This window comes from Actibacterium sp. D185-2, from assembly GCF_054954595.1.
Map to the genome: position 1 here is coordinate 53423 of NZ_JBPWNX010000001.1, position 54277 is coordinate 107699.

Annotated in this window: 61 protein-coding genes (2 of these 61 cut by a window edge); 34 read left to right on the top strand and 27 right to left on the bottom strand. The window is 64.1% G+C overall.

The features are described from left to right. A protein-coding gene (locus tag ACSR1C_RS00310; RefSeq protein WP_460257916.1) for an amino acid aminotransferase crosses the window boundary here: on the top strand, nt 1-743 show its 3' portion. 442 nt of this gene lie to the left of the window's left edge; the window shows 743 of its 1185 coding nt (coding positions 443-1185); the start codon falls outside the window, past its left edge; the stop codon is at nt 741-743. A gap of 114 nt (nt 744-857) precedes the next feature. On the opposite strand, the gene ACSR1C_RS00315 is transcribed toward ACSR1C_RS00310, so the two are convergent. Next, entirely contained in the window at nt 858-2180 is a 1323-nt protein-coding gene (locus tag ACSR1C_RS00315) for an ammonium transporter (protein WP_460257326.1), read from the bottom strand. A 29-nt stretch (nt 2181-2209) separates the two neighbouring features. Continuing rightward, nucleotides 2210-2548 (bottom strand): P-II family nitrogen regulator, encoded by a 339-nt coding sequence (locus ACSR1C_RS00320; protein WP_460257327.1) that lies wholly within the window; start codon nt 2546-2548, stop codon nt 2210-2212. Nucleotides 2549-2809: 261 nt separating this feature from the next. On the opposite strand from ACSR1C_RS00320, the gene ACSR1C_RS00325 reads away from it, so the two are divergent. Continuing rightward, nucleotides 2810-4981, top strand: coding sequence for a transglycosylase domain-containing protein (locus ACSR1C_RS00325; protein ID WP_460257328.1), 2172 nt, complete (start codon nt 2810-2812; stop codon nt 4979-4981). On the opposite strand, the gene ACSR1C_RS00330 is transcribed toward ACSR1C_RS00325, so the two are convergent. Genes ACSR1C_RS00330 through ACSR1C_RS00340 form a run of 3 tightly spaced genes read right to left on the bottom strand, consistent with a single transcriptional unit; the run spans nt 4978 to nt 6716 of the window. Next, nucleotides 4978-5367 (bottom strand): hypothetical protein, encoded by a 390-nt coding sequence (locus ACSR1C_RS00330; protein ID WP_460257329.1) that lies wholly within the window; start codon nt 5365-5367, stop codon nt 4978-4980. The genes ACSR1C_RS00325 and ACSR1C_RS00330 overlap by 4 nt on opposite strands. Nucleotides 5368-5374: 7 nt before the next feature. Further along, the gene (locus ACSR1C_RS00335; protein WP_460257330.1) at nt 5375-5980 is read right to left on the bottom strand and encodes an MlaC/ttg2D family ABC transporter substrate-binding protein; all 606 of its coding nucleotides are present in this window, start codon (nt 5978-5980) and stop codon (nt 5375-5377) included. Continuing rightward, the gene (locus ACSR1C_RS00340; RefSeq protein ID WP_460257331.1) at nt 5970-6716 is read right to left on the bottom strand and encodes an MlaA family lipoprotein; all 747 of its coding nucleotides are present in this window, start codon (nt 6714-6716) and stop codon (nt 5970-5972) included. Before ACSR1C_RS00340 ends, ACSR1C_RS00335 begins: the two co-directional genes overlap by 11 nt. 183 nt (nt 6717-6899) lie before the next feature. Between ACSR1C_RS00340 and ACSR1C_RS00345 the strand changes: the two genes are divergently transcribed. From ACSR1C_RS00345 to ACSR1C_RS00375, 7 genes are all read left to right on the top strand, one after another. Continuing rightward, nucleotides 6900-8636 (top strand): type I secretion system permease/ATPase, encoded by a 1737-nt coding sequence (locus tag ACSR1C_RS00345; protein ID WP_460257332.1) that lies wholly within the window; start codon nt 6900-6902, stop codon nt 8634-8636. Beyond that, complete coding sequence (locus ACSR1C_RS00350) at nt 8633-9928, top strand: HlyD family type I secretion periplasmic adaptor subunit (RefSeq protein WP_460257333.1); 1296 nt, start codon at nt 8633-8635, stop codon at nt 9926-9928. Before ACSR1C_RS00345 ends, ACSR1C_RS00350 begins: the two co-directional genes overlap by 4 nt. Before the next feature lie 68 nt (nt 9929-9996). Continuing rightward, entirely contained in the window at nt 9997-10461 is a 465-nt protein-coding gene (locus ACSR1C_RS00355; protein ID WP_460257334.1) for a RidA family protein, read from the top strand. Beyond that, nucleotides 10458-11231 carry a glycerophosphodiester phosphodiesterase family protein gene (locus ACSR1C_RS00360; protein ID WP_460257335.1) on the top strand — a complete coding sequence of 258 codons (774 nt, stop codon included), beginning with the start codon at nt 10458-10460 and terminating at the stop codon, nt 11229-11231. Before ACSR1C_RS00355 ends, ACSR1C_RS00360 begins: the two co-directional genes overlap by 4 nt. A 49-nt stretch (nt 11232-11280) precedes the next feature. Continuing rightward, nucleotides 11281-12465, top strand: a complete 1185-nt coding sequence (locus ACSR1C_RS00365) for a GNAT family N-acetyltransferase (RefSeq protein ID WP_460257336.1) — start codon at nt 11281-11283, stop codon at nt 12463-12465. Further along, nucleotides 12462-12758 carry a 4a-hydroxytetrahydrobiopterin dehydratase gene (locus ACSR1C_RS00370; protein WP_460257337.1) on the top strand — a complete coding sequence of 99 codons (297 nt, stop codon included), beginning with the start codon at nt 12462-12464 and terminating at the stop codon, nt 12756-12758. The genes ACSR1C_RS00365 and ACSR1C_RS00370 overlap by 4 nt, the downstream gene beginning before the upstream one ends. Continuing rightward, nucleotides 12758-13612 carry a mechanosensitive ion channel family protein gene (locus ACSR1C_RS00375; RefSeq protein WP_460257338.1) on the top strand — a complete coding sequence of 285 codons (855 nt, stop codon included), beginning with the start codon at nt 12758-12760 and terminating at the stop codon, nt 13610-13612. The genes ACSR1C_RS00370 and ACSR1C_RS00375 overlap by 1 nt, the downstream gene beginning before the upstream one ends. 53 nt (nt 13613-13665) lie before the next feature. Here the strand turns inward: ACSR1C_RS00375 and ACSR1C_RS00380 are convergent, their stop codons facing one another. Further along, nucleotides 13666-14154, bottom strand: coding sequence for a redoxin family protein (locus tag ACSR1C_RS00380; RefSeq protein WP_460257339.1), 489 nt, complete (start codon nt 14152-14154; stop codon nt 13666-13668). Between the two features lie 88 nt (nt 14155-14242). Between ACSR1C_RS00380 and ACSR1C_RS00385 the strand changes: the two genes are divergently transcribed. Beyond that, the gene (locus ACSR1C_RS00385; RefSeq protein WP_460257340.1) at nt 14243-15454 is read left to right on the top strand and encodes an NAD(P)/FAD-dependent oxidoreductase; all 1212 of its coding nucleotides are present in this window, start codon (nt 14243-14245) and stop codon (nt 15452-15454) included. Beyond that, entirely contained in the window at nt 15451-16011 is a 561-nt protein-coding gene (gene rsmD, locus ACSR1C_RS00390; protein WP_460257341.1) for a 16S rRNA (guanine(966)-N(2))-methyltransferase RsmD, read from the top strand. Before ACSR1C_RS00385 ends, rsmD begins: the two co-directional genes overlap by 4 nt. Before the next feature lie 31 nt (nt 16012-16042). Here rsmD and ACSR1C_RS00395 read toward each other — a convergent pair whose 3' ends face one another. The 4 genes from ACSR1C_RS00395 to ACSR1C_RS00410 all read right to left on the bottom strand — a co-directional run bounded on the left by ACSR1C_RS00395 (nt 16043) and on the right by ACSR1C_RS00410 (nt 20867). Then, nucleotides 16043-17083 carry a TRAP transporter substrate-binding protein gene (locus ACSR1C_RS00395; protein WP_460257342.1) on the bottom strand — a complete coding sequence of 347 codons (1041 nt, stop codon included), beginning with the start codon at nt 17081-17083 and terminating at the stop codon, nt 16043-16045. A 135-nt stretch (nt 17084-17218) separates the two neighbouring features. Continuing rightward, nucleotides 17219-17950, bottom strand: a complete 732-nt coding sequence (locus ACSR1C_RS00400; protein ID WP_460257343.1) for a metallophosphoesterase — start codon at nt 17948-17950, stop codon at nt 17219-17221. Nucleotides 17951-18030: 80 nt separating this feature from the next. Further along, entirely contained in the window at nt 18031-19626 is a 1596-nt protein-coding gene (serA, locus tag ACSR1C_RS00405; RefSeq protein ID WP_460257344.1) for a phosphoglycerate dehydrogenase, read from the bottom strand. Nucleotides 19627-19724: 98 nt separating this feature from the next. Further along, on the bottom strand, nt 19725-20867 hold the full coding sequence (locus ACSR1C_RS00410) for a phosphoserine transaminase (protein ID WP_460257345.1): 1143 nt from the start codon (nt 20865-20867) through the stop codon (nt 19725-19727). Between the two features lie 157 nt (nt 20868-21024). Between ACSR1C_RS00410 and serB the strand changes: the two genes are divergently transcribed. Continuing rightward, nucleotides 21025-21900: a phosphoserine phosphatase SerB gene (gene serB / locus ACSR1C_RS00415; protein WP_460257346.1), complete on the top strand. Its 876-nt coding sequence runs from the start codon at nt 21025-21027 to the stop codon at nt 21898-21900. 7 nt (nt 21901-21907) lie between these two features. Here serB and ACSR1C_RS00420 read toward each other — a convergent pair whose 3' ends face one another. Next, a complete protein-coding gene (locus tag ACSR1C_RS00420; protein WP_460257347.1) occupies nt 21908-22906 on the bottom strand; it encodes an asparaginase in 999 nt (332 codons plus the stop codon). Between the two features lie 178 nt (nt 22907-23084). On the opposite strand from ACSR1C_RS00420, the gene ACSR1C_RS00425 reads away from it, so the two are divergent. Beyond that, entirely contained in the window at nt 23085-23621 is a 537-nt protein-coding gene (locus ACSR1C_RS00425; protein WP_460257348.1) for an invasion associated locus B family protein, read from the top strand. Between the two features lie 74 nt (nt 23622-23695). Beyond that, nucleotides 23696-24865, top strand: a complete 1170-nt coding sequence (rlmN, locus tag ACSR1C_RS00430) for a dual-specificity RNA methyltransferase RlmN (RefSeq protein ID WP_460257349.1) — start codon at nt 23696-23698, stop codon at nt 24863-24865. Nucleotides 24866-24924: 59 nt separating this feature from the next. Here the strand turns inward: rlmN and ACSR1C_RS00435 are convergent, their stop codons facing one another. Beyond that, nucleotides 24925-25737, bottom strand: coding sequence for an LOG family protein (locus tag ACSR1C_RS00435; RefSeq protein ID WP_460257350.1), 813 nt, complete (start codon nt 25735-25737; stop codon nt 24925-24927). A gap of 99 nt (nt 25738-25836) precedes the next feature. Between ACSR1C_RS00435 and dapD the strand changes: the two genes are divergently transcribed. The 3 genes from dapD to ACSR1C_RS00450 all read left to right on the top strand — a co-directional run bounded on the left by dapD (nt 25837) and on the right by ACSR1C_RS00450 (nt 27846). Further along, nucleotides 25837-26664, top strand: a complete 828-nt coding sequence (dapD, locus tag ACSR1C_RS00440; RefSeq protein WP_460257351.1) for a 2,3,4,5-tetrahydropyridine-2,6-dicarboxylate N-succinyltransferase — start codon at nt 25837-25839, stop codon at nt 26662-26664. A 61-nt stretch (nt 26665-26725) separates the two neighbouring features. Further along, the gene (locus ACSR1C_RS00445) at nt 26726-27430 is read left to right on the top strand and encodes a DUF421 domain-containing protein (RefSeq protein WP_460257352.1); all 705 of its coding nucleotides are present in this window, start codon (nt 26726-26728) and stop codon (nt 27428-27430) included. A gap of 59 nt (nt 27431-27489) precedes the next feature. Further along, the gene (locus ACSR1C_RS00450; protein ID WP_460257353.1) at nt 27490-27846 is read left to right on the top strand and encodes a hypothetical protein; all 357 of its coding nucleotides are present in this window, start codon (nt 27490-27492) and stop codon (nt 27844-27846) included. A gap of 38 nt (nt 27847-27884) precedes the next feature. Here the strand turns inward: ACSR1C_RS00450 and gyrB are convergent, their stop codons facing one another. The 9 genes from gyrB to mutM form a co-directional block, all read right to left on the bottom strand. Continuing rightward, nucleotides 27885-30302 (bottom strand): DNA topoisomerase (ATP-hydrolyzing) subunit B, encoded by a 2418-nt coding sequence (gene gyrB / locus ACSR1C_RS00455; protein WP_460257354.1) that lies wholly within the window; start codon nt 30300-30302, stop codon nt 27885-27887. A gap of 78 nt (nt 30303-30380) precedes the next feature. After that, entirely contained in the window at nt 30381-31001 is a 621-nt protein-coding gene (locus ACSR1C_RS00460) for a LysE family translocator (RefSeq protein ID WP_460257355.1), read from the bottom strand. Next, on the bottom strand, nt 30998-31429 hold the full coding sequence (locus ACSR1C_RS00465; protein ID WP_460257356.1) for a VOC family protein: 432 nt from the start codon (nt 31427-31429) through the stop codon (nt 30998-31000). Before ACSR1C_RS00465 ends, ACSR1C_RS00460 begins: the two co-directional genes overlap by 4 nt. Next, nucleotides 31426-32541 carry a DNA replication/repair protein RecF gene (recF, locus tag ACSR1C_RS00470; RefSeq protein WP_460257357.1) on the bottom strand — a complete coding sequence of 372 codons (1116 nt, stop codon included), beginning with the start codon at nt 32539-32541 and terminating at the stop codon, nt 31426-31428. The genes ACSR1C_RS00465 and recF overlap by 4 nt, the downstream gene beginning before the upstream one ends. Nucleotides 32542-32589: 48 nt before the next feature. Beyond that, entirely contained in the window at nt 32590-33708 is a 1119-nt protein-coding gene (gene dnaN / locus ACSR1C_RS00475) for a DNA polymerase III subunit beta (RefSeq protein ID WP_460257358.1), read from the bottom strand. A gap of 123 nt (nt 33709-33831) precedes the next feature. Continuing rightward, nucleotides 33832-35193, bottom strand: coding sequence for a chromosomal replication initiator protein DnaA (gene dnaA, locus ACSR1C_RS00480; RefSeq protein ID WP_460257359.1), 1362 nt, complete (start codon nt 35191-35193; stop codon nt 33832-33834). A 636-nt stretch (nt 35194-35829) separates the two neighbouring features. Further along, nucleotides 35830-36096 carry a 30S ribosomal protein S20 gene (rpsT, locus tag ACSR1C_RS00485; protein WP_460257360.1) on the bottom strand — a complete coding sequence of 89 codons (267 nt, stop codon included), beginning with the start codon at nt 36094-36096 and terminating at the stop codon, nt 35830-35832. 99 nt (nt 36097-36195) lie between these two features. After that, nucleotides 36196-36972: an enoyl-CoA hydratase gene (locus ACSR1C_RS00490; RefSeq protein ID WP_460257361.1), complete on the bottom strand. Its 777-nt coding sequence runs from the start codon at nt 36970-36972 to the stop codon at nt 36196-36198. 63 nt (nt 36973-37035) lie between these two features. After that, nucleotides 37036-37887, bottom strand: a complete 852-nt coding sequence (gene mutM, locus ACSR1C_RS00495; protein ID WP_460257362.1) for a bifunctional DNA-formamidopyrimidine glycosylase/DNA-(apurinic or apyrimidinic site) lyase — start codon at nt 37885-37887, stop codon at nt 37036-37038. Between the two features lie 84 nt (nt 37888-37971). Here mutM and ubiE point away from each other — a divergent pair, with 84 nt between their 5' ends. Then, nucleotides 37972-38715 (top strand): bifunctional demethylmenaquinone methyltransferase/2-methoxy-6-polyprenyl-1,4-benzoquinol methylase UbiE, encoded by a 744-nt coding sequence (gene ubiE, locus ACSR1C_RS00500; protein WP_460257363.1) that lies wholly within the window; start codon nt 37972-37974, stop codon nt 38713-38715. A 1-nt stretch (nt 38716) separates the two neighbouring features. Continuing rightward, the gene (ubiB, locus tag ACSR1C_RS00505; RefSeq protein WP_460257364.1) at nt 38717-40246 is read left to right on the top strand and encodes a 2-polyprenylphenol 6-hydroxylase; all 1530 of its coding nucleotides are present in this window, start codon (nt 38717-38719) and stop codon (nt 40244-40246) included. Here the strand turns inward: ubiB and ACSR1C_RS00510 are convergent. Both ACSR1C_RS00510 and fliK read right to left on the bottom strand, forming a co-directional pair. Beyond that, nucleotides 40243-40902: a flagellar hook capping FlgD N-terminal domain-containing protein gene (locus ACSR1C_RS00510; RefSeq protein ID WP_460257365.1), complete on the bottom strand. Its 660-nt coding sequence runs from the start codon at nt 40900-40902 to the stop codon at nt 40243-40245. The genes ubiB and ACSR1C_RS00510 overlap by 4 nt on opposite strands. A gap of 12 nt (nt 40903-40914) precedes the next feature. Then, complete coding sequence (fliK, locus tag ACSR1C_RS00515) at nt 40915-41535, bottom strand: flagellar hook-length control protein FliK (RefSeq protein WP_460257366.1); 621 nt, start codon at nt 41533-41535, stop codon at nt 40915-40917. Nucleotides 41536-42715: 1180 nt separating this feature from the next. On the opposite strand from fliK, the gene ACSR1C_RS00520 reads away from it, so the two are divergent. The 6 genes from ACSR1C_RS00520 (at nt 42716) to ACSR1C_RS00545 (ending at nt 46673) form a co-directional block, all read left to right on the top strand. Further along, nucleotides 42716-42997, top strand: coding sequence for a rod-binding protein (locus ACSR1C_RS00520; RefSeq protein ID WP_460257367.1), 282 nt, complete (start codon nt 42716-42718; stop codon nt 42995-42997). Then, complete coding sequence (locus tag ACSR1C_RS00525) at nt 42984-43334, top strand: hypothetical protein (protein WP_460257368.1); 351 nt, start codon at nt 42984-42986, stop codon at nt 43332-43334. Before ACSR1C_RS00520 ends, ACSR1C_RS00525 begins: the two co-directional genes overlap by 14 nt. A gap of 203 nt (nt 43335-43537) precedes the next feature. Then, nucleotides 43538-45022, top strand: coding sequence for a flagellin N-terminal helical domain-containing protein (locus tag ACSR1C_RS00530; RefSeq protein WP_460257369.1), 1485 nt, complete (start codon nt 43538-43540; stop codon nt 45020-45022). Between the two features lie 72 nt (nt 45023-45094). Beyond that, nucleotides 45095-45475, top strand: coding sequence for a flagellar biosynthesis regulator FlaF (gene flaF / locus ACSR1C_RS00535; RefSeq protein ID WP_460257370.1), 381 nt, complete (start codon nt 45095-45097; stop codon nt 45473-45475). Further along, nucleotides 45472-45876 (top strand): flagellar biosynthesis repressor FlbT, encoded by a 405-nt coding sequence (flbT, locus tag ACSR1C_RS00540; protein ID WP_460257371.1) that lies wholly within the window; start codon nt 45472-45474, stop codon nt 45874-45876. The genes flaF and flbT overlap by 4 nt, the downstream gene beginning before the upstream one ends. Then, nucleotides 45873-46673, top strand: a complete 801-nt coding sequence (locus tag ACSR1C_RS00545; protein ID WP_460257372.1) for a DUF1217 domain-containing protein — start codon at nt 45873-45875, stop codon at nt 46671-46673. The genes flbT and ACSR1C_RS00545 overlap by 4 nt, the downstream gene beginning before the upstream one ends. A 4-nt stretch (nt 46674-46677) precedes the next feature. Here ACSR1C_RS00545 and ACSR1C_RS00550 read toward each other — a convergent pair whose 3' ends face one another. Then, nucleotides 46678-48042 (bottom strand): FliI/YscN family ATPase, encoded by a 1365-nt coding sequence (locus tag ACSR1C_RS00550; protein WP_460257373.1) that lies wholly within the window; start codon nt 48040-48042, stop codon nt 46678-46680. Between the two features lie 82 nt (nt 48043-48124). On the opposite strand from ACSR1C_RS00550, the gene ACSR1C_RS00555 reads away from it, so the two are divergent. Genes ACSR1C_RS00555 through ACSR1C_RS00595 form a run of 9 tightly spaced genes read left to right on the top strand, consistent with a single transcriptional unit; the run spans nt 48125 to nt 52682 of the window. Continuing rightward, the gene (locus tag ACSR1C_RS00555; RefSeq protein ID WP_460257374.1) at nt 48125-48514 is read left to right on the top strand and encodes a FlgB family protein; all 390 of its coding nucleotides are present in this window, start codon (nt 48125-48127) and stop codon (nt 48512-48514) included. A 14-nt stretch (nt 48515-48528) separates the two neighbouring features. After that, the gene (gene flgC / locus ACSR1C_RS00560; protein WP_460257375.1) at nt 48529-48921 is read left to right on the top strand and encodes a flagellar basal body rod protein FlgC; all 393 of its coding nucleotides are present in this window, start codon (nt 48529-48531) and stop codon (nt 48919-48921) included. 12 nt (nt 48922-48933) lie between these two features. Beyond that, nucleotides 48934-49227, top strand: a complete 294-nt coding sequence (fliE, locus tag ACSR1C_RS00565) for a flagellar hook-basal body complex protein FliE (RefSeq protein WP_460257376.1) — start codon at nt 48934-48936, stop codon at nt 49225-49227. A 4-nt stretch (nt 49228-49231) separates the two neighbouring features. Beyond that, complete coding sequence (locus ACSR1C_RS00570; protein ID WP_460257377.1) at nt 49232-49498, top strand: flagellar biosynthetic protein FliQ; 267 nt, start codon at nt 49232-49234, stop codon at nt 49496-49498. 3 nt (nt 49499-49501) lie between these two features. Then, nucleotides 49502-50218 carry a flagellar hook-basal body complex protein gene (locus ACSR1C_RS00575; RefSeq protein WP_460257378.1) on the top strand — a complete coding sequence of 239 codons (717 nt, stop codon included), beginning with the start codon at nt 49502-49504 and terminating at the stop codon, nt 50216-50218. 17 nt (nt 50219-50235) lie between these two features. Further along, nucleotides 50236-51021 carry a flagellar basal-body rod protein FlgG gene (gene flgG, locus ACSR1C_RS00580; RefSeq protein WP_460257379.1) on the top strand — a complete coding sequence of 262 codons (786 nt, stop codon included), beginning with the start codon at nt 50236-50238 and terminating at the stop codon, nt 51019-51021. Continuing rightward, on the top strand, nt 51021-51449 hold the full coding sequence (gene flgA, locus ACSR1C_RS00585) for a flagellar basal body P-ring formation chaperone FlgA (protein ID WP_460257380.1): 429 nt from the start codon (nt 51021-51023) through the stop codon (nt 51447-51449). Before flgG ends, flgA begins: the two co-directional genes overlap by 1 nt. Before the next feature lie 9 nt (nt 51450-51458). Continuing rightward, on the top strand, nt 51459-52190 hold the full coding sequence (gene flgH, locus ACSR1C_RS00590) for a flagellar basal body L-ring protein FlgH (RefSeq protein ID WP_460257381.1): 732 nt from the start codon (nt 51459-51461) through the stop codon (nt 52188-52190). Nucleotides 52191-52199: 9 nt separating this feature from the next. Continuing rightward, nucleotides 52200-52682 carry a flagellar basal body-associated FliL family protein gene (locus ACSR1C_RS00595; RefSeq protein ID WP_460257382.1) on the top strand — a complete coding sequence of 161 codons (483 nt, stop codon included), beginning with the start codon at nt 52200-52202 and terminating at the stop codon, nt 52680-52682. 2 nt (nt 52683-52684) lie between these two features. On the opposite strand, the gene ACSR1C_RS00600 is transcribed toward ACSR1C_RS00595, so the two are convergent. The 3 genes in view from ACSR1C_RS00600 to ACSR1C_RS00610 are tightly spaced (each overlapping or abutting the next) and all read right to left on the bottom strand, a layout consistent with a single transcriptional unit that may run on beyond the window. Then, nucleotides 52685-53047, bottom strand: coding sequence for a hypothetical protein (locus tag ACSR1C_RS00600; RefSeq protein ID WP_460257383.1), 363 nt, complete (start codon nt 53045-53047; stop codon nt 52685-52687). Beyond that, entirely contained in the window at nt 53044-54126 is a 1083-nt protein-coding gene (locus ACSR1C_RS00605) for an EscU/YscU/HrcU family type III secretion system export apparatus switch protein (protein ID WP_460257384.1), read from the bottom strand. The genes ACSR1C_RS00600 and ACSR1C_RS00605 overlap by 4 nt, the downstream gene beginning before the upstream one ends. Further along, nucleotides 54123-54277: the end of a flagellar biosynthetic protein FliR gene (locus tag ACSR1C_RS00610; protein ID WP_460257385.1), read on the bottom strand. The gene runs 622 nt beyond the window's last position; the window shows 155 of its 777 coding nt (coding positions 623-777); its start codon lies beyond the right edge, outside the window; it ends in the stop codon at nt 54123-54125. Before ACSR1C_RS00610 ends, ACSR1C_RS00605 begins: the two co-directional genes overlap by 4 nt.

The following is a 54277-nucleotide window of genomic DNA, read 5'->3' on the forward strand; positions in this document are numbered from 1 at the left end:
ACACCGAAAGCCGCGCGGTGGATTTCGCCGCGATGATGACCGATCTGGGCCGGGTGCAGCCGGGCGATGTGGTGTTGCTGCATGGCTGTTGCCACAACCCGACCGGCGCCAACCTGACCCTGCCCGAATGGCGCGAGGTGGCGAAGTTGCTGGCCGAACGCGGCGCGCTGCCGCTGATCGACATCGCCTATCAGGGCTTCGGCGACGGCATCGACGATGACGCCGCCGCCACCCGCCTGATCGCCGCCCAATGCCCCGAGGTGCTGATCGCCGCGAGCTGTTCCAAGAATTTCGGGCTTTACCGCGAACGGGCCGGTGTGCTTCTGGCGCTGACCCCCGACGCGCAGACGCGCGATCTGACCCAGGGCAACCTGACCATGCTGAACCGGCTCAGCTATTCCTTTCCGCCCGATCACGGCGCACGGCTGGTCACGATGATCCTGAACGACCCCGCGCTACGGGCCGACTGGCAGACCGAACTGGAAGAGATCCGCACCGGGATGCTGGCCCTGCGCGAACAGTTGGCCACCGAGCTGCGCCGGGTGACCGGGTCGGACCGCTTCGGTTTTCTGGCCCAGCATCGCGGCATGTTCTCGCGCCTTGGCGCCACGCCCGAGCAGGTGGCGCAATTGCGCGAAGAGCACGGCATCTACATGATCGGCGACAGCCGGATGAATATCGCCGGGCTGACGCCGGACAACATCCCCACGCTGGCCGCCGCCATCGCCCGCTGCGGCATCTGACCCCTTCAGCTTTTGCGAAAATATCCCCGCCGGAGGCATAACAGCCTTCGGCGCAACAAAAAAACCCGGGCGCGAACGCCCGGGCAGTTGGTCTCAGACTGACAGGAAGGGAGGTCAGCCTTTCGAGAATTCCGGATATGCTTCCATACCCAGCTCGGCCATATCGAGGCCCATGATCTCGTCTTCTTCCGGAACCCGGATGCCCATGGTCATCTTCAGAATAGTCCACACGATGGCGGACACCACGAAGACGAACACACCGACGATGACGATCGAGATCAGCTGACCACCAAGGGTGGCGTCGCTGTTGGTCAGGACCACCGCGATGGTGCCCCAGATACCGCAGACTAGGTGAACCGGGATCGCGCCGACTACGTCGTCGATCTTCAGCTTGTCCAGAATCGGAACCGCCAGAACCACCAGGATACCGCCAACGGCACCGATCAGCGTTGCCGCGCCCAGACCGGGGGTCAGCGGTTCGGCGGTGATCGACACCAGACCGGCCAGTGCGCCGTTCAGCACCATGGTCAGGTCGGGCTTCTTGTACAGCAGCTGCGTCAGGATTAGCGCGGCAATGGCCCCGCCGGCAGCGGCCGTGTTGGTGTTGGCGAAGATGCGGCTGATGTCAGCCACGTTGCCTGCGGTGTCCATGTACAGCTGCGAACCACCGTTGAAGCCGAACCAACCCAGCCACAGGATGAACGTACCCAGCGTGGCAAGCGTCAGGTTCGAACCCGGCATCGGAACGGTTTTGCCGTCCTTGTACTTGCCGATACGCGGACCCAGGATCAGCGCGCCCGCCAGAGCGGCCCAGCCACCGACCGAGTGAACAACGGTCGAACCAGCGAAGTCCAGGAAGCCATAGTTGGCATCCAGGAAACCGCCGCCCCATTTCCAGGACGCCTGGATCGGGTAGATGAACGCGGTCAGGATGACCGTGAAGATCAGGAAGGGCCACAGCTTGATACGCTCGGCCAGGGTGCCCGAAACGATCGACGCGGTGGTGGCGCAGAACATCAGCTGGAAGTAGAAATCCGAACCCACCGACGCATAGGTCAGATCGGTATCGGCGCTGCCGCCGACGGGCTCCAGCGCGGTCGGGGCGAACGCGCCCAGAACGTTGGGGATGGTCCAGCCGTCGCCCGGATACATCAGGTTATAACCGATCAGGTAATACATGATCGCAGCAATCGCGAAGAGCGAGATGTTCTTCATCAACTGCATCGTCACGTTCTTCTGGCGCACGAGGCCGGCCTCGAGCATCGAGAAACCCGCGCCCATCCACATCACCAGGAAACCGGTGACGAGGAACATGAAGGTGGTGAAGATATAGCCGATTTCCTCGTTCGGGGGCGTTACGTCCGCCTCCTGTGCGAGAACGGGCAGCGCCACCAGCGACAGGGCCGTCCCGAGGGTGAGAATCTTGGTCAGTTTCATTTCCGTTACTTCCTTTCCCGATGACGGCCTTAAAGCGCGTCGTCGTTGGTCTCGCCCGTCCGCACGCGCACGGCTTGGCTGACATCGAGGACAAAGATTTTGCCGTCGCCGATTTTGTCGGTTTTGGCGGTGGTTGCGATGGTTTCCACTACTTGGTCAGCCATGGCCGCGGAGACCACGATCTCCAGCTTGACCTTGGGAACGAAATTCACAGCGTATTCTGCGCCGCGGTAAATTTCGGTATGGCCGGACTGCGAGCCGAAGCCCTTGATCTCGGTCACCATCATGCCGCGCACGCCGATGGCGGTGAGGGCTTCCCTTACCTCCTCCAGCTTGAACGGCTTGATTGCTGCAATGATCAGTTTCACGTCGTTACCCTTCCGTTTGGCAGGTCGCCCTGCGGGGATTTCACGGGGCAAGAAGGGCCGGTTCGTGTCTTTGGCACAAGAAATCTGGTAACAAATCGGTGACGAATTCGCACATAGAGTGCACAACATTTGAACAATTTGGCACAAATGCGCAAATACTGTGCGAAATGAAAACTCGGGTCCGCAGAGGTCTGACGGCTCCACATTCCCGTTCGGGTTCGGTATTCTGCCGCAAAGAGCAATAAAGGTATCGGGGTCGGCATGAGCGGCACGGGCGGACGAAAACCACCTCTGGTGGCCGATCGGCGTAATTCCAAAACAAAAAAGCCAGCAAAGAAACCTGCTCCCCGGCGGGCCGCTGCGGCGCGCAAGCCGAAAACCCGCGCAAAGCCGCGCAATCCGGTGGTCGCGTTCTTTCGGCGAATCATCGGCTGGATCTTTGGGCTAATCTGGAAAATCACCTCGCGCATTGCGCTGGTTGTGGCGCTGCTGATCGCGGGCGGTGTGCTGTATTTCACATCAACCCTGCCGCCGGTCGATGCGTTACTGGACGGGCGCACACGCGGATCCGTGACGCTGCTGGACCGCGACGGCGCGGTGTTCGCCTGGCGCGGCGACCAGTTCGGCGGCCAGATCACCGCCGACACGGTAGCGCCGGTGCTGAAGCAGGCCGTGGTCGCGACCGAGGATAAACGCTTCTATGGCCATTTCGGGGTCGATCCGCGCGGTGTTGCCAGCGCGATCCGCATCAACCTGCGCGAAGGGCGCGGGCCGCTGTCGGGCAATGGCGGGTCCACCATCACCCAGCAATCGGCCAAGCTGTTGTGCCTTGGCGTGCCCTTTGACACCGCGCAATGGAAGACCGAGGCCGAGTACGAGGCCGACTGCCGCCGCACCACGCTTTGGCGCAAGGTCAAAGAGGCAATCTTTGCCATGGCGATGGAGGTGAAATATTCCAAGGACGAGATTCTGACGGTTTATCTGAACCGCGCCTATCTGGGTGCCGGCGCACGCGGGTTCGAAGCGGCGAGCGAACGCTATTTCGGCAAATCCGCCAACCAGGTGAACGCCGCAGAGGCGGCGATGCTGGCCGGGCTTCTCAAGGCGCCCTCGACCTATGCGCCGACCAACAACCTGGAACGCGCGCAAAACCGGGCCAACGTGATCGTCGGCCTGATGGAGGACCAGAAATATCTGACGCCGCCGCAGGCCGACGACGCCCGCACCCACCCGGCCGAGTTGTCCGAGGCCGCCGCCGCGCGGGCGGGCGGCTATTTCGCCGATTGGGTGATGGAAAGCGGGCCGTCCTTCCTGACCAGCGACACGACCGAGGATGTGATCATCCGCACCACCTTCGATCCGCATCTGCAGCGGGCCGCCGAGGATGCCCTGAAAGAGGTATTCGAAACCAAGGTCCGGGACGGCTCCAAGGCCGAGGCCGCGATTGTTGTGATGTCGGCCGACGGGGCGGTGCGGGCGATGGTCGGCGGGCGCAAGACCAAGGTCTCGGGCGCGTTCAACCGGGCCACCATGGCGCTGCGCCAGACTGGGTCGGCGTTCAAGCCCTTCGTCTATGCCGCCGCGCTTGATCTGGGGTTCACGCCCAACGCCACCGTGGTCGATGAACCGATCACCATCAATGTGCCGGGTTCGGGGCCCTACACGCCCAAGAATTATACCAAGGATTTCAAGGGACGTGTGACCCTGACCCAGGCGCTGGCGCATTCGCTGAACATCCCGGCGATCCGCGTGTCGGAATCAGTGGGGCGCGAGAATGTGCGCAAGATCGCCGCCGATTTCGGCATCGAAAGCGATCTGGCGGTGGGGCCGGCGATCGCGCTGGGTACGTCGGAATCAACGCTGATCGAGATGACAGGCGCCTATGCCGGCATCCTGAATGGCGGGCTGAGCGTGAAACCCTATGGCCTGGTCGAGCTGCGCCTGCAGGGCGACGACACCCCGCTGATCGGGCAGGAGGGCGGCATGGGCGAGCGGGTGATTTCCGAACGCGCGGCGCGCAGCCTGACCTATATGATGCATCAGGTGATCGAGCAGGGCACCGGCCAGCGCGCCAGGCTGCCAGGGCGCGAGGCCGCCGGCAAGACCGGCACCACACAGGCCGCCCGCGATGCATGGTTCATCGGATTCACCGCCGATTACGTGGTCGGGGTCTGGATGGGCTATGACGACAACACACCGCTGTCAGGCGTGACCGGCGGCGGGCTGCCTGCCGAGATCTGGCGCGAAACGATGGTGCGGGTCACCGATGGCCTGCCCGCCAGCCCGTTGCCTATGGACGTCCCCGCGCCGGTGATCACGCCGGTGCGTCAGACCGAACAGGCGCCGCAGGTCACGACCCGCCAGAAGCCCCGCGACGATTCGGCGGAACGGGTACTGATTGATGTGCTGCGGTCCATTCTGGGCAAACGCTAGGGATCGGCGGCCCCGGCGGCGGCATCAGCCGGGCCGGGGCAGCGGTCATATTTGAAGGCATAGCCGTTCCAGACCATGATCAGCCCGCCATCGGCCGCATGCATGAACAGCGCCCGCGCGGTCCAGGCCGAACCTTCGCCGTTGCAACTCATGTCATACAGCGCCGCATCCATGTCGCGGACATCCACCGGGTTTTCCATCCGGCACTGCATCTCGACGCCATGGAAAACGCCGTCTTCGATTTTCAGGGCGCCGCCCTCGACGCCGGTCACCGTGCAATTGGCGTCGGGCCCCTGCCGGTAGAGCCCATCAAAGCCTTCCGGCGCACCGGCCGCGGGGGCTGCGACAAGCAGACCAAGCGCCAGTGCCGCCGGATAGGCCCGCACCGTCAGCCTAGGCCGCCGTTTTCAGATCGCGGGTCAACGCGTTCAGATCGCCGTGGCGCTGATCCAGCATTGCGCCGATCTCTGTCCGCTCCGACACCAGCATGTTCACGCCTTCGATGAAGATGTTGAAGAACAGATCCCGCCCGCTTTTGTCCGAAACAAGGAAGGTCACGTCGAAGGGCTCTTCGCCGCGCAAAAAGGCGGTGGTCTTGACCTCATAGAAGCTTTTGACCGGCTTTGCGCTGACCACCTCCAGCCGCCCGCCGATGAATTCGCGGAACCGTTTGCCGTATTTGTGCGAGATATAGACGCGGAACGCTTCGGTGAACGCCGCCATCTGCGACGGCGTGGCGGAACGCGCGGCGACGCCCAGCGCCGACCGGGCGATGATCGGCACATCGGCATAGGTATCGAAGATCTTTTCGAAATCGCCATACATCTGCCGTTCGGATCGGCCCGAGTTGATCACCCGGTTGATCTCGTTCACCAGGCTGTCGATCAGCGCCCTGGCTTCTGCGGTGTTCAGCGCCAAGGCCGGCAGCGGCAGCGCCAGAGCGGCGACAGTGGGCAAAAGCCCGGCCAACACCGAACGGCGGGTCATGTTATTCAGCATAGGGGTCCTCATACAGGTCGGCATAGGGGTCCGTGTAAATCGGTTCTTCGTTACCGCCGAGCGCATGGCGTCTGCTTTGCAGGTACAGCAGCCGCGCCTGCGCATAGCTGTCCGCACTCTCATATAGGATGGAATCCACGGAATCCGAGAACTGATAGCGCTGCCCGACCTTCGCGGCGACCTTCGTCGCGGCCGCCACGCTGCGCTCTGTGCTGGGCAGGAACAGGCTGACGGGGTTCATCGCGGTATCGACGATCATGCCGACTGCGTCGCGCTCGGTCGACGGGCCGAAGATCGGCAGTTCCACATAATTGCCTTCGCCCACGCCCCAGACATGCAGCGTCTCGCCGAAATCGGTGGACCGCTCGGTGATCCCGATCGAACTGGCAGGATCGAAAAGGCCGGCCAGTCCGATGGTCGAGTTGAACAAAAAGCGCGAGGTGTTGACCGCCGCATCCTCCAGCCGGAATTGAAGCAGATCGTTCACGACCATCCCAGGCAGCGACAGGTTGCCGGCGAAATTCCCGACGCTGCGGCGCACCGGGTGCGGAACGGCGGTGCCATACGCCTGCGATACCGGCCGCACGATGCTGCGGTCCAGACTGGTGTTGGCCTCATGCACTTCGCGGTTCTGTGTCTCATAGGGGTCGTTAAACTCCCCGGCCCCCTCGGGGGTGCCACAAGCGCTCAGCGCGGCGGTGGCCAGCGCCAGGGTCAGGTGCAGGAGGCGGGTCATGCTCGGGTGTTCCTCAAAAAAACAATGGCTTTCGCAAGCGTTAGTTCATAGTTTTCGGCAACATAGTGTAGCCATGGCAGAAACCCAGAGGACCGGGTCAAACAATGGCGTGACCTGTGGCCAACAGGTGACATAAGCGGGTCTTTGCGCAGGCAATTCTACAGGAACGACAAGTAAATGGCGATGCGAAGATCAAACGCGAATGCAGGCCTGTCGGAACTGCGCGCCGCATGGCGCGACGGGTCCGGACTGTTCGCCGCGGCGTTTTTGTTCAGCGTGTTCGTCAACCTGCTGATGCTGACCGGCCCGCTGTTCATGCTGCAGGTCTATGACCGCGTGCTGGGCGGCCGGTCCGAAGAGACGCTGATCGCGCTTTTCGCGCTGGTGGCGTTTTTATTCCTGATCATGGGGGTGCTTGACTATGCCCGCGGCCGGGTGACGGCACGCGCGGCAGCACGGTTTCAATCCTTGCTGGACGGGCGGGTATTTTCGGCAACGCTGCGCCGGGCCGCGCTGGCCAAGGGGGGGCAGGCACAAACCAACGCCCTGCGCGATCTGGAGGCGGTCCAGCGCCTGCTGGCCTCGCCCGTGCTTCTGGCGTTTTTCGACATTCCCTGGACGCCGGTCTTTCTGCTGGGCGTCTTCATCTTTCACCCGCTTCTGGGCACACTTGCGGTCAGCGGGGGCGGTGCGCTGATTCTGGTGGCGCTGCTGAACCAGTGGCGCACCCGCACCCCCGTGCAGGAGGCACAGCTTTCCGCCGCCCAGGCCGAGCATCTGGCCGGTCAGTTGCGAACCGAGGCCGAAACCGTGCGCAGCCTGGGCATGCAGGGCGCGGCCTTTGCCCGGTGGCAGCAGAACCGGCTGAACGCCCAGGCGCTGCAACTTTCGGCCGCCGACAGGGCGGGGTTGTTCACGACCCTGACCAAAACGTTCCGCCTGTTTTTGCAATCGGCGATGCTGGCACTGGGGGCCTGGCTGGTGCTGAAGGGCGCGGTGACGGCGGGCGCAATGATCGCCTCGTCGATCCTGATGGGCCGGGCGCTGGCCCCGGTGGAACAGGCCGTCGGCCAATGGGCCCTGTTGCAGGGCGCGGTGAAGGGCTGGCGCAGCCTGGGTGAACTGCTGACCGATTTCCCGGCCGAGGCACCGCGCACCGCCCTGCCCCGGCCCCGCGCCCTGCTGGATGTGCGGCAGCTGACCGTGGTGCCCCCCGGTGAAAGCCAGGCGTCGCTGCGCATGTTGTCCTTTGCCGTGCAACCCGGGCAGGCGGTGGGCGTGATCGGCCCCTCGGGCAGCGGAAAATCGACACTGGCGCGCGCGCTGACCGGGGTCTGGCGCCCCGCCGGGGGCCGTATCCGGCTGGATGGGGCGGCGCTTGATCAATACGACGCGGATGTGCTGGGCCAGCATATCGGCTATCTGCCGCAACGGGTCAGCCTGTTCGATGGCACCATCGCCGAAAACATCGCCAAGCTGGCGCTGAAGCCCGATGCCGCACAGGTGGTTCAGGCGGCGCAGAAGGCCGCCGCGCATGAGATGATCCTGCACCTGCCCGATGGCTATGATACCCGTGTCTCCTCGGCCGGGGGGCGGCTGTCGGGCGGGCAGATTCAGCGCATCGGTCTGGCCCGCGCGATGTATGGCGATCCCGTTCTGCTGGTGCTGGACGAACCCAACTCGAATCTCGACAATGACGGGTCCGCCGCGCTGAACACCGCGATCCGGCAGATCAAAGCGGCGGGAAATTCGGTGCTGATCATGGCCCATCGCCCCGCCGCGATTCAGGAATGCGACATGCTGCTGGTGCTGGAAGGCGGAACACTGAAGGCGTTCGGCCCGCGCGATGAGGTATTGCGCGGCACCGTCAAGAACCACGCCGATATCCAGCGCGCCCGCGGGATCGGAGGGATCGCATGACGCCCCGCTGGTCGGCCCGCGCGCCGCTGATCCTTGGGTTTCTGGCGTTGGTGGTGTTGCTGGGCGGTTTTGGCACCTGGACGGTTTTGGCCAATATCTCGGGCGCGATCGTCGCCAGCGGGCAGGTCAAGGTCGATCAGAACCGTCAGGTGGTGCAGCACCCCGATGGCGGTGTGGTCGCACGGATCGAGGTGCAGGAGGGCGACACCGTGATCGCCGGCGATGTGCTGATCCGGCTGGACGAGGAACAGCTGCGTTCCGAACTGTCGATCGTCGAAAACCAGTTGTTCGAACTGATGGCCCGGCGCGGACGGCTTCAGGCCGAGCGGGACGGCGCCGATACGATCAGTTTCGACCCCGAATTGCTGCGCATCAGTGCCGACCGCCCCGAAATCGCCGATCTGACCGGCGGGCAACAGCGGCTGTTCCTTGCCCGCAACGAAAGCAACGCCAAGGCGCTGGAGCAGCTTGAAAAACAGCGCGGGCAAATCGCCGATCAGGTGCTTGGCATCAACGCCCAGCAGGAAGCGCTGGAAAGCCAGCTTTTGCTGATCCGGCGCGAATTGACCGATCAGCAAAGCCTGCTGGACAAGGGACTGGCGCAGGCCTCGCGCGTGCTGTCACTGCAACGCGAAGAGGCACGGCTGCGCGGTGAAGTGGGGGAACTGACCGCGCAGGCAGCGCAGGCGCAGGGCCGCATCACCGAAACCGAAATCGAGATGCTGAAGCTGGGCACCGCCCGGCGCGAAGACGCCATTACCCGCCTGCGCGATCTTCAATACCGCGAGTTGGAACTGGCTGAAAAGCGCAGCTCGCTGCGCGCCCGGCTGGACCGGCTGGACCTGCGTGCACCGGTTTCGGGCGTGATTTACGGCCTGACGGTCTTTGCGCCGCGTGCCGTGATCCGCGCCGCCGAACCGGTGCTGTACATCGTGCCGCAGGACCGCCCGCTGGTGATCGACGCGCGTATTGACACGATCAACGTGGACGAGGTTTTCGTCGGTCAGCCTGTCACCTTGCGATTTGCCGCGTTCGACAGCCGCACCACCCCGGAACTGACCGGACAGGTGGTTAAAATCTCGGCCGATGCCTTTGTCGACGAGCGCACCAATGCCAGCTATTACAGTGCCGAAATCGTGCTGGACCCGGATGAGCTGACAAAACTGGGCGATAAGAAAATCGTGCCGGGGATGCCGGTCGAGGCGTTTATCCGGACCACGGACCGCTCGCCGCTGGCCTATCTGGTGAAACCGCTGGCGGTCTATTTCAACCGCGCCTTCCGCGAAAGCTGATTTTCCGGTTTCCCCCGTCGCACGGCACCGCTAGCGTCCATGTAAATTCAACGGTGGGAGAAAAGAAAATGAGCGGCACCTTCGAAACCCGTCTGGCCGAAATCGGCGTCACCCTGCCCGACGCCCCGGCGCCTGCGGCCAATTACGTACCCTATGTGATTTCGGGCGATCTGGTCTTCGTCTCGGGGCAGGTCTCGATGGCCGATGGCGCGTTCATTACCGGCAAGCTGGGCGACGACATGACGGTCGAGGCCGGCGCGGCCGCGGCGAAAACCTGCGCGATCGGGCTGCTGGCCCAGGTCAAGGCGGCCTGCGGCGGCGATCTGGACCGACTGGTCCGGGTGGTCAAGCTGACCGGCTTCGTCAATTCCACCGCCGATTTCGGCGATCAGCCCAAGGTGGTGAACGGCGCGTCCGATTTCCTGGTGGCGGCATTGGGCGACGCGGGGCGGCATTCGCGCTCGGCCGTCAGCGCGGCGTCGCTGCCCTTTGGCGTCGCTGTGGAAATCGAGGGGATCTTCGAAATCAGATGATCCCGCTGCCCCCCGGTTTCCTGCGTCAGCCCCTCGCGCACCGCGCCTTTCACGACCGCGCCGCCGGACGGCCCGAAAATTCGCGCGCGGCAGTGCGGGCGGCGGTGCAGGCCGGGTACGGGATCGAGATCGACATTCAGCCTTCGTCCGATGGCGCGGCGATGGTCTTTCACGACTACGATCTGAAGCGCCTGACCGGGGCAAAGGGCGCCGTGCGACAATTCAAGGCGGCAGAGCTGGACCGGATCGGCTTGCTGGGCGGCGAAGAGGGTATCCCGACCCTGGCCGAGATTCTGGAACTGGTGGCGGGACGGGTGCCGCTACTGATAGAGATCAAGGATCAGGACGGCGCGATGGGCGCGCAGGTGGGCCCGCTGGAACAGGCCGTCGCCGCCGATCTGCGTGGCTATGCCGGCGACGTGGCGCTGATGTCGTTCAACCCCCATTCGGTGGCCGCGCTGGCCAAGGCCGCGCCCGACCTGCCGCGCGGTCTGACCACCTGCGGCTATAGCGTGACGAACTGGCCGCGCCTGCCCGCCGCCACCCGCAACCGGCTGCGCCGCATCCCCGATTACGACGATGTCGGCGCGTCGTTCATCAGCCACAACGCGCGCGATCTGTCCCGCCGACGGGTGGCCGAACTGAAACAGCACAAGGGCGCCGCAGTGCTGTGCTGGACGATCCGCTCGCCCCTGGACGAGGCGCGCGCCCGGCAGGTCGCCCAGAATGTGACGTTCGAGGGATATTCCGCCCGCCTGCCGGGCGCTTGACGCAGCGCAGCGCGACCCCAACTATTGTCAGGAACGCAGGCAGGGGCAGATGCCGGAAACGCAGGTCGAAATCAATGTGCTGACAAGCCTGGCCCAAATTCCGGCCGGGCAATGGGACAGGTGCGCCTGCCCCGAAACCGCCGATGGCGGGCGGGCGTATGATCCGTTCACCACCCACCGCTTTTTGCTGGCGCTGGAGCAAAGCGGATCGGTCGGGCGGGGCACCGGCTGGCAGCCGCGGTATCTGACCGTCTGGCTGGACGGGGCGGTGATCGGGGCGGCACCGCTTTATGCGAAAACCCACAGTCAGGGCGAATATATCTTCGACCACAACTGGGCCCACGCCTTTGAACGCGCGGGCAGGCGCTATTATCCGAAACTGCAGATCGCGGTGCCCTTCACACCCGCCACCGGGCGGCGCTTTCTGGTGCGCCCCGAATATGCGGAACTGGCGCAGGCCGCGCTGGTGCAGGGCGCGGTGCAACTGGCCGCCGAAAACGAATTGTCGTCGTTGCATATCACTTTCTGTACCGCTCAAGAGGCCGAGGCCGGCCAGAAAATGGGTCTGATGCACCGCGCCAGCCAGCAGTTCCACTGGCTGAATGCGGGCTACGGCAGTTTCGACGATTTCCTGGCCTCGTTATCATCGCGCAAGCGCAAGAATATCCGCAAGGAACGCGCGACGGCGCAAGGTTTCGGCGGCACCATACGGATGCTGACCGGCGATGCGATCACACCGGAACATTGGGACGCGTTCTGGCGTTTTTATCAGGATACCGGCGCGCGCAAATGGGGCACCCCCTATCTGACACGCGCGTTTTTCGACATCGCGCAGGAGGTGCTGCGCGACGATATCCTGCTGGTGATGGCCGAACGCGGCGGGCACGAGGTGGCCGGCGCGCTGAACTTTATCGGGCGCGATGCGCTGTTCGGGCGCTACTGGGGCGCGATCGAGGATCACCCCTGCCTGCATTTCGAGGCCTGTTATTATCAGGCCATCGATTTTGCGATTGCGCAGGGCCTGAACCGGGTCGAGGCCGGCGCGCAGGGCGAGCACAAGCTGGCGCGCGGCTATCTGCCCACGCCGACCCATTCGCTGCACTGGGTCGCGGACGACGGCTTTGCCCAAGCGATCGCGCAATACCTGCGGGCCGAGCGCGACGCGGTGGACGAAGAGATCGAGGTGCTGACCAGCTATGGCCCCTTCAAGAAGACCCTGACGGAGGACGAATGAGCGACAAATTGACGCATGAACAGCGCGAAACCGCCCTGCCGCCGCTGCTGGACGCGGGCTGGAACATGGCGGACGGGCGCGATGCCATTGCCAAGACATTCAGCTTTGCCGATTTCACCGCCGCGTTCGGCTGGATGACCCGCGTTGCGCTATGGGCCGAGAAATGGAACCATCACCCGGAATGGTGCAATGTCTACAAAACGGTAGAGGTGACGCTTTGCACCCATGACGCGGGCGGACTGACCGAGCGCGATCTGAAACTGGCACGGAAAATGGACGAACTGGCGAATTGATGGAAAAACTGCTGACCACCGAAATCATCGACGGCAAGACGCTGGGCGACGTGCTGACGCTGGAATTTCTGGCCTCTGTCACCGGCAACGTGCTGGCGGCGGTACTGATCTTGCTGGCCGGGGCGATCCTGTCACGCTGGGCCAGCGGGCGCATCCGCGGGCTGGGCGAAAAACACCAACGCCTGGACATCACGCTGTTCAACTTCCTGGCCAATGTGGTGCGTTATACGATTCTGGTGTTCGCGGTCCTGATCGTCCTCAACACCTTCGGAATACAGACCACATCAATCGTCGCCGTGATCGGTGCCGCCGGCCTGGCCGTCGGCCTGGCGCTGCAGGGCACGCTGTCGAACGTGGCCGCCGGGGTGATGATCATTTTCTTCCGGCCCTTCAAGACCGGCGACTTCGTCGAGGTCAGCGGCCAGATGGGCACGGTCAAGGACATCACCCTGAATTTCACCGAGCTGGCCTCGGTCGGCAATGTGCAGATCATCATCCCCAATTCGCAGGTCTGGGGCAACACAATCACCAATTATTCAAGCTATGACACGCGCCGGGCCGAATGGACCTTCGGTGTGGGTTATGGCGCCAGTCTGGCCGATGCCGAACGCATCATCCACGACACGATCATGAGCGATCCGCGCAGCATGGCCGCGCCCGAACCCTTCATTCAGGTCAACGCCCTGAACAGCAGTTCGGTGGATTTTCTGGTGCGCGTCTGGGTCAAAAGCAGCGATTTCTTCGCCTATCAGGCCGATATGAAACGCAAGGTCAAAGAGGCGCTGGATGCGGGCGGCGTGGACATTCCGTTCCCCACGCAAACCCTGATCATGGAAAAATCCGCCGAGGCATGACCGGGGCCGGGGCGCCACGATCCGCGCCCCGGCACATCCTTTTCACGGCCCGTCTAAAGCGACGCAAGCAGACCCTCGCCGGCCGACACCTCGCACTGACCGGGGGTTGCCTCTTGGTTCAGCACGGTCACGATGCCGTCGTCCACGAGCATCGCATATCGTTTGGACCGGGCCATCAGCCCCGCCGCCGGCGCGGAAAACGCCATCCCGGTCGCGGTGGTGAACACGCTGCCCGCATCCGCCAGAAGGGTGACACCGGCCGCGCCTGCGCCGGTTGCCGCATCCCAGGCCTGCATCACGAACGGATCGTTGACCGACAGGCAGATCACCTCGTCCACGCCCTTTTGCGCGAACGCGTCGCGGGTGCGGATGAAACTGGGCAGATGCGCTGAATGGCAGGTCGGGGTGAACGCGCCCGGCACCGCGAAAATCACCACTTTGCGGCCGCGCAGCTTGTCGGCCAGCGGCACCTCTTCGGGGCCGTTTGGCCCCATTTTCACCAAAGTTGCGTCGGGCAACCTGTCGCCCACCGAAATCGTCATTCTGTGTCCTCCTGCATTGCGCTTTGTTCCCTTGGGGGGATATAGGATGTTGGCGCGCGCGAACCAGTTGGGAAAGGCCGGAATAAGAATGACACATATTGTTGCCATAGGCGCCGGTCAGGCCGGTTGCGCCCTTGTCGCCAAGCTGCGCGCGCTCAAGTTCACCGGGCAGATCACCCTTATCGGCGAAGAGGGCGCCCCGCCCTACCAGCGCCCGCCGCTGTCGAAAAAATACCTGCTGGGCGACATGCCCAAAGAGCGGCTGTATTTGCGCCCGCATAGTTTTTACGCCGAGAACGGGATCGACCTGCGCCTGTCCGACACCGCAATCGCCATCGACCGCAAGGAAAAGGTCGTGATCGCCGGCGGTCAGGCGATCCAGTATGACCAGCTTGCGCTGACCACCGGCTCGGTGCCGCGCCGCCTGCCCGGCGCCATCGGCGGAGAGTTGGACGGCGTCCATGTCATGCGCACCCTGAATGATGCCGACAGCATGGCCCCCGCCTTTGTCGAAGGTGCGCGCGTGCTGATCGTCGGCGGCGGCTATATCGGGCTGGAAGCTGCGGCCGTGGCCGCCAGCCGCGGGCTGAAGGTGACGCTGGTGGAAATGTCCGACCGCATCCTGCAGCGGGTCGCCGCACCCGAGACATCCGACTATTTCCGCGCGCTGCACAAATCGCACGGCGTCGATCTGCGCGAAGGCGTCGGGCTGGACCGGCTGCTGGGTGACACCCATGTCACCGGCGCGCGGCTGACCGACGGCAGCGAGCTGGAGCTTGATCTGGTGATCGTCGGCGTCGGAATCACCCCCGCCACCGCGCTGGCCGAGGCCGCCGGGCTGGATCTGGACAACGGGATCGCGGTGGATGCGCAGGGCCGCACTTCTGACCCGTCGATCTGGTCGGCGGGCGATTGCGCGAGCTTCCCATACAAGGGGCGGCGCATCCGGCTGGAAAGCGTACAGAACGCCATCGATCAGGCCGAACTGGTGGCCCAGAACATGCTGGGTGCGGGCAAGGACTATGCGCCGTTCCCGTGGTTCTGGTCGGATCAGTATGACGTCAAACTGCAGATCGCCGGTCTGAATACCGGCTATGACCGGATCGTGGTACGCCCCGGTGACAAGGAAGGCGCGGTCAGCCACTGGTATTATCAGGGCGACACGCTGATGGCGGTGGACGCGATGAACGACCCGCGCGCCTATATGATCGGCAAGCGACTGATTGAGGCCGGGAATTCGCCAGCGCCAGCGGTGATGGCCACCCCCGGAACCGATCTCAAGGCGCTGCTGACGGCGTGAGAATCATCGCGGGGCAGCACCGGGGCCTGACGCTGGCCTCGGTCGGGGCCGGGGATGCGGGCGCGCATCTGCGCCCCACCAGCGACCGGGTGCGCGAAAGCTTGTTCAACCTGCTGCTGAATGGCGGTTACGGCGACCCGGTGACGGGCGCGCGGGTGCTGGATCTGTTCGCGGGCACCGGCGCGCTGGGGCTGGAGGCGCTGTCGCGTGGCGCGGCGCATGTGACCTTTGTCGATGACGGCGTCAAGGCGCGCGCCCTGATCCGCGAGAATGTCGAGAAATGCCGCGCCATGGGGGTGACCAAGCTGTATCGCCGCGACGCCACCCGGCTGGGCGAGAACCGCGGCGCGCCGTTCACCCTGATCTTCCTCGACCCGCCCTATGGCAAAGGACTGGGCGCGCCGGCGCTGGCCGCAGCCCGCGAAGGCGGCTGGCTGGCCGAAGGCGCCCTTGTGGTGTGGGAAGAGAACGCGCCGCAAGAGCCGCCCGTGGGGTTCACCCTGCTGGACAGCCGCAAATACGGCGACACGGTGATCACGATCCTGGAGCACGCATAGGGGCCAGCCCGCAGGCCGGCCCCGGCCGTGTTCAATCCTGCGCGTCGCGCGTGACCTGCACCGCCGCGCGGGCATCGGCGACCATGGCCGTACCGTCCAGCCCCTTGGCGTCCATCTCGGCGATCCATTCGGCGGTGACCACATCGCCCAGCGCCCGAATGCGGGCGGTTTCGGCGGTGCCCAGTTCGGCGATCTCGTTGCCGGAGGCGGCGATATAGGCGCGCGCTTCGACATCGCCGATATCATACGCCTGCCCGGCCCAGGCCGACGCCATGTAGCCGGAATTGGCGTCGATCACCGCCTTCAGATCATCCGGCAGGCTGTCATATTTCGCCTTGTTCATCGCCCAGATGAAAAAGAGGTTATACAGCGAATTTTCCCCCGCCACGTCGGTATGACTGTCGGCCAGCTCGTCCAGCTTCAGCGACGGCGCCATGTCCCAGGTGATCACACCGCCATCCAGCACCCCCTTGGCCAGTGCCTCGGGAAAGGCGGGCACGGCCATGCCGACCGGCGTGGCGCCCAGCTTTTTCAGCAGCAAGGTGGCCGGGCGCGACGGGCCGCGCAGTTTCAGGCCTGCGAAATCCTCGACCGTAGCGATGGCGGAGCCTTTCTTGTGCACGATACCGCGACCATGCATATGCGCGGCGATCAGGTGCACGTCGCTGAAATCGTCCATCAGGTATTTCTGGGCATAGACCCAGGCCGCTTTCGACGCCTCCTCGGCACTTTTGGTGACCATGAAGGGCAGTTCCAGCGCTTCTGCCTCGGGGAAGCGGCCCGGCTGATAGCCGGGAATGACCCAGCCACCGTCAATCGCACCGTCGCGGATCAGGTCATACTGGCTGGGCGCTTTGCCACCAAGCTGCATGAAGGGATAAATCTCGACCTTGATGCGTCCGCCCGAGTCGCGCGCGATCTTTTCCGCCCAAGGTTCAAGGAAATATTTCGGATTCGCCGACAAGGGCGACACGAAATGCTGAAAGCGCAGCGTCACCTCCTGTGCGGCGGCCGCCGTGGCAGCAGTGGCGGTGAACAGGGCAAGGGCTGCGGATTTGAGAAGTCGCTGCATCGCGCGAGCCTCCTTTTGATCGGTCAACGGGGTCGCCACGGCCAGATCGGCGCGGCTGGGACGTTACCTAATGGCTATTGCCAAAAGGTGCAAATCGCTCGCATCTGGACCAGATGGTCAAAATAGTATTGTGAATCAAGCGCGTATATGCACCCGACCCGCCGCCGTGATCTTCCAGACCGTGCCATCCTCGATCACCACGGCCGACAGCGGACCGCCATAGGCCGCGCCGGTATCCAGGTTCAGCCGGTTGCCGTAATGCGTGACCTCATCCACCGGGGTATGGCCATGCACGATCAGCGCCCCGTGATCACGCCGGTCGTTGTGAAATTCACCGCGAATCCAGACCAGATCATCCTCGGCCTGATCGGCCAGCGGCACACCGGGCCGGATGCCCGCGTGACAGTAATAGACGCTGTCTAACCGGAAATGGGTCGGCAGGCCGCCCAGCAGTGTCATATGCGCCTGCGGCACCACCGCGCGCGCCTCGGCGTGAATCTCCTCGGCCCGGCGTTTGCGGGATACGTCGATGCCGTAACCCGCCAGCGTTTGGCGCCCGCCGATATTGTCCTGCAACCAGTGAAGATCGTCGCGCAGCGGATCAGGCTGCGGCGGCGCTTGCAGGAAATGCCACATCATCCGGTCATGGTTGCCCTTCAGCACCACCCAGGGCGCACCCGCCGCCTGCCCCGCGATCAGGAAATCCAGCACACCGGGCACGTCCGGCCCGCGATCCACCAGATCGCCGACATGCACCACCGGCGCCTGCGCGTCGCCGGTTTGTGCCTTGTCCCGGTCGATCCAGCCATGCACCGCGTGCAGCTTGTCCAGATGCCCGTGGATATCGCCAATCGCATATGTACGCATGTTTTCCGCCTTTCAAATGAAACGGACCCGGCGCTTTGCACTGCGACGGGCCCGAAAACTGTTCATCCCGAATGGGGGGATCAGGCCACTTCGAACTCCAGCGGGCGAACCTGCTGGAACAGCCCCGTGGCGCGCAGCTTGGCCAGCACCTCTTCGGGGATCGGGTTATCGACATAGAGCAACGCAATCGCATTGTGGCCCACGGTTGTCCGGCCCAGGGTGAAGTTGGCGATGTTCACGCCGTTTTCGCCCAGGATACCGCCCAGGGTGCCGATGATGCCGGGCACGTCTTCGTTGGTGGTATACAACATGTGTTCGCCGATCTCGGCGTCAATGTTGATGCCCTTGATCTGGATGAAGCGCGGCTTGCCATCGCTGAACACCGTACCCGCGATCGAACGCTCGCGCGCGTCGGTGACGACGGTCAGTTTGATATAGCCGTCGAACACGCCGGATTTGTGCTGGGTGGTGCGGCTGATCTTGATGCCGCGCTCTTCGGCGATGATCGGGGCGGATACCATGTTCACATCCGGGTTCGCCGGTTTCATGATCCCGGAAATGGCGGCGCAGTTCAGCGCGTCCAGGTTCATCTCTGCGGCGTGTCCGTCGTACAGGATGTTGATCGCCTTCACCGGCTCGTCCGTCAACTGGCCCACGAAGGCGCCCAGATGCTCGGCCAGCTTGATCCACGGGCCCATGGTCTTGGCCTCTTCGGCGGTGACCGACGGCATGTTCAGCGCGTTAGTCACGGCGCCGGTCAGCAGGTAATCGGACATCTGCTCGGCCACCTGAAGCGCCACGTTTTCCTGGGCTTCGGTGGTCGAGGCGCCCAGATGTGGGGTGCAGACCACGTTGGGCAGACCAAACAGCGGGCTGTCGGTGGCGGGCTCGACCGCGAACACGTCCAGCGCGGCACCGGCCACATGGCCCGATTTCAGCGCCTCGGCCAGCGCGGCCTCGTCCACCAGACCGCCGCGGGCACAGTTGATGATGCGCACGCCCTTCTTGGTCTTGGCGATGTTTTCCTTGCTGAGGATGTTCTTGGTCTTGTCGGTCAGCGGCACGTGCAGGGTGATGAAATCGGACTTGGCCAGCAGCTCGTCCAGTTCCACCTTGGTCACGCCCAGCTTGTCGGCGCGTTCCTCCGACAGGAAGGGATCATAGGCGATGACGCGCATGTGCAGCCCGTTGGCGCGGTCGCAGACGATGCCGCCGATGTTGCCCGCGCCGATCACGCCCAGCACCTTGCTGGTCAGCTCGACCCCCATGAATTTCGACTTTTCCCACTTGCCCGCATGGGTCGAGGCGCTGGCCTCGGGGATCTGGCGGGCCACGGCGAACATCATCGCGATGGCGTGTTCGGCGGTGGTGATCATGTTGCCGAACGGTGTGTTCATCACGATCACGCCCTTTTTCGACGCGGCGGGGATATCGACATTGTCGACCCCGATGCCGGCGCGGGCCACGACCTTGAGGTTGTCGGCCGCTTCCAGCAGCTTGGCCGTCACCTTGGTGGCCGAGCGGATCGCAAGACCGTCGTAATCCTTGATCTTGGCCAGCAGGGCGTCCTTGTCTTTGCCGAGGTTGGGTTCGAAATCCACGTCGATGCCACGATCGCGGAAAATCTGGACGGCGGTCTCGGACAACTTGTCGGAAACGAGAACTTTGGGTGCCATGGTCTCAGGCTCCTTTGGATGCAGAAAGGGGGCGCTCATTGGTCCCTCCGGTTTCTCTTCGCGGGAAGAGCGCCCGGATGGGAGCGATGAGCGTTTGATTACTGTGCGGCGATCTCGGCGTTGAACGCCCAGTCCAGCCACGGCATCAGTGCCGCAACGTCCGATGTTTCCACCGTGCCGCCGCACCAGATGCGCAGACCGGCGGGCGCGTCGCGGTAGGCGCCGATATCCAGCGCCACGCCTTCGGCCTCCAGCCGTTTGGCGACGGCTTTGGCAAAGGCCGCGCCGTCGGTGATGCGGTCATCGGTGAACTTCAGGCAGACGCTGGTGTTCGAGCGCGTGGCCGGATCAACGGCCAGATTCGCGATCCAATCGTGGCTGTCCACGAAATCCGCGATCACGGTGGCATTGGCGTCGGCGCGGGCGATCATCCCGGTCAGCCCGCCCACGGATTTCGCCCAGTCGAGCGCCACGAGATAATCCTCGACCGCCAGCATCGAGGGCGTGTTGATCGTCTCGCCCACAAAGATGCCTTTGATCAACTTGCCACCCTTGGTCATGCGGAAAATCTTGGGCAGCGGCCAGGCCGGGGTATAGCTTTCCAGCCGTTCGACCGCGCGGGGGCTCAGAACCAGCATGCCGTGGGCCGCTTCGCCGCCCAGCACCTTTTGCCAGCTGAACGTGGTCACATCCAGCTTGTCCCAGGGCAGGTCCATCGCAAAGGCGGCCGAGGTCGCGTCGCAGATGGTCAGCCCGTCACGGTCAGCCGGGATCGCATCGCCATTGGGCAGACGCACACCCGAGGTGGTGCCGTTCCAGGTGAAAACCACGTCCTTGTCGAAATCGACGCCGGCGAGATCGACAATCTCGCCGTATTCGGCGGTTTTTACGGTGGCGTCGAGTTTCAGTTGCTTGACCACATCGGTGACCCAGCCGGCGCCGAAGCTTTCCCAGGCCAGCATTTCCACCGGGCGCTGGCCCAGCAGCGACCACATCGCCATTTCCATCGCGCCGGTATCCGACGCAGGAACGATGCCGATGCGGTAATCGGCGGGGATGCCCAGCACCTCGCGCGTCGTTTCGATCGCCGCTTTCAGCTTGGCCTTGCCCACGGCGGCGCGGTGCGAGCGGCCCAAGGGCGCGTCGGACAGCTTGTCGAGGGTGAAAGTGGGATTCTTGGCGCAGGGGCCGGAGGAAAAGCGCGGATTTGCCGGGCGCGCTGCCGGGGTAGCATTTACCATTGGATGGTATCCTTACAGATATATGCCCCTCGTTGGGGAGGGGTGTCCCGCGGATGCAGATACGTCCGACGGGCCACTGGCGCAAGAGGGAAAGCTGCGCTATTGCGCCGCTTGAACGCTGAAAAGCGACACGCCTGTTCACTATCGGAAACTGCCCATGTTTGTTGCCACCCTTCTGACCAACCCCGCCGCGCCCGCGCTGGACACCACCACGACCGAGGCGTTGCGCAATGCCTGGGGTGGCGGGGCTGCGCGCTGGCTTGCCCCTGAAATTGCCGCGGAATTCCCGCTGGCGGCCGCGCCGGACAACCTGTGGGATGTTTGGGGCGAGATGCAGGCGCTGGGTATCGATCTGGTGGTGCAGCGCGCCGAAGGGCGGCGCAAGAAGATGCTGCTGGCCGATATGGACAGCACCATGATTCAGCAGGAATGCATTGACGAGCTGGCCGCCGAGGCGGGAATCGGTCCGCGCGTGGCCGAGATCACCGCGCGCGCGATGAATGGCGAACTGGACTTCGAGGGCGCGCTGCGCGAACGGGTCGGCCTGCTGGCCGGGCTGGACGCGGCGGTGATCGACAAGGTGCTGGCGACCCGTATCACCTTTACCCCCGGCGGGGCCGAACTGATCGCGACGATGAAGGCCAATGGCGGCTTTGCGGTGCTGGTGTCGGGCGGGTTCACCAATTTCGCGGCCAAGGTGGCCGCCGATCTGGGTTTCGACGAAAGCCGCGCCAACACGTTGCTGATTGCGGATGGCAAGCTGACCGGCCGCGTGGCCGAACCGATTCTGGGCCGCGAGGCCAAGGTTTCCGCGCTACGGGACATCTCGGCGCGGCTGGGGCTGGATGTGGCCGATGTGATGGCGGTGGGCGACGGCGCCAACGATCTGGGGATGCTGGGGCTGGCCGGGGCGGGCGTGGCGCTGCATGCCAAGCCTTCGGTCGCGGCCGAATGCGATATCCGCATCAACCACGGCGACCTGACCGCGCTGTTGTATATTCAGGGCTATGCCCGCGACGATTTCGCCGGGTGACACCGGTTCAGGCGAAGCCTGCGGCCACCCGGATCGATCCGGTTTCGATCCCGCGCCAGTTGCGCACAGGCGCATTCAGAAAGGTTCGCGTGGCCGGATGATCCGCCGCCAGCGCGCCCAACTTCACCAGCAGCGCGGCGATGGCGCATTCGGATGCCCGCGTGGCACCATCGGCGATTTTCAGGGCGATACCCAGCTTCTGCGCGGGCAGAATCGCCACAAACACCGCCTCGGCCCCGGTCTTGACCGCCACCTTGCCGCCCATCGCGCGCATCAGCAGGGTGCAGGCACGTCCCTCGCCCGCGACCAGTTCGGGATAGGTGGCCATCGCCTTTGCCAGCCGCGCGGCAGAGCGTTCGCGCACCGTTGCGCCGTCTTCCTGCGCGCCCGCGAAAAACGCCATGGCGCGGGCCAGCCCATGCACCGTGGTGGCGAAATTGGGGGCCGAGCAGCCGTCGATGCCGAAACCGGGGCTGTCCATGCCGGTCACATCCTCGAACGCTTCGCGCACCGCCAGTTGGACGGGATGCGCGGGATCGACATATTCGGGGCCCGCGTTCAGGTGTTTGGTCAGCGTCAGAAAGCCCGAATGCTTGCCCGAGCAGTTGTTGTGCATCTGGCAGGGCTGACCATGGGCGCGGATCATCGCGTGTTTGGTTTCCGTATCACGCGGTGCCTCTGCCCCGCAGCGGAAGGCGTCACCGGTCAGGCCCAGACCGGCCAGCCACGTCTGCACCATATCGGTATGGATCGGCGCCCCCTGATGCGACGCGCAAGACAGCGCAAGCTGCGCCTCGCGCAGCCCGAAGGCATTGGCGGCACCGCTGTCCAGCAGCGGCAGGGCCTGGATCATCTTGGTCGACGAGCGCGGCAGGATCACCGCATCCGGGTCGCCCCAGGCCTGCACGATCCCGCCCGACGCATCGCAGATCACCGCGTGGCCCAGATGAAGCGACTCCTGAAACGGGCCGCGCCAGACCTCTACCATCGGAACGGCATTTGCCATTGGGGATCCTTTCCTCACGCATGCGCGATTTTCCGCCATGGGGGCTTTCTAAAATCGGCAGTTTTACGTTAGTCTTCGCATATCGAGTTGAAAACCGGCGCGCCACTCGAAAAGGTCCGGCTAACGGCCATGTGGGCGGGCGACAGAGGCAAGAAACAGCTTGGAGGCTGTGAACGACATGACATCTTGGGTGAAGCGCGGAATTGTCGGCAGCATGCTGGCACTGGCTGCCATCGGCGCCAATGCGCAGGAATCGACCAACCGCGTTGCGGTCGAGACGGATTGGGAAGTCTTTGCGGAGCCACCCCAGGCGCCGACCGATTGCTGGGGCGCTGCGGTTCCCAAAGAGACCGTCAACACCGACTCGAGCGGTCGGATCAAGGCGGTGCGGCGTGGCGATATCCTGCTGTTCGTGACCTATCGTCCGAAAAGCGGTGTGAGCGGCGAGATTTCCTTTACCGGCGGGTATCCGTTTGCGCCCGACTCCTTCGTGACGCTGGAGGTTGGCGACGAAACCTATGAGTTGTTCACCGATGGCGAATGGGCCTGGCCCGCGTCGAAAGCCGACGACGCCAAGATCCTGGCCGCGATGAAGCGGGGCTCCAGCGCCGTTCTGACCGGGCACTCGTCGCGCGGGACGATCACCAAGGATTCGTTCTCGCTTCTAGGCTTCACGGCGGCTACGGAATCGGCCAGCAAATACTGCGGCGGCTGATCCGCGCGCGCGGTGTTTATTTGCGCGCGCGAATCCTGTAGAAAACGCGACTTGATCTACGGAGACGCGCCGCCATGACCATTACCCAGGATGTTGTGACCATCCCCCGCAAGCTGCCCGAGGGCGGCAAGGTGAACCTTGTGGGTCTCACCCGTGATCAGTTGCGCGACGCGCTGGTCACCGCCGGCACGCCCGAAAAGCAGGCCAAAATGCGGGTGAACCAGCTGTGGCAGTGGATTTATCAAAAAGGTGTGCGCAGCTTCGACGCGATGACCAACCTGTCGAAGGACTATCGCGCACTGTTGGAATCGCATTTCGTGATCGAGCTGCCCGAGGTCGTGTCGAAGCATGTCTCGGCCGATGGCACCCGCAAGTATCTGGTGCGGATCGCCGGCGGGCACGAGGTGGAAACCGTCTATATCCCCGATAACGGGCGCGGAACGCTGTGCATCTCGTCCCAGGTGGGCTGTACGCTGACCTGTTCGTTCTGCCACACCGGCACCCAGAAACTGGTGCGCAACCTGACCGCCGGTGAAATCGTCGGCCAGATCATGCTGGCCCGTGACGATCTGGGTGAATGGCCCAAGCCGGGCGGCGGCCCCAAGGAAGAGGCACGGCTGCTGAGCAATGTCGTGCTGATGGGCATGGGCGAGCCGCTGTATAATTTCGACGCGGTGCGCGACGCGATGAAGATTGCCATGGATCACGAAGGCATTTCCCTCAGCCGCCGGCGGATCACCCTGTCCACCTCGGGCGTGGTGCCGGAAATCGCCCGCACAGCCGAGGAAATCGGTTGCCTGCTGGCGATCAGCTTTCACGCCACCACCGATGCGGTGCGCGACAAGCTGGTGCCGATCAACAAGAAATGGAACATCGCCACCTTGCTGGAGGCGCTGCGCGCCTATCCGAAACTGAGCAATTCCGAGCGGATCACCTTTGAATATGTGATGCTGAAGGATGTGAATGACAGCGACGCGGATGCGCGGCGACTGGTCAAGCTGATCCAGGGCATTCCGGCCAAGATCAATCTGATCCCGTTCAACGAATGGCCCGGCGCGCCCTATGAGCGGTCAGACTGGGACCGGATCGAGGCGTTTGCCGATATCGTCTACAAGGCCGGCTATGCCAGCCCGATCCGCACCCCGCGCGGCGAGGATATCATGGCCGCCTGCGGTCAGCTGAAATCGACCACCGAACGGGCGCGCAAATCACGCAAAGAGATTCAGGCCGAGGCCGGGCTTTAACGCGCCGTTCCCCGGGCACAGCCATACATGGCTCAACCCGCGGTTCCTGGGTCAAGGCGTCAGCCCGTCCACCCCGCGATGATATCGACCGCCTCCTGCGCGGTTTCGACATATTGGAACAAGGCCAGATCATCCTCGGAAATGGTGCCGGCCCTGGCCAGGGCTTTCCAGTTGATGACTTCTTCCCAGAACTCCTGACCGAACAGCAGGAACGGCACCGGCTTCATCCGCTTGGTCTGAATCAGGGTCAGCGCCTCGAACATTTCGTCCATGGTACCAAACCCGCCGGGAAAGATCGCCAGCGCGTTGGCGCGCATCAGGAAATGCATCTTTCGGATGCCGAAATAGTGGAAATTGAAGCACAGCTCGGGCGTGATATAGGAATTCGGCTTCTGTTCGTGCGGCAAAACGATGTTCAGCCCGATGGATTTGCCGCCCGCATCCGCCGCGCCGCGATTGCCCGCCTCCATCACGCCGGGGCCGCCACCGGTGATGATGACGTTTTCCAGCCCGCCGTTCCGGACGCTTTTCAACGTCATCAGCCGGGAAAATTCGCGCGCCTCGTCATAGTATTTCGACAACTCGGCCAGGGCCGGACTGCGTGCGGTGTGTTTCTGCGCGGGCTCGGGAATACGGGCGCCGCCGAACAGCACGATCGTGCTGATGATCCCGGCCTCGGCCATCAAAAGATCGGGCTTCAGCAGTTCCAGCTGCAACCGCACACCGCGCAATTCGTCACGCAGCATGAAATCATCGTCGGTAAAGGCAAGCTGATAAGCCGGGGAAAGTGTTTGTGGGGTCGCCGGAATTTCGCGGATCTGCTCGACATCTTCATGGGCGTCCGGGAATACCCTTTTATGCTCTTCCGTCATGGGGCATCCTTTTCAGCTGATCCGATCCGTTGCGTATGCGTCCTTCTGCGTCTATAGCCTCGGTCCCAACGAGGCCAGACACGTTTTGAGGAAACCACCATGTCCAACGCTCTGCTTGAAGCCACGATCGAATCCGCCTGGGAGGCACGCGACACCATCACCCCCGCGACCACCGGCGAAACCCGCGAGGCGATCGAAACCACGCTGGACGCGCTGGACAATGGCACGCTGCGGGTGGCCGAAAAGCAGGCCGATGGGTCGTGGCACGTCAACCAGTGGACCAAAAAGGCGGTGCTGCTGGGGTTCCGGCTGAAGGACATGGAACAGCAGGATGGCGGCCCGCAGGGCAGCGCCTGGTGGGACAAGGTGGACAGCAAGTTCAAGGGCTGGGGCGACAATCAGTGGCGTGCCGCGGGGTTCCGCGCGGTGCCCAACTGCATCGTCCGCAAATCGGCCTTCATCGCGCCGGGCGTGGTGCTGATGCCGTCCTTCGTTAACCTGGGCGCCTATGTGGACGAAGGCACGATGGTGGACACCTGGGCCACGGTCGGATCCTGCGCGCAGATCGGCAAGGGCGTGCATCTGTCTGGCGGCGTCGGCATCGGCGGCGTGCTGGAACCGATGCAGGCCGGCCCCACGATCATCGAGGACAACTGTTTCATCGGTGCCCGCTCCGAAGTGGTCGAGGGCGTGATCGTGCGCGAGGGTTCGGTGCTGGGCATGGGCGTGTTCATCGGCCAGTCGACCAAGATCGTGGACCGCGAGACAGGCGAAGTGATGTATGGCGAGGTGCCGCCCTATTCGGTGGTCGTGTCCGGGTCGATGCCGTCGAAGAACGGTGTGAACCTTTATTGCGCGGTGATCGTGAAACGGGTGGATGAAAAGACCCGCTCGAAGACCGGAATCAACGAGTTGCTGCGCGACTGACGCGCTGGGGAACCTGAGTGGCCTTTCATGCATTGAAAGGCGCCACTCAGGAGTTTCCCCCATGCAAGATCCGATCGTACCATTCGATCTCGCCCGGATGTTTCTGGGCGATGCGCCGCCTTTGTTTTTCCTCGAAATCCTGTTCCGAACGCTCATCGTCTATTTCTACACCCTGATCCTGCTGCGCTGGATCGGCGGGCGCAGCGTGGCCCAGCTGTCGATGGTGGAGTTCCTGCTGGTCATCGCGCTTGGCTCTGCGGTGGGGGATGCGCCTTTCTATCCCGAGGTGCCATTGCTTCATGCGCTGACCGTCATCACGGTCGTCGTTCTGATCAACAAGATCATCGACCAGGCGATCATCCGTTTCACGCCGGCCAAGCAGCTTCTTGACGGCGGACCGGTGCAGATCGTTCAATCTGGCCGTGTCCTGCATCGCGAAACCGGCCGCTTCGACATGGGCGCGGCCGAGGTGTTCTCAGTTCTGCGGCGCGAGGGTGTGCGCAACCTGGGCGAGGTCGAGGCCGCCTATTTCGAACCCGGCGGGCGGCTCAGCATCTTTCGATACGATCAGCCGCGGCCCGGCCTTCGGATCGTTCCGCCGATGGAACTGTCACCGCCTGCCCGGCTGCCCCGCCCACAGGCCGCCGAATGCGCCTGTTGCGCGAATTGCGGGGCGGTCTGCGCGGGGCCGGACCTGGCCCCCAATCTGCATTGCCCCCATTGCGGGCACGATATCTGGTGTGAACCGAAACAGCCGGGCCGCTAAGGGGGTTGCGCAGATCGCGCGGGGATGCGAACGGAACGCCAAAGCAAGGAGCCATCGCAATGGAAAAACCCAAACGTCCGCAGCAGGTCTTTACCCTGGTGGTGCAGGTCGGCCGCAAGGATGGCGACGGCCTGCCCGAGGGCGCGACCGGGGCGGCGCTGATGTGCTTTGCCAGCGGTGTGGATGAAGCAGAGGCCGTGCGCGAAACCGTCGCCGTGCTGAAACAGGCCGATCTGGCGCCGCTGGATGTGACCGGCTATGGCACCGCCGCGGAACGCCGCGCCCAAGGTCATGAGATCGAGCCGGAAGAGGAAGAATTGATGGCGCGCGCGCTGGCCGAAAACTCGGTCATCGTGGCGCAGTTCACCCCCTTTTTCGAGGGCGAGGAGCACGGCGAAAGCGACGCGCCCGACTGACGGCGGGGATGCGCACCGCCGCGCGCATCCCCCTGTGCTCAGAAATCCAGGTTCGCCACGCTCAGCGCGTTGGTCTGGATGAATTCACGGCGGGGTTCGACCACATCGCCCATCAGCTTGGTGAAGATGTCATCGGCATCGGCCAGATCCTCGACCCGGACCTGCAACAGCGTGCGCGCCTCGGGGTCCAGCGTGGTTTCCCACAGCTGACCGGGGTTCATTTCGCCCAGACCCTTGTAGCGTTGCAGCGACAGACCCTTTTCGCCCTCGCTCAGGATCGCATCCAACAGTTCGGTCGGCCCATGGATCAGCTGCTCGCGGTCCTTGCGGACCAGACTGGCGGGATCGGCGTAGTGATCGCGCGTGGGTTTGGAAACCTCGGACAGGCGCCGCGCCTCGCCCGAGCGCAGCACCGCACCGTCGAGCGAGCGAACCTCTTCGACCCCGCGCAACACGCGGGTCAGGCGGATACCGTGATCCTGGGTGATGCGGCCCAGCCAGCCGCGCTCGTATTCCACCGCCACAAGATCAAGGCGCTTGGCCACCGTATCGGCGACCTGTTGCAGGTCGCTGTCGGCGCGGCCCGGATCGAAGGCCCCCGCCAGTGCAGCCTGTTCCAGAATGTGGCGCGGATAATGGGTCGGGAATGCCTCCAGCACACGGCGGAAGGCGCGCGCGCCCTCGACCACGCGGGCCAGATCGGCCCCGGCGATTTCCTCGCCATTGGCAAGGCGCAGCACCGCACCCTCGACCCCCATCTGGACCAGATAATCCTCTAGCGCGGCCTGATCCTTCAGGTACACCTCGGACCGGCCACGGCTGACCTTATAAAGCGGCGGCTGCGCGATATAGAGGTATCCCCCCTCGATCAGTTCCGGCATTTGCCGGAAGAAGAAGGTCAGCAACAGGGTGCGGATATGCGCGCCGTCCACGTCGGCATCGGTCATGATGACGATCTTGTGGTAGCGCAGCTTTTTGATGTTGAATTCGTCACGGCCGATGCCGGTGCCGAGCGCGGTGATCAGGGTCCCGATCTCCTGGCTGCTCAGCATCCGGTCAAAGCGTGCGCGTTCCACGTTCAGGATCTTACCGCGCAGGGGCAGAACCGCCTGATTGTTGCGCGACCGGCCCTGTTTGGCCGAACCGCCGGCGCTGTCGCCCTCGACCAGGAACAGTTCGGACAGGGCGGGATCCTTTTCCTGGCAATCGGCCAGCTTGCCGGGCAGGCTGGCCACGTCCATCGCCGTCTTGCGCCGGGTCAGTTCACGCGCCTTGCGGGCGGCCTCGCGGGCCAGCGCGGCCTCTACGATCTTGCCGACGATCTGGCGCGCCTGGGTCGGGTTTTCCTCGAACCATTCGGCCAGCTTTTCGTTCACCAGTCCCTCGACCGCGGGCCGCACTTCAGAACTGACCAGCTTGTCCTTGGTCTGACTGCTGAACTTGGGATCGGGCACCTTGACCGACAGAACGCAGGTCAACCCCTCGCGCGCGTCATCGCCGGTGAAGTTGACCTTTTCCTTCTTGGCGATACCGCTGGTCTGGGCGTAATTGTTGATCGTCCGGGTCAGCGCGCCGCGAAAGCCCGCCAGATGGGTGCCGCCGTCGCGCTGCGGGATGTTGTTGGTGAAGGGCAACACGTTTTCATGGTAGCTGTCGTTCCACCACATCGCGACCTCGACGCCGATACCGTCTTTTTCGCCGGTCATGAAGATCGGATCGGGCATGACCGGGGTCTTGGACCGGTCCAGATAGCGGACGAATTCCTGCACGCCGCCCTCATAGAACAGCTCGGTTTTCAACGGCTCGACCGGGCGCTCATCCTCCAGAATGATCCGCACGCCCGAGTTCAGGAAGGCCAGCTCGCGCAGGCGATGCTCCAGCGTCTTGAACACGAAATCACGGTTCGAGAATGTATCGAGCGATGCAAGAAAGCGCACCTCGGTGCCCTTGCGGCCATTGGCATCGCCGACCACCCGCAGGTGTTCTACCGTATCGCCATGCTCGAACCGGGCGAAATGCTCCTTGCCGTCGCGCCAGACCCGCAGCTCCAGCCAGTCCGACAGCGCGTTCACAACCGAAACGCCGACCCCGTGCAGACCGCCCGAGACCTTATAGGAATTGCTGTCGAATTTTCCGCCCGCATGCAGCTGGGTCATGATGACCTCAGCCGCCGAGACGCCCTCTTCCTCGTGGATGCCGACGGGAATGCCGCGCCCGTTGTCGCTGACCGAGACGCTGCCGTCGGCGTAGATTTTCACGTTCACCGCGTCGGCGTGACCGGCCAGCGCCTCGTCGATACCGTTATCGACGACCTCATACACCATATGGTGCAGGCCAGAGCCATCGTCCGTGTCCCCGATATACATGCCGGGGCGTTTGCGAACTGCCTCCAAGCCTTTGAGAACTTTGATAGATTCTGCGCCGTATTCTTCGGTCGCGGGGGCGTTTTCGGCCATGCAAGCCTTCCTTCGTATTTTTGTCATCTTATACGAAATTCTGGGGGGGATGTCACGCACGACACACAAGATTTGGTGTCAGGTGAAGGGAATCACCAACCCCACCAGAATCAACAAACAGCCTGCCGTGATATTGGTGCGTCTCAGTGCCCGGGACGAGGTCAGAACGCGCCGGGCGCGGTCCACGAACAGGGCGAACATCAGGTTCCCCAACAAGGGAACGACCATCGAAATCGCGACAATTGCGGCCATGTCCGGGCCTGTCACCCGCGTCAGGTCGAAGAAGCCCGGCAACACCCCCATGTAGAACAGGATCGCCTTGGGGTTGCCCAGAATAACCGCCACCCCGGCCGCGAAACCCGCCCACATGCCGGGGCGGGTCAGGCGGCTGTCGCTGGCGATGGACTTGTCCGCGTGGCGGATCAAAAGCACCCCCATCACCAGAAAGATCGCCGCCGCCGCCATACGCAGCACCGCCATGAACCCATCGAAAACCGAAACGACCCAACTGACGCCAAGTATCGCCAGAAGCGGCCAAAGCGCATCGCCGATCACCACGCCCAGCGCCAGTGGCCAGGCGGCGCGAAACCCGCCCGACAGCGCCCGCGCCGTCAGCGCCATCCAGACCGGACCGGGGGTGAAGAACATGATCACCATCGCGCCCGCATAAAGCAGCAGATCGGTGTTGGATATGCTCATGGCGCGGTGGGCAGGGTCAGGCTGCCATCGTCATTCAGGGGCCAGAACGGATTATGGGCCAGTTCCCACACATGGCCGTCGGGATCGGCGAAATAGCCGGAATAGCCACCCCAGAAGACCTTTTCCGGCGCCTTCAATGCCGTCGCCCCGGCGGCCAGCGCCGTGGCAAAGGCCGCGTCCACCTCATCCGCGCTGGCAAAGTTCTGCGCCAGCGTCACCGCGCCCGTCCCCAGTAGGGCATCGGGGCGGCCCTGATCGGCGGCCAGCGCGGCGCGGCCGAAAAGTCCCAGCACCATGCCGTTGATCTGATAGAATACCACACCTTCCTGGGCCTGCGTGGGCTGCCAGCCAAGGGCCGCATAAAATGCCTTCGCGCGGGTCAGGTCGTCTACGCCAAGGGTGATCAGGGTCACGCGCTGCGGGGTCATGGTGCTGACCTTTCCTCTATCCGGCTGATGCCGTCATGGTCGGTTACCTCGAAATACTGCGCGCGATCGCCCAGCGTGTCGAACAGTTCCGCGCCGGTGCCGGTCATGAACGCCTGGGCGCCCAGCGCGCATATCTCGTCATACAGCGCAGCGCGGCGGGTGGCGTCCAGATGCGCGGCGACCTCATCCAGCAGCAACAGGGGCGGTGCGCCGAAATCCTGCGCCAGCGCGCGGCCATTGGCCAGGATCAGCGAAATCAGCAGCGCCTTCTGCTCGCCCGTGGAACACTGGCGCGCGGGCACGCCTTTGGCGGCAAAGACCGCGTCCAGATCGGCGCGGTGCGGCCCGGCCAGGGTGCGCCCGGCATTCAGATCGCGCGCGCGGCCCCCGGCAAACTCTGCCGCCAGCCCTTGTTCGGTGTCGGGGATCATGCGTCCCTCGGGGCCCGCAAGGGTTAGATGCGCGGTGGGAAACGCGGTCTGCGCACCTTCCTGCGCGACCGCGATCCGGTCCAGCGCCGACAGCCGGTTGCGCTGGATGAGCGCGCCGGCCCTGGCCATCTGCGCCTCCAGCGCGCCGTACCACGTCGCGTCCCGCTGCTGATCCTTCAACAGCCGGTTGCGTTCGCGCATCGCCTTTTCATAGGTCAGCGTCACCTCGCCATGGCTCGGCTCGAAGCTCAGGGTCATCCGGTCCAGAAACCGCCGCCGCCCTTCGGCCCCTTCGATCCACAGCCGGTCCATCGCGGGCACCAGCCACAGAACCCGCGCGATCCGCCCCAGCGCGACCTGCGCCGCCGATTTGCCATCAATCCGAACCGTGCGGGGGGCGCCGCCTTCGGCCCAGGTCTCGACCTCGTGCACCTGATGCAAGCTGCGCAGCAGGCCGGACACTTTCCAGCCCAGCGCCTCGGGCCTGCGGGCGATCTCTTCCGCCCCGGCCCGGCGCAGCCCGCGCCCCGGCGAAAGCAGCGAAATCGCCTCCAGGATATTGGTCTTGCCCGCGCCATTCGGCCCGTAAACCGCCACCGGGCGGCCATCCAGATCCAGCCGCACCGATTTATGCGAGCGGAAATGCGAAAGGCTCAGTTCTGACAAGCACAGGCCAGCCATGTGCGGCCCTTCTTTTTCGCGCAAATATCCCCGCCGGAGGCAAGAAAGTTAAACGCGCATCGGCATGACGACATAAACCGCCGAGGTATCGTTGCCCTCGCGCATCAGGGTCGGATCCCCGGCAGAGTTGAACAGGAACACCGCATTCTCGCGATCCACCTGGCTGGCGATCTCCAGCAGGTATTTCGCGTTGAACCCGATCTCCAGCCGCTCGTCGCCATAGGCCACGGCCAGCTCTTCCTCGGCAGCGCCCGCGTCGGGGGCGTTGACCGACAAGATCAGCCGGTCCTCGTCCAGCGCCAGCTTTACCGCGCGCGACCGTTCCGACGACACGGTGGCCACGCGGTCCACCGCCTTGGCGAATTCGGCGGCGTCCACCTCCATCTTGCGGGTGTTGCCCTGCGGAATGACGCGGGTGTAATCGGGGAAGGTGCCGTCGATCACTTTTGAGGTCAGGGTGATTTCGGGCGTGGCGAAACGCACCTTGGTCTCCGACACCGACACCGCGATGGTCACATCGTCATCGTCCAGCAGCTTGCGCATCTCGCCCACGGTCTTGCGCGGCACGATCACGCCGGGCATGGTTTCCGCGCCCTCGGGCAGCGGTGCGTCGATGCGGGCCAGACGGTGGCCATCGGTCGCCACGCAGCGCAGCACCTTGCCGCCGTCGCCATCTGCCACGTGCATGTAAACGCCGTTCAGGTAATAGCGCGTCTCTTCGGTCGAGATCGCGAATTTCGACTTGTCGAACAGCCGCCGCAGCACCGGCGCGGGCACCGAAAAGTTGCAACTGTATTCCGACGAGGCCATGACTGGGAAATCTTCCCGCGGCAGCGTTGCCAGCGAAAAGTTCGAGCGCCCGGCCTCGACCGTCAAGCGGCCGGATGTGCCATCGTCGCCGAGGCTGACCAAGGCGCCGTCAGGCAGTTTGCGCACGATTTCATGCAAGGTGACGGCCGATACGGTGGTGGCACCGGCGCGTTCGACCTGGGCCACGGCCTTGTCGACCACTTCGATGTCCAGATCGGTGGCCCGGAAACTGACCGATCCGCCCTCGGCCTCGATCAGAACATTGGCGAGGATCGGGATCGTGTTGCGCCGCTCAACAACCGATTGCGCCTGGCCGACCGCCTTCAGAAGCGTCCCGCGTTCGATGCTGAATTTCATACCCTCGCTCCTCATGATGCCGGGGGGCCGAAACTAACTGTTTCCCCCTGCGGCTCAAGCATTTTTTGATTTGTCGGATGGTTTAACGGGGGCGTCAAGGGCGCAACGCCCCCGTTAAGGGCGTTATGCCTCCAGCATGCGGCGCAGAAGCTCCAGATCCTCGGCGATCTGGTTGTCCGTCGCGCGCAACTCGTCGATGCGTTTGACCGCGTGCATCACGGTGGTGTGGTCGCGCCCGCCAAAGCGGCGGCCGATCTCGGGCAGGCTGCGCGAGGTCAGATGCTTGGACAGATACATCGCGATCTGGCGCGGCCGGGCGATGGTGCGGTTGCGCTTGGGGCCGATCAGATCCGACAGGCGGATATTGAAATGCTCGCCCACGCGGCGCTGGATTTCCTCGATCGTCACCTTGCGGTCCGAGGCACGCAGAATATCGGCTAGGCAATCCTGGGTCAGATCCAGCGTGATCTCGCGCCCGACCAGCGACGCAAAAGCAAAGAGCCGGGTCAGCGCGCCTTCGAGTACCCGCACATTGGTCGAAATCCGATGCGCCAGGAATTCCAGGACCCCGTCCGAAATGGTCAGACCGGGATATTGCAGCCGGTAAAGCTCGACCTTCTGCTGCAGGATTCCAAGCCGCAGCTCGTAATCGGTAGGGTGCAGGTCGACCACCAGACCGCATTGCAGGCGCGATTTGATCCGGTCCTCCAGATCCTTGATCTCGCCCGGGGCGCGGTCGGCGGAAATGATGATCTGCTTGTTCTGATCCACCAGCGCGTTGAAGGTGTGAAAGAACTCTTCCTGGGTGCTGTCCTTGCCGGCGATGAACTGAACATCGTCCACCATCAGCACATCGACAGAGCGGAACAATTCCTTGAAACCCATCGTGTCCCGTTCGCGCAGGGCCTGCACGAAGCGGTACATGAATTGCTCGGCCGACAGATACACAACCCGCAAATGCGGCGAACGGGTGCGCAGTTCGTGCGCGATGGCGTGCATCAGGTGGGTCTTGCCCAGACCGACGCCGCCATACAGGAACAGCGGGTTGAAGGTGACCGGGCCGCCTTCGCCCACGCGGCGCGCGGCGGCATGGGCCAGTTCGTTCGGCTTGCCCACCACGAAGCTGTCAAAGGTAAACCGCGCGTCGATCGGGGCGCCCAGCAGCCCGCCATCCGGGCGCAGACCCGCCGCAGCCACGGCGTGCTTTGCCGTATCGGCAACTGCGGCTGGGGCCGCGGCTTTCTGGGCCACCACGTTGAATTCCAGCCGCTCCACCGCTTCGCCGTTGCGGGTCAGCAGGCGCATGATCTCGTCGCCGAAATTGCGGGCCACCCAATCCCCGACAAAACTGGTCGGCGCGTTGAAATGGGCCACGCCGTTCTGCATCTCGCGGAACTTCAGCGGCTTGATCCACGTGACGAAGTTATTTTCGCCGATCGTCTTCTGAATGTCTTTGCATACCGCGCCCCATTTTTCATTTGTCATTGTCGTGCCCGCTCCAGCAGCCGTCCCCATATCCCCGCAACAGCCGCGCCCCTGTCGGACTGCGTGCCACCGCGTGCGATGTCACATGTTGGAACAGCAGAGGCATGCGCCTGGCGCGAACCGGCCAGACACCCCCGAACCGCGCGCAGCGCGCGGCTTCCGCTCAGAAGACAGTACCGAACAGGGGCAGGCCCTGTTTGGCGCCTGCCTTACCTATCCGCTTCTTCGCGGCCTATATGGACATGCCAGGCCGTTGCCGCACGGATCGAACTCCGCAAAGCATTCCCGCGGACAAAGAGGTCATGCAAAGCCCCACCTTGCATCCTGCCTCGATACCCATGAGCCCACCCACTTTTTTCAGCGAAAGCCGTCAGTGATGACCGGCCTGCGCCCATGCAGCGGGGTGGTGCTCATACCATGTCCCCCCAAGACGATGTGAATCGCAACTCCCAAGCTAGCAAGGCCGAGGAAGCCCCCGCAACTGATCTTCGCGCTTGACTTGAGGGTTTATCAGAACGAATCCGAAAACCTGTTTCAGAGATGTGGGAATGCACGAATTTCTGAAACAATGCCTGAAACACGAAAAAGGGCACAGCCTGCGGCCGCGCCCTTTAACCATAAGTCGAGTGTCGCGTGTTACGCGCCCAGGGCCTTGACCCGGGACGACAGACGCGAAATTTTACGTGCAACGGTGTTCTTGTGCAGAACGCCTTTGGTCACACCGCGCATCAGTTCCGGCTGGGCGTCGCGCAGAGCGCTTGCCGCAACGGCCTGATCGCCCGACGCGATTGCCTCTTCCACTTTACGCAGGAAGGTGCGGATGCGCGACCGGCGCGCCTTGTTGACGGCGAAGTTGCGCTCGTTCTGGCGGGCGCGCTTTTTTGCTTGAGGCGAATTAGCCATATGTTCGAGTTCCCGCTTTTGGGTTCGCATGAAATCTGAAGCCGCGTCTTTACGGGCGACTCGGCCGCAAGTCAACGGGTATGTAACAGATTTCCCCGATCACTTGTCACGAAACTGCGGTTCGCGCTTTTCCAGAAAGGCCGCCATGCCCTCTTTCTGGTCCTCGGTGGCGAACAGCGCATGGAACAGGCGGCGCTCGAACAGCACACCCTCGCGCAGGGTCGTTTCATAGCTGCGGTCCACCGCCTCTTTGACGGCCATCACCGTCAGGGTGGATTTTTCGGCAATCTTCTGGGCGGCGGCCATTGCCTCTTCGATCAGTGCCTTGGCGGGCACCACGCGGCTGACCAGCCCGCTGCGCTCAGCCTCGTCGGCATCCATGAAGCGGCCGGTAAGATGCATCTCCATCGATTTGGACTTGCCCACGAACCGGGTCAGGCGCTGGGTGCCGCCGATCCCGGCAACGACGCCCAGATTGATTTCAGGCTGGCCGAATTTGGCGGTGTCGGCGGCGATGATGAAATCGCAGATCATCGCCAACTCGCAGCCTCCGCCCAGCGCATAGCCGGCAACGGCGGCGATGATCGGCTTGCGACAGCGCAGAATCGCCTCGGTTTCCGGGGTGATCATGTCGCTGGCAAACACATCGACAAAGCTTTTCTCGCTCATCTCCTTGATGTCGACCCCGGCGGCAAACGCCTTGTCCGAACCGGTCAGGACGATGCAGCGCACCTTGTCATTGGCACCGGCCTGGGTCACCGCATCGGCCAGTTCTGTCAGCATCTCGCTGTTCAGCGCATTCAGGGCATCGGGGCGGTTGAGCCTGATCAGGGCGACGTGGTCTTCGACTTCGACGATCAGCGTTTTATAGGCCATGCGCGGCGCGTCTCCGTTGATGTACAAAACCGATTCCTTAGCAGTCTGATGCAAGGGTTCAAGTTATCTTTGGCATTGCGCGCAATAGAAAGTGGACCGCCCCGATTGAACGATTCGGGCGATTTCACCGCCACAGCCGGGGGTTGGACAAGGCTGCCCCGCGCGGCCATAGGCGCGGAACGTATGTTGGAAATAGCCCAGCTCGCCGTCGGTCTGGCGATGGTCGCGCAAGCTGGAACCGCCCGCGGCGATCGCCTCGGTCAGGACATCGCGGATCACCGGCACCAGCGCCGCCACCCGCGCGGGCGCGATCTGGCCGGCCTTGCGCCGGGGCGAAATCCCCGCGCGGTGCAGCGCCTCGCACACATAGATATTGCCCAGCCCCGCCACGATTCGCTGATCCAGCAGCGCCGCCTTGATCGGCGTGTTGCGGGCTTTCAGGCGGTCGACCAGATAGTCCCCGTTGAACGCATTGCCCAGCGGCTCGGGCCCCAGCCCGGCCAGCAGCTTGTGCGCCTGCACATCGCGGGTCGGGCACAAATCCATCGCGCCGAACCGGCGGGCATCGTTGAAGGTGACCCGCGCGCCGTTTTCCATGTCCAGCACTACATGGTCGTGCTTTTCCGGCGCGGGGTGGTCGTGGTGGAACCGGCCCAGCGGATCGCCCGACACCAGCATCCGCCCCGACATGCCCAGGTGGATGATCAGCGTCTCGCCGGTGTCCAGATCGGCCAGAATGTATTTCGAGCGCCGCCCCAGCCGCAGCACCCGCGCCCCGGTCAGCCGCTCGGCCATGCGCGGCGGGAAGGGCCAGCGCAGATCGGGGCGCTTCACCTGCGCGCGGGTGATGATCTGCCCGTCCATGCTGGGGGCCAGCCCGTGGCGGACGGTTTCGACCTCTGGCAGTTCGGGCATATGGCTGTTCCTCGGATGGGTGCGCATTGTAACGCCCGGCGGGCGCTCTATAAGGAGGGGGAGTTTTCAGCGACGGCAAGAGCGATGACCGACAAAACCACCCATTTCGGATTTCAGACCGTCCCCGAGGACGAAAAAGCGGGAATGGTGCACGGCGTCTTTACCAATGTCGCGTCACGCTATGACGTGATGAACGATCTGATGTCGATGGGCATCCACCGCGTCTGGAAGGACGCGATGATGGATTGGCTGGCCCCGCGCGCCGGACAGCGGCTGCTGGATGTGGCGGGGGGCACCGGCGATATTTCGTTCCGGTTCCTGCGGCGCGCGCCGGGGGCCTCGGCCGTGGTGCTGGACATGACGGAATCGATGCTGGTCGCCGGGCGCCAGCGCGCCGAGGCCGGGCAGATGGCCGACAGCTTGGGCTGGGTCACCGGCGACGCGATGGCCCTGCCCTTCGCCGATAACAGCTTTGACGTCTACACGATCAGCTTTGGCATCCGGAATGTCACCCGCATCGCCGACGCCCTGTCAGAGGCATACCGCGTGCTGCGCCCCGGCGGACGGCTGATGGTGCTGGAATTCAGCCAGTTGCCCAATCCCGCGATGCAATGGGCCTATGACCGCTATTCGTTCAACGTGATCCCGGCGATGGGCAAGATCGTGGCGAATGACCGCGACAGCTATCAGTATCTGGTGGAATCGATCCGCAAGTTTCCCGATCAGGAAACCTTCGCGGGCATGATCCGCGCCGCCGGGTTCGGGAATGTGAAATACCGCAACCTGTCGATGGGCGTGGCGGCGCTGCATTCGGGATGGAAGCTGTAACTTGCGCGGACCTCACAATATCTGGCGGCTGATCCGCACCGGCGCCACCCTGGAACGCACCGGCGCCATGGGCGTGGTGCTGGACGCGCTGGATGCCCAACCCGCGCTGCGCATCTTTTCGCGTGTTGTGGCGTGGCCGTTTGCCTGGCTAGGCTACAAGGGCGACCCGGCGCTGCCCCCGGCCACCCGCGCACTGACCGCACTTGGCCCGGCCTATATCAAGTTCGGCCAGATCCTGTCGACCCGGCCCGATGTCGTTGGCCACGAACTGGCCGTGCAACTGCGCGTGTTGCAAGACAAGCTGCCGCCCTTTCCGGTCGAGATCGCCAAACAGGTGATCGAGGCAGAGTTGGGCCGCCCGGTGGACGAGATGTTTTCCGAGTTCAGCGCGCCCGTGGCCGCCGCGTCGATCGCACAGGTGCACCGGGCGCGGGTGGCGGCAACCGGCCATGAAGTGGCCGTGAAAGTGCTGCGCCCGAAGATCGAGAAGGCGTTCCAGACTGATATCGACGCCTTCTATCTTGCCGCGGCCTTTATCGAGTGGCTCTCGCCCTCCTCGCGCCGGTTGCGCCCCCGCGACGTGATCGAACATTTCGAAGGCGTGGTGACGGGTGAGCTGGATCTGCGGCTGGAAGCCTCGGCCGCGTCCGAGTTTCAGGCCAACACCGTGGGCGACGCGGGTTTTTTCGTACCGAAAACCCATTGGTCCCTGTCAGGCCGGCGGGTGATGACGCTGGACTGGGCCGAAGGCGTGCCGCTGGGCGACAATGAAGCGATCGACGCCGCCGGCCATGACCGCGCGGTGCTGGGCACGCGGGTGCTGCAACTGTTCCTGCGCCACGCCCTGCGCGACGGCTATTTCCATGCCGACATGCATCAGGGCAACCTGAAGGTCGGCGCGAACGGCGATATCCTGTGCTACGATTTCGGGATCATGGGGCGGATCGACGAATATACCCGCCGCGTCTATGCCGAAATCATATTCGGCTTTATCCGTCAGGATTACCGCCGCGTCGCCGAGGTGCATTTCGAGGCCGGATATGTGCCCGCCGACCGCGATATCGACGAATTCGCCCGCGCTCTGCGTGCGGTGGGCGATCCGATTTTCGGGATGGATGCCTCGCATATCTCGATGGGGCGGCTGCTGAACTATCTGTTCGAGGTGACCGAACGGTTCGGGATGCAGACCCGGACCGAGCTGATCTTGCTGCAACGCACCATGGTGGTGGTCGAGGGCGTGGCCCGCTCGCTCAGCCCGCATATCAATATATGGGAGGTCGCCCATCCGGTGGTCGAGGGGTATATCCGCGAGAATATCGGCCCCAAGGCCCTTGCGCGTGATCTGGCGCTGACCGCCCGGGTGCTGGCGCGGTTCGGCCCCAAGCTTCCGCAACTGGCCGAAGATATGCTGCTACGTCAAAGTGCCCCGCCCGCTGACCCGCCCCGCCCGCCCGCGGCGCATCCCGCGCTGTGGATGCTCGCGGGGGCGGCGGCGTTGGGCGCGGGCGTGCTGATCGGGGCGTTCCTCTAGCCGGGGTCGCGCAATGCGGTCACCGCGCCGGTCGAGACTTCGGTGCCGCCCGCCAGAACCAGCATCGTTATGCCATTGGTCAGGCGCACCTCTGTCACCGGGGCATATGTCTCTGCGCTGCTGCGGTTGAGGAATTCGCCGTTGGCGTAACTATCCACGGCAAAGCTATAGACCCCGTCGGCCAGCGGCACGCCGTCATCGCCCAGCCCGGTCCAGACATAAGGCGCGGCGGTGGTGCCGATCTCCAGCCGCTGCACTTCGGTGCCATTGGCATCGGTGACGACAAGCTGGGCGCTGTCGGCCAGGGTATCGGGATTCGGCAGGATGGTGATGGGGTCGCCGCGATAGGCGACGGGGGCCGCGACGCGGGCCTCCATCCCCACCCATGTGGCGAATTGGGCCATATTCGATGTACCCATCTGTGTACCCAGATCGGCCAGAAGCTCATTGCTCAGAACCTGCTGTTCGACCCCCGAAAAAGTGGCCAGCTGCACCGAAAGATCGGTGGAATCCATCGGGTTGAGCGGATCCTGATGCTTCATCTGCGTGGTCAGCATCGTCAGGAAAGTCTCGAAATCGGAATTGATGACGCCCGTACTGCTGTCAGTGGTCTGCGGGGCGGTGGCCGGCGTGGTGCCTGTTGCGGCAACGTCCATCGGTCTGTCCTTTCAAATGCGGATATCAAGCCCGTCGGCCAGCGGTGCGCGCGTATTCGGCGGCAGGGCGGGGCCGGGGTTCAGTTGATCCACCATCTCTTGCGGCGGCGGGGCGGGCGGCTGACCCTGCCCCGCCCCTTGCCGCCCCTGGCCGAAATCGAACCGGATATCGCGATATCCGAGATCGCGGAATTCCTGGCTCAGCATGTCGATATTGCGGCGCATCAGGTCCATCGTGTCCGCCCGATCGGCGTGAATGACGACGCTGATCCCGGTGTCGCCGGGGGTCAGCGTCATCCGCAACCGGCCCAGTTCTTCGGGGCTCAGTATCAGATCCATCTGACCGTCCGGGGCACGATGCAGTGTCTCTGCCATCTGCCGGAACGCCGCTGGCCCGGGATCGGGCAAAGCACCGAATGGGGCAGCAGCGGCAGGGCGGTCCACGCCGCCAGTGGATGACGTAGCGACCCGTGGGAAAAGGCCCGTTTCGACAGGGGGCGGGCGGCCGGGATCCTTGCCGTCAGGTGGATTGGCGATCGTTTCGGTCGCGCCGTCATCCGGGCCCTGCATCAGCGCCGCCGAGTCAACGACCGAGGACACGGCCCGGTCGGTCAGAAGGTCCGGCGCGGGCATCGCCGCGTTGTGCGGAGGTGGTGCGGGTTCCGGCGCAATCGCTGGCGGGGGCACAACAGCCGACACCGGCAGGGCCGGAGGGGCCGGCACACTAACGGTCAGGGCCGGGGGGCGCGGCACTGGTTCCGTGGATGGTCCGGGTGTCGTGCCGCGCGGGGCGTTTTTGCCTGCGTCGGTCCGATCCGGCCGCAGCCCAGGCGCAAAATCGGGACGGCCTTCCGCCCTAGCGGTCGTGCTGTCCCGGGCCGGCCCGGGGTTTGCCTCGGTCATGTCTGCCGCCGCCAGAGGGGCCGCCTTTTCCAAGGCGGCAGGTGGCCATGTATCCCCCTGGTCAATTGCACGCGGCAACACGGGAGCGGCTTGTCTTGGCGTCGGGGCGGTTTCCCCCAAGGCCAGTGCGACGTTTTGCGGCCTCGTCAGATTTGTGCGGGGCTCCGGCGTCTGCGGTGTGCCCGCCGCATCATCTTTGCCGGGCGCACCGACCGACACAGCCGCTCTGCCCGCCTCCGGTGCAACGCCAGCGCGGGGATCCGCAAGATCGGGCACAGGGCCAGACGTCAAGAGAGGCTGAAACCAAGCGATCGCCGGTGCAACATGAACTTCGCTCGATTCCGCCAGAATCGCCCCCCAGTTGGATGCCGGCGGCCTCACGTCGACATCCGTTTCGGGCGCTTCGTCCGGTTGACCCTCCGTCGCCCCGTCCCGCCGGAGGGAACCGCCTATTCCCGGCATTTTCACCACCTGTTCCGGGCCCGGCTGGCGCGCGCGGTCCGGCACGACACTGTTTCCCCCCTGCATCAGCGGCGCGATTTGCGCAGCTGGACGCGCCATCACGCCATCCACAAAAAGACGCGCAGGTGTCACCGCCATGCCCCCGGCAGACGGCAAGACACCCTTCAACGTCTGGCCTCCTCCGGCGGGCGCCAGAAGAAGGTCTTGTGCGAACTCTGCCCCCGACATCATCGCGGGCGGCGAAGGCACCGCCGCCTGCTTTTCACCCGGCGGCGCAAAACCGGCCTGGACCAGCGCAAGGATCCCTTCTGGACGCATGGAATAGTGCATTCGCGATTCCGGCCTTCTGCTTTTGAACAGGCTCAGTCTTGCGCCAGGGAAGTTACCACTTCTTTACCGCCTGCGGCCCATAACCGGAAAAACAGATCGCAATTGAAGGATTCGCCGGATGGTCGAAATTGCTGCGGTTCCGGGCCTGCCGCCTCTTGCCACGCGCGACGTACAGTTGCGGCGGGCCGCCGAACAACTGGAGGCTGGCTTTTTGTCGGAAATGTTGAAATCAGCGGGGTTCGGCGAATCGCGCGACGCATTCGGCGGCGGCGCGGGCGAGGCGCAGTTTACATCGTTCCTGCGGCAGGCGCAGACCGAGGAAATGGTGAAATCCGGCGGTATCGGCCTGGCGGAACATCTGTTCGAAGCGTTGAAGGAGCGGGCCGATGGCAGCACCTGATCTGTATCGGCGGCTGCGCGACCTGCTGGAGCGCGAACATGAGGCCCTGCTGGGCGGACAGCTTGATCAGATCGCGCGGCTGGCCGATGAGAAGGAGCGCTTGCAAGCCCAACTGGCGGTCGGTGCAGATCGGGCGCACCTTTCCGATCTGGGCGGGCTGCAACGGATGGCAGGGCGGAATGCCGATCTTTTGAACGCCGTTCGGCGAGGGCTTGAAACGGCCCGCGCACGGCTGATGCAGATTCGTGACGGCGGGCCGCAGTTGAACACCTATGATCGGCTGGGCCAGCGCAGCAGCCTTGGCGCGCCGCGCAAGACGCTGGAACGCAGGGCATAAGAATTTTCGTTAAATTCTAGCGGTTTCGTCCGACCTGTTTAGCAAGTTCTTAGCACTTGGGACCGAAAGTCGGAGATGCATTCCAAAGGGGGTGGCGCGGCAGCGTGAAAACGTGGGGCCGCACGGGTGAAACACCGTTCCTGCCGCCTTTGCGGCTTTTCAATCCGGCGCAAAAGCGCCTTCGTGGGTAAAGGAACCTCTGAATGTCCAGTATTCTGACGAATTCCAGCGCAATGGTCGCCCTGCAGACCCTCAAGGGGATCAATGCAAGCCTGACCAAGACCCAAGACGAAATTGCCACCGGCAAATCCGTCGCCTCGGCCAAGGACAACTCGGCCGTCTGGGCAATTTCGAAAGTGATGGAGGCCGACGTGAACGGTTTCAAGGCGATCTCGGAAAGCCTGTCCTTGGGTGAATCCACCGTTGCCGTGGCGCGTCAGGCGTCGGAAACGGTGGCCGACCTGCTGACCGAAATCAAGGGTAAGGTTGTCTCGGCACAGGAAAGCAATGTTGACCGCGACAAAATCCAGACCGATATCAGTGCCCTTCGCGACCAGATCACCTCGGTCGTCGGCGCCGCGCAATTCAACGGCCTGAACCTCGTTCAAGGGACCGAAAGCGTGGATGTCCTGTCGTCGCTGGATCGCTCCAACGACGGGACCGTGACCGCATCCAGCATCACTGTGGAACGTCAGGATCTGTCGTCTGCGGCGGGCAGCCTGGGCACCGGCACCGATCTGTCGACCAATGCGACCCTGTCCGACAGCGCAGCCACCAATACCGGCAACACGGCAACGATTACGCTGGCCTCGGACGCGGATGTGTCGGGCGACGCGTTCGAAATCAATATTGGCGGTGCAACCGTCAGCTTTGCGGCGGGTGACATCACCGGCGATCAGGCCGCTGCGGCCAGCGCGATCTCCGGCGCCATCAACGCACTGGGGCTGGTCGGAATCTCGGCCGGCGTGTCGGGCGATGTTGTGACCCTCACTTCGACCCGCGCGTTCGAAGATGTTGCCATCAGCGGCACCAAGAACGGCGGTGCGACCGATATCACCCTGTCGGACACGTCGATCGCGGAACGCGCCGAGACCCTGACCTTTTCCAATTCGGCAAATGTGGCCGAGGGTGACGGGTATCAGGTATCGGTCGGCGGCACCGCCTACACCTATGTCGCCGGCAAAGGCGAAAACTTCGAGGATGTGGCGCGCGGCCTGAAGGCAGCGGTTGATGGCGGCGGCATCGCCGATGTCACAACCCAGGTGGTCAAGAACGATTCAGACCAGTGGGTGCTGAAGATCGACAATGACGGAGCATCCAGCGTTTCGCTTGCCCGCGCTGGCGCGGCGGACGGCACGGCCTCGGGCGGGTTGTTCGGGCTTGGCGGTATCGACGTCACCACCGATGCCGGGGCCAAAGCCGCACTGGGCAATATCGAGACGCTGATTGACAACGCGATCGACGCCTCGGCTTCCTTCGGCTCAGCCGAAGGCCGGATCGAAACCCAGAGCAATTTCATCGGCAAGTTGACCGATGCGCTGCAGGCAGGGATCGGTTCGCTGGTGGACGCGGACATGGAGGCCGCTTCAGCCCGGTTGCAGGCACTTCAGGTGCAACAGCAACTTGGCACCCAGGCGCTGTCCATCGCCAACCAGGCACCGCAGAACATCCTGTCGCTGTTCCGGTAAAACCAAAGGCCGGGGCATCACGCCCCGGCCCTTCCCCCGACCTGATCCCCAGCATCACCGGAAGGACGGAGCATGACCGCTCATCTCATGGCTAAAACGGCCTATTCTGCACCGCAGCAGGCGGCCCTGCGCACCCCGCGCAGCATCGAATACGGCGTTTTCGCGCAAATCACCGCCCGCCTGAAAGCCGCGCAAAGCGCCGGCAACCCGGGTTTCCCCGCCTTTGCGGCAGCCCTGCATGACAACCGCAAACTCTGGACAGCGCTGGCCGCCGACGTCGCCGAGCCTGGAAACGCCCTGCCCGAAGCCTTGCGCGCACGGCTGTTCTATCTGGCCCGGTTCACACAGGAACATACCAGCAAGATCCTCGGCGGGCAGGAACAGGCCGACGTTCTGATCGAAATCAACACCGCTGTCATGCGCGGCCTTGGCCAGAGCGGGAAAGCGGCATGAGCGGCCTGGTTCTGAAGCTTGCTCCGAAAGAGCGAGTGCTGATCAACGGTGCCGTGATCGAAAACGGCGACCGTCGCTCGCGGCTCAGCATCGTCACGCCGGATGCCAACATCCTGCGGCTGCGCGACGCCATCCATCCCGAAGAGGTGACCACCCCGGTGCGCCGGGTCTGCTATATCGCGCAACTGGTGCTGTCGGGCGACGCCGCCCGGGATGACGCCAGAATGCAACTGTTGCGCGGGATCGAGCAGTTGAGCCAGGTGCTGACCGATACCGACAGTCGCAATCAGTTGAAACTGGCCAGCGAGGCGGTGCTGGACGATCAATACTACCACGCGCTGAAAGCAATGCGCTGCCTTCTGCCACGGGAGGAGCGGCTGCTGGCCGCCGCCCGGCCATGAGCTTTCAACCGGTTGTTCCGCTCGGCGGCTTTGCCGGTTGGCGCTTTCTGGAGCGCACGATGGAGGCGCAAAAGGCGGCCCATGACACCACCCCGGCAATGGCGCGCGACGTCGACTATTTCAGGGAAAATATCGGCAAGATCACCAGCGCCGAAGCTTTGGTCGCCGACAGGCGATTACTGAGCGTTGCCTTGGGGGCCTTCGGGCTGGATGACGATATCGACAATCGGTTTTTCATACAGAAGGTCTTGTCGGACGGCACGCTGGAAGACGGTGCGCTGGCCAACAAACTGGCAGACAAGAGCTATTTCAAACTGTCTGAGGCTTTTGGCTTCGGGGATTTCGACGTGCCCAATACGCAACTGTCCAATTTTGCCGACAAGATCACCAGCGCCTATCAGACCCGCCAGTTCGAGATTGCCGTGGGTGATCAGAACGCGGATATGCGATTGGCGCTGAACCTGACGCGGGATCTGACCGAACTGGCAGCGAACGACAGCAGCGATGAAACGAAATGGTATTCTGTCATGGGGTCGGAACCGTTGCGCACCGTGTTTGAAACCGCCTTTGGCCTGCCGCCGGAATTCGCCGCACTGGATATCGACAAACAGCTGACGATGTTCCGGGATCGGGCCGACCGTATCTTCGGCAATGGCGAAGTCAGCCAGTTTCAGGATCCCGAGAAAATGGAGGAACTGCTGCGGCTGTTTCTTGTCCGCGCGGAGTTGAACAATACCGCCGCCAGCTTCAGCCCCGCCAGCACGGCCCTGACCCTGCTGCAAAACGCCGCCCGGTGACGGATCACACCGGGATGGTCGCCGCGGTTGCACCGGCCCCATCGCCGTCACCCGTCAGGGCCAGACAGGCGGCCAGCCGTGCGAAGCTGGCAGCGCTGTTTACCGCCTCATCCTCGGCCAGAAACGCATCCAGCGCCGGCCAGACCTGTACAGCCGCGTCGATCTCTGCGTCCGATCCGGCAGTATAGAGCCCGGCCTGAATCATCATCTCGGCCCGGTCATAGGCCCCCAGCAGGCGGCGTGCGCGGGAGATCAGACGGTTTTCGTCGCCGCTGGCCGCATCCGGCAGGCTGCGTGACACCGACCGCAACAGATCGACCGCCGGATAGCGCCCGCGCTCGGCGATACGCCGGTCCAGAACCACATGGCCATCCAGTACGCCGCGCAGGATATCGGCGACGGGTTCCTCCATGTCCGACCCGGCCACCAAAACGCTGAAAATGGCGGTGATATCGCCCATGTCGCCGGTTCCAGGGCCCGCGCGCTCTGCCAGCGACATGATCATCTGCGCGGTCGAGGGCGGATAGCCGCGCAGCGAGCTTTCCTCGCCCGCCGATAGCGCCACCTCGCGATGCGCTTCGGCGAAACGGGTCACGGAATCGGCCAGAAACAGCACATGCTGACCCTGGTCGCGAAAATGCTCGGCCACCGCCATCGCCGCCCAGGCCGCACGGCGACGCACCAGCGGCGACTGGTCCGAAGTGGCGGCCACAACGACCGAACGCGCCATGCCCGCCGGCCCCAGCACCCGGTCGACGAATTCGCGCACTTCGCGACCGCGTTCGCCGACCAGCGCGATCACCGCCATATCGGCCTGCACGCCCTTCGCCAGTTGGGCCAGAAGCGTCGATTTGCCCACGCCCGATCCGGCGAACAGCCCGATTCGCTGTCCCCGGACCAGCGGCAGCATCGTGTTGAAGGCCGCCACCCCGGTTTCCAGCCGCGCGCCAAGCGGACGGCGCGCGGTGGCGGGCGGCGGGGCCGCACACAGGGGGCGTTCATCCGCCCCGCGCAACAACGGGCGGCCGTCCAGCGCCTTGCCGAACGGGTCGATCACCCGGCCAAGCCAGCTTTGGTCCGGGGCAATCGCACCCGGACCGATCAGTGCCACGCGATCGTCGATGGACAGCCCATCGGGTGCCCCGTCGGGCAATACAGTCAGCACATCGCCCGCCAGGCTCAGCACCTCGCCGCGCCGGACAATGCCGCGGCCATGGTGAATCTCGACCAGATCGCCCAGCCCGGCCACACCCGACAGACCTGAAACAGTTACCGTTCCACCGCCAATCGCCCGAACCCGCCCGACGGGGCAAGCGCGTGGAAGGGCGGCGATTTCGGCGTGCAAGGCCGCAAAGGACAGGTTTGGCATGGGGATTCTCCGCTCATGGGTCTGACAACGGTTTTTAAAGGAATCAGGGTTAAGCCTTGGTTGAAACCGAGGAGAAGCCCGGATGTTCGGAAAGATCGAGTTACTGCAGATGGCCCACGGCATGGCGACCCATGCCGCGTCGCGCCAGTCGGTTCTTGCCCGCAACATCGCCAATGCCGACACACCGGGCTATCGCGCCCGCGATGTCGCCTCCTTCGCGGACACCTATCAGCAGGATACCGGCGATTTCGCCCCGCGGATTACCCGCGCCGGGCATCTGTCGGGCACGCAGGTCGGATCGCCCGCGCCCAAGGCGCATGTGGTTGCCGGCGCCGCGACCGCGCCCAACGGCAACAGCGTCTCTTTGGAAACCGAGATGATGAAAGCGGTGGAAACCCGCGGCCAGCACGACATGGCACTGAGCGTTTACAAAAGTGCGCTGGGCATCATGCGCAGCAGCCTGGGCCGGTAAGGAGGGCACGAAAAATGAGCGATCTGATGAAAACCCTTGCCCTGTCGGCCAGCGGGATGCAGGCGCAAAGCACCCGGCTGCGCCATGTGTCGGAAAACATCGCCAACGCAGACACCCCCGGATACCACCGCAAGACCATGAGTTTCCAAGAGGTGGTACAGGGCGGCCAGCATACGGGGCAGGTGAAATCCGGCCCCGTCACGCTCGACCGGCGGGAACTGACGCGGATTTTCGATCCGGGTCACCCGCTGGCCGATGAAAGCGGCCATTACGACGGCTCGAATGTCGATCTGGTGGTCGAAATCGCGGACGCGCGCGAAGCGCAGCGCAGCTATGAGGCGAACCTCAGAATGTTCGATCAGGCCCGGCAGATGACGCAGGGCCTGTTGGAACTGCTGCGCCGATAGAGGAGTGCCAGAATGGACCTACGATCCTCCACCGCCGCGGCCCAGGGCTATGCAACGGCCCGGCCCGCGACCCAGCCCAGCGCCAAGGATCCGGCGGCGGAAAGCGGCTTTGCCAGGCTGGCCCGGGAATTCACCGACACGCTGCAACAGGGCGAGGCAACCGCGAAGGCCGCAATGACCGGCGGCGCCGATCCACATGCGCTGGTTCAGGCGCTGGCGCAGACCGAACTGGCCGTCGAAACCGCCGTGACCGTGCGCGACAAGGTGGTCGAGGCCTATCAGGAAATCCTGCGGATGCCGGTGTAGCGCGATGGATGAAATCATCTTTTACGACACGCTGCGCCAGGGGCTGTGGATCGCCGTCGAAATCTCGACCCCGATCCTTGTCGTCGCCCTGATCGTCGGTGTCGTCATTGGCCTGTTTCAGGCGCTGACCTCGGTGCAGGAAATGACCCTGACCTTCGTGCCGAAACTGGCGGCGATTCTGGCGGTGTTCTGGATGTCGATGGGCTTCATGACGCAGACGCTGACCGGGTTTTTCACCGATCGTCTGATCCCGCTGATCGTGGGGGGCTAGAGCATGGACAATGCAGGTTACACCACCCTGACCCGGCAAACCGGCCTGCTGCGCGAAATGCAAAGCGTGGCCAACAATATCGCCAACATCTCGACCACCGGCTATCGCGGCGAAGGTGTGGTTTTTGCCGAATATGTGCAGATCACCGACGGGCCGGGCGGTTCGCTGTCCATGGCCACCGCCAATGTGCGCAAGACCGACCTGCAGCAAGGGCCGCTGACCCAGACCGGCGGCACATTCGATTTCGCGATCGAGGGGCCAGGCTTTTTTCTGGTCGAAACCCCGCAAGGCGACCGGCTGACCCGCGCCGGCGCCTTCACCCCCAACGAGGCGGGCGAACTGGCCACGCCCGATGGCCACCGCCTGCTGGATCTGGGGGGCGCGCCGATCTTCGTGCCGCCCGATGCCGATGGTGTCAGCCTGGCCGCCGATGGCACGCTCAGCGCAGGTGGGCGGGCGCTGTCGCAGGTCGGATTGTTTCAGCCCGCCGATCCGGCCGACCTAACCCGCGAAACCGGTACCCTGTTCGCCACCCGGGCCGGAACCGAGCCGGTCGAGGAGGGGGTGATCGTGCAGGGTTTTCTGGAAAATTCCAACGTCGACGCAGTGTCCGAGGTCGCGCGGATGATCGAGGTGCAGCACGCCTATCAGCTCGGCCAAAGCTTTCTGGAACGTGAGGATGAGCGCGTGCGCGCCGTCATCCGCACGCTCGGAACCTAACCCAAAGGAGGTGCCCCATGCGCGCCCTTAAAATCGCGGCCACGGGCATGAGCGCCCAGCAGATGCGGGTCGAGGTAATCTCGAACAACCTCGCCAACATGAACACCACCGGCTACAACGCCCGCCGCGCCGAATTCGCCGATCTGCATTATCAGCAGATGACCCGCGCCGGTACGATCAACGCCGCCGATGGCACGATACTGCCCACCGGGGTGCAGCTTGGCCTGGGCGTGCGGCCTGCGGCGGTCAGCGTGACGCTGTCGCAAGGGGCGCTGTCGCAGACCGGCGGCGATCTGGATCTGGCGATCGACGGGCAGGGCTATCTGGAAGTCACGCTGCCCTCGGGCCTGCCGGGCTATACCCGTGACGGGGCGCTGAAACGCTCGGCCGACGGGCTGATCGTCACCTCTGACGGTTATCCGGTGGCCCCCGACATCACCGTCCCCGACGATGCGCGCGCGCTGTCGATCAATGCCGAGGGCGAGGTTTACGCCTATTTCTCGGACCGGGTGCAGCCCGAGTTGCTGGGCCAGTTCTCGCTCGCCGGGTTTTCCAACGAAAAGGGGCTCGAGGCGATGGGCTCGAACCTGTTTCTGGAAACCGCCGCCTCGGGTCCGGCCATCACCGGCACGGCGGGCGAGGATGGGCTGGGCACGCTGCGGCAGGGCTATCTGGAGGACAGCTCGGTCGATGCAGTGCGCGAAGTGACCGAGCTGATCGAGGCCCAGCGCGGCTATGAGTTGAACGCCAAGGTCATCACCGCCGCCGATCAGATGCTCAGCGCCACGACGCAGGTGCGCTGATGCGGATCCTGCTGATCCTTTTGTGCCTTGCCGCCATGCCCGCTGGCGCCGACACGCTGGTGGCCGCGCGCACGGTCCGCAGTCAGGCGATCCTTGGTCCCGGCGATCTGGCGCTTGCGGCGGGTACGGTGCCGGGCGCCCTGACCCGGCCCGAACAGGCCCTGGGACAGGAGGCGCGCATCATCCTTTATGCCGGCCGGCCGATTCGCCCCGGCGATATCGGCCCCCCCGCCGTGATCGAGCGCAACCAGATCGTGACCCTGCACTACCGCAGCGGCCCGCTGACCATCGCCGCCGAGGCCCGCGCGCTGGACCGCGCCGGTGTGGGCGATGCCATCCGGGTGATGAACCTCGCCTCGCGCAGCACTGTCACCGGGCGGGTCACCGACCGCGGCGATGTCGTCGTCGGCACCGCCTTTCAACCATAAGGATTTCGCATGTTCCGCCCCCCTTTTCTGACCATTCCGGGTGTTTGCCTGATCGTCGCCTGCAGCCCGATCGAAAATGTCGGCCGGGCGCCGGAGTTCACCCCGACGGAAGGCAGCAATGCCTATCACGCCATGGCGTCACTACCGTTTCCAGGCAGCACCGCGCGACGCCAGCAGGCCGATCAGGCATCTTTGTGGAGCGGCGGGCGCAGTTCGCTGCTGGGGGACCGGCGGGCAGAGCAGCCCGGCGACATCCTGACCGTCGTGATTGAAATCGACGACAAGGCCGAGATTTCCAATTCCACCGACCGCTCGCGCAGCGGAACGGAAAGCATGAGCATCCCGCAATTCCTGGGCATCCCGCAACGTCTGAACGCCGAACTGCCCGACGGGGCGAGCATGGACACCGCGATTTCGACCAGTTCCTCCAGCGGATCCAGTGGCGACGGATCGGTACGGCGCAACGAAAAGCTGACGCTGCGGGTCGCCGCCACCATCACCGGCGAACTTCAGAACGGGGTTCTGCGGATCGAGGGATCGCAGGAGGTTCGGGTGAATTTCGAAATGCGCGAACTGCTGGTCACCGGCTATGTGCGGCCCGAGGATATCTCGCGCCAGAACGAGATCTCCTATGACAAGATCGCCTCGGCCCGGATTTCCTATGGCGGGCGCGGCCAGATCACCGATGTGCAGCAACCGCGCTATGGCCAGCAAATCGCCGACATCATTCTGCCATTCTGAGGGATCACCATGGCAAAGCTGCTTCCCCTGTTTCTTGCCTTGATCGGCCTCGCCATCGGCGCGGGGGCAGGGTTTATGCTGCGCCCCGATCCGGCCCCGGCCCCGGCGGACGGGCACGATTCGGCGGAACCGGCCCATGCAATGGTCGAGGATACCGTCGACGCCGCCGCCGAATTCGTGAAGCTCAACAACCAGTTCGTCGTGCCGGTGATGGAGCATGAACGGGTCGGCGCGCTGGTGGTTCTGTCGCTCAGCCTGGAGGTGGCGCAAGGGGAGCGCGCCGCCGTCTATCAGATGGAGCCAAAGCTGCGCGATGCGTTCCTGAGCGTGATGTTCGACCACGCCAATGCGGGCGGATTCAAGGGCGTTTTCACCGCAAGCACCAACATGACAGCCTTGCGCCTGGCCCTTCTGGAAGCCGCACAGAAAATCATGGGCCCCATCGTGCGTGACGTCCTGATCACCGATCTGGTCCGCCAGGACAGCCGCTGATTTTACGCTTTCCGCGGCGTCTCCCTCTCTCTCACCTTGCCAAGCGCCTGATCGCGGCCAAAGGCGCGGATGGCGACGCGGCGGGCCTCTTCCTCTGCCACAAGACTGCGGGCCAGACTTTTGTTCAGCGCGGCCCGGCGCGCCTCGGCCCAACGCAGCCAAAGAAGATCGGCGCCCGCGCGGGTGGCCGGGTCTTCGACCGATTGCGCCATGCGCCGCCGGTCGGCATCAAGCGCGTCGATCTGCGCCTTGATCCCGCGCCGCGCCGCGCTGGCCTGTCGCGACCGCATCAAGGCCGCATCCAGCGCCATCGCGGTGAGTTGCGCCATGGCGGCCAGTCTTTCCCGGTCTTCCCTGCGCATCATCGCGCCTTCGCCCGGGCGCGCATCGCCTCTGCAAACCGGATCGCGGCGGCCACGGCCTTGTAATGCTCGCGCCGGATTTCCGCGCCAATCTCGACCGAGGCATGTAGCGCGCGGGCGGTCGGCGGGTCGCGATGCAGTGGCACCCCGGCCTCGGCTGCCGCTTCGCGGATCCGCGCGGCGATCTCGTCCACCCCCTTGGCCACACAGACCGGGGCCCCGGGCGAGCTGCGATCCCATTTCAGGGCCACGGCGTAATGAGTCGGGTTCACGATCACCACATGGGCCTCGGGCACATCGGTCAGCATCCGGTTCATCGCGATCGCCATGCCCTTTTGCCGCCGCTGCTGCTTCATGTGCGGATCACCTTCGGACTGTTTGAATTCATCCTTCAGTTCCTGATGGGACATGCGGTTCTTGCGGATATGCTCGAAAGACTGCCACAGATAATCCGCCGCGCCGATCAGCGCCGCGATCACCACGACGACCAGCAAAAACTCGACCGACATGCGCACCATCTGCGCCATCGCCATGGCCGGGGACAAATGCATGGCGGCCAGCATCTCGGGCAGGCGGTTGCGAAGGTAGACCGCCAGAAACGCAGTATAGATCGCCAGCTTGAACGCGCTTTTCGCAAATTCGAACAGCCCGCCACGACCGAACTTGTTCTTCGCATTCGCCAACGGGGAAATCCGCGAAAGCTTCGGCTGCAACTTTTCCGGCGCCACGATCAGGCTGCGCTGAACGAGGATCGACAGCAGCGCGGCCAGCGCGGGGCCGGCGAACCAGGGACCCGCCCCCGTCGCCACGGCCCCGATCAACCCGCCCGAAAGCGGCCGCCCGCCGCCGCGCAACATCAGCGGCGCAAGCGTATCGGCCTGATCCAGAAGGGTCACCAGCGCACTGCTGAGCCCGGTCAGGCTGGCCGCGCCGACGCTGACCGCCACCAGGCTCAGCCCGGCATAACCCGCCGCGGTATTCAGATCGGCCGAGCGGGCGATTTCGCCCTTCTTGCGCGCATCGTCCAGTCGTTTCTGCGTCGGATCGTGTTGCTTTTCTTCGTCGCTGTCCGCCCCGCTCATGGCACGGATCCGAACGGATTTGCCAGCACCGCCGTCATCCAGCCGCTCCAGATTTCCAGCAACCGGGGCACCGCCACCAGCAACAGGATCAACCCGCCAGCGGTGATCGCCGGGGCGCCGACAAAGGCCACCATCAGCTGCGGCATCGCCC

Coding starts and splice junctions, on each gene's coding strand:
- ACSR1C_RS00315 (WP_460257326.1), bottom strand. CDS start 2,180: ATGAAACTGACCAAGATTCTCACCCTCGGGACGGCCCTGTCGCTGGTG.
- ACSR1C_RS00325 (WP_460257328.1), top strand. CDS start 2,810: ATGAGCGGCACGGGCGGACGAAAACCACCTCTGGTGGCCGATCGGCGT.
- ACSR1C_RS00335 (WP_460257330.1), bottom strand. CDS start 5,980: ATGCTGAATAACATGACCCGCCGTTCGGTGTTGGCCGGGCTTTTGCCC.
- ACSR1C_RS00340 (WP_460257331.1), bottom strand. CDS start 6,716: ATGACCCGCCTCCTGCACCTGACCCTGGCGCTGGCCACCGCCGCGCTG.
- ACSR1C_RS00345 (WP_460257332.1), top strand. CDS start 6,900: ATGCGAAGATCAAACGCGAATGCAGGCCTGTCGGAACTGCGCGCCGCA.
- ACSR1C_RS00350 (WP_460257333.1), top strand. CDS start 8,633: ATGACGCCCCGCTGGTCGGCCCGCGCGCCGCTGATCCTTGGGTTTCTG.
- ACSR1C_RS00355 (WP_460257334.1), top strand. CDS start 9,997: ATGAGCGGCACCTTCGAAACCCGTCTGGCCGAAATCGGCGTCACCCTG.
- ACSR1C_RS00360 (WP_460257335.1), top strand. CDS start 10,458: ATGATCCCGCTGCCCCCCGGTTTCCTGCGTCAGCCCCTCGCGCACCGC.
- ACSR1C_RS00365 (WP_460257336.1), top strand. CDS start 11,281: ATGCCGGAAACGCAGGTCGAAATCAATGTGCTGACAAGCCTGGCCCAA.
- ACSR1C_RS00370 (WP_460257337.1), top strand. CDS start 12,462: ATGAGCGACAAATTGACGCATGAACAGCGCGAAACCGCCCTGCCGCCG.
- ACSR1C_RS00375 (WP_460257338.1), top strand. CDS start 12,758: ATGGAAAAACTGCTGACCACCGAAATCATCGACGGCAAGACGCTGGGC.
- ACSR1C_RS00380 (WP_460257339.1), bottom strand. CDS start 14,154: ATGACGATTTCGGTGGGCGACAGGTTGCCCGACGCAACTTTGGTGAAA.
- ACSR1C_RS00385 (WP_460257340.1), top strand. CDS start 14,243: ATGACACATATTGTTGCCATAGGCGCCGGTCAGGCCGGTTGCGCCCTT.
- ACSR1C_RS00395 (WP_460257342.1), bottom strand. CDS start 17,083: ATGCAGCGACTTCTCAAATCCGCAGCCCTTGCCCTGTTCACCGCCACT.
- ACSR1C_RS00400 (WP_460257343.1), bottom strand. CDS start 17,950: ATGCGTACATATGCGATTGGCGATATCCACGGGCATCTGGACAAGCTG.
- serA (WP_460257344.1), bottom strand. CDS start 19,626: ATGGCACCCAAAGTTCTCGTTTCCGACAAGTTGTCCGAGACCGCCGTC.
- ACSR1C_RS00410 (WP_460257345.1), bottom strand. CDS start 20,867: ATGGTAAATGCTACCCCGGCAGCGCGCCCGGCAAATCCGCGCTTTTCC.
- serB (WP_460257346.1), top strand. CDS start 21,025: ATGTTTGTTGCCACCCTTCTGACCAACCCCGCCGCGCCCGCGCTGGAC.
- ACSR1C_RS00420 (WP_460257347.1), bottom strand. CDS start 22,906: ATGGCAAATGCCGTTCCGATGGTAGAGGTCTGGCGCGGCCCGTTTCAG.
- ACSR1C_RS00425 (WP_460257348.1), top strand. CDS start 23,085: ATGACATCTTGGGTGAAGCGCGGAATTGTCGGCAGCATGCTGGCACTG.
- rlmN (WP_460257349.1), top strand. CDS start 23,696: ATGACCATTACCCAGGATGTTGTGACCATCCCCCGCAAGCTGCCCGAG.
- ACSR1C_RS00435 (WP_460257350.1), bottom strand. CDS start 25,737: ATGACGGAAGAGCATAAAAGGGTATTCCCGGACGCCCATGAAGATGTC.
- dapD (WP_460257351.1), top strand. CDS start 25,837: ATGTCCAACGCTCTGCTTGAAGCCACGATCGAATCCGCCTGGGAGGCA.
- ACSR1C_RS00445 (WP_460257352.1), top strand. CDS start 26,726: ATGCAAGATCCGATCGTACCATTCGATCTCGCCCGGATGTTTCTGGGC.
- ACSR1C_RS00450 (WP_460257353.1), top strand. CDS start 27,490: ATGGAAAAACCCAAACGTCCGCAGCAGGTCTTTACCCTGGTGGTGCAG.
- gyrB (WP_460257354.1), bottom strand. CDS start 30,302: ATGGCCGAAAACGCCCCCGCGACCGAAGAATACGGCGCAGAATCTATC.
- ACSR1C_RS00460 (WP_460257355.1), bottom strand. CDS start 31,001: ATGAGCATATCCAACACCGATCTGCTGCTTTATGCGGGCGCGATGGTG.
- ACSR1C_RS00465 (WP_460257356.1), bottom strand. CDS start 31,429: ATGACCCCGCAGCGCGTGACCCTGATCACCCTTGGCGTAGACGACCTG.
- recF (WP_460257357.1), bottom strand. CDS start 32,541: ATGGCTGGCCTGTGCTTGTCAGAACTGAGCCTTTCGCATTTCCGCTCG.
- dnaN (WP_460257358.1), bottom strand. CDS start 33,708: ATGAAATTCAGCATCGAACGCGGGACGCTTCTGAAGGCGGTCGGCCAG.
- dnaA (WP_460257359.1), bottom strand. CDS start 35,193: ATGACAAATGAAAAATGGGGCGCGGTATGCAAAGACATTCAGAAGACG.
- rpsT (WP_460257360.1), bottom strand. CDS start 36,096: ATGGCTAATTCGCCTCAAGCAAAAAAGCGCGCCCGCCAGAACGAGCGC.
- ACSR1C_RS00490 (WP_460257361.1), bottom strand. CDS start 36,972: ATGGCCTATAAAACGCTGATCGTCGAAGTCGAAGACCACGTCGCCCTG.
- mutM (WP_460257362.1), bottom strand. CDS start 37,887: ATGCCCGAACTGCCAGAGGTCGAAACCGTCCGCCACGGGCTGGCCCCC.
- ubiE (WP_460257363.1), top strand. CDS start 37,972: ATGACCGACAAAACCACCCATTTCGGATTTCAGACCGTCCCCGAGGAC.
- ACSR1C_RS00510 (WP_460257365.1), bottom strand. CDS start 40,902: ATGGACGTTGCCGCAACAGGCACCACGCCGGCCACCGCCCCGCAGACC.
- fliK (WP_460257366.1), bottom strand. CDS start 41,535: ATGCCCGCGCCGGACCTTCTGACCGACCGGGCCGTGTCCTCGGTCGTT.
- ACSR1C_RS00520 (WP_460257367.1), top strand. CDS start 42,716: ATGGTCGAAATTGCTGCGGTTCCGGGCCTGCCGCCTCTTGCCACGCGC.
- ACSR1C_RS00525 (WP_460257368.1), top strand. CDS start 42,984: ATGGCAGCACCTGATCTGTATCGGCGGCTGCGCGACCTGCTGGAGCGC.
- ACSR1C_RS00530 (WP_460257369.1), top strand. CDS start 43,538: ATGTCCAGTATTCTGACGAATTCCAGCGCAATGGTCGCCCTGCAGACC.
- flaF (WP_460257370.1), top strand. CDS start 45,095: ATGACCGCTCATCTCATGGCTAAAACGGCCTATTCTGCACCGCAGCAG.
- flbT (WP_460257371.1), top strand. CDS start 45,472: ATGAGCGGCCTGGTTCTGAAGCTTGCTCCGAAAGAGCGAGTGCTGATC.
- ACSR1C_RS00545 (WP_460257372.1), top strand. CDS start 45,873: ATGAGCTTTCAACCGGTTGTTCCGCTCGGCGGCTTTGCCGGTTGGCGC.
- ACSR1C_RS00550 (WP_460257373.1), bottom strand. CDS start 48,042: ATGCCAAACCTGTCCTTTGCGGCCTTGCACGCCGAAATCGCCGCCCTT.
- ACSR1C_RS00555 (WP_460257374.1), top strand. CDS start 48,125: ATGTTCGGAAAGATCGAGTTACTGCAGATGGCCCACGGCATGGCGACC.
- flgC (WP_460257375.1), top strand. CDS start 48,529: ATGAGCGATCTGATGAAAACCCTTGCCCTGTCGGCCAGCGGGATGCAG.
- fliE (WP_460257376.1), top strand. CDS start 48,934: ATGGACCTACGATCCTCCACCGCCGCGGCCCAGGGCTATGCAACGGCC.
- ACSR1C_RS00570 (WP_460257377.1), top strand. CDS start 49,232: ATGGATGAAATCATCTTTTACGACACGCTGCGCCAGGGGCTGTGGATC.
- ACSR1C_RS00575 (WP_460257378.1), top strand. CDS start 49,502: ATGGACAATGCAGGTTACACCACCCTGACCCGGCAAACCGGCCTGCTG.
- flgG (WP_460257379.1), top strand. CDS start 50,236: ATGCGCGCCCTTAAAATCGCGGCCACGGGCATGAGCGCCCAGCAGATG.
- flgA (WP_460257380.1), top strand. CDS start 51,021: ATGCGGATCCTGCTGATCCTTTTGTGCCTTGCCGCCATGCCCGCTGGC.
- flgH (WP_460257381.1), top strand. CDS start 51,459: ATGTTCCGCCCCCCTTTTCTGACCATTCCGGGTGTTTGCCTGATCGTC.
- ACSR1C_RS00595 (WP_460257382.1), top strand. CDS start 52,200: ATGGCAAAGCTGCTTCCCCTGTTTCTTGCCTTGATCGGCCTCGCCATC.
- ACSR1C_RS00600 (WP_460257383.1), bottom strand. CDS start 53,047: ATGATGCGCAGGGAAGACCGGGAAAGACTGGCCGCCATGGCGCAACTC.
- ACSR1C_RS00605 (WP_460257384.1), bottom strand. CDS start 54,126: ATGAGCGGGGCGGACAGCGACGAAGAAAAGCAACACGATCCGACGCAG.